This is a genomic window from Azospirillum sp. P4_B5 (genome assembly GCF_056402275.1).
Genome location: NZ_JBFUHT010000023.1, coordinates 1 through 57398, shown reverse-complemented (window position 1 = coordinate 57398; position 57398 = coordinate 1). Strand labels below are relative to the sequence as shown.

Sequence of the window (57398 nt, the reverse complement as noted above, 5' to 3'; positions counted from 1 at the left end):
GCGCCGCGCAACGCGTGTTCCACCGTCGCGACCTGCTCCTCCATCGAAATCAGGATCTGCGACGTGACCTCCAACGCCCGATCCTCGTAGACCCAGCCGTCCGGATGGCGGTCGCTCCAGGCGGCGACCGTTCGGTCGCGCTCGCGCAGCAGATTGATGATTTGCGGCCGGAACAGCCGAATCATCGCGGTGATCCAGCGGTTCGCCGGCCAGGACGGGCGAGCGTGATCGACGGTGAAGCTGTCGAGCATGCGGATCACGTCGTCGGCCCCATACCACGTCTCCCCCGTCACCCAGCGGTTCGTCGTGAACAGGCGCACCGGCTGCCCCGCCACGTCCATGGCGATCCCCACCAGATGGGACAGCGCGTCGTTGGGATTGTCCGGCGCCTCGTAATCCCGCAGCGGCATCGGCTCCATGCCCGGCGGCATGCCCAGCGGGCGCAGGAAGGTGTGGAAGTGCCCGTGCTCCCCATCGGGCCGCTCGTCCTCGGGGTGGCAGTGGTAATAATATTGCGCATGATACTCGGCGTCATAGACGTCGCCCGGCGGGTAGTGGCGCCATTCGTAGAGCGTGCCGTGCCCGCGCAGCAGCTCCCCCACCACCGTGTCGCCGGTCTTGGCGAGGACGCGCTGGCACAGCCGGACCTCCCGCGCGGCCTCCGACATCGCCTGCAACTCGTCGCGCGAAAGCTCCGAAAGCTCCATCATCGGATGCTCTGCCCCGTCAGCCCCTGCCCTTCCTGGATCCCTATTACGTATGAGGCTTTGGACGCATAGCAAGCGCTTTCCTTAACGGGCGCCCGCCGCACCGGCACGGCCGGCCTCCGCGCGGAACACCGCCTCGCCCCGCCGCAGCGTCCAATCCACCAGCGCGCCTTCCACCTGACCCAGCGCCGTGTTGAAGGCGGCGATCACGTCGCTGAAATCCGACCCGCGCACCGGGACCACGGCGTCGAAGGTCTCGCCCGCCTCGATGGTCCGGTTGGGCATGGCGACCAGCTTGGCCGACAGCCGCACCCGCACCCGGTCCGGCACCGCGGCGCTGGGATTGGTGAACTCCGCCTGGAAATCGCGCAGTTCCGTCTTCAGCAGGAAATCCGACCGCAGCCCTGCGGAATCCCGCCCGACCGAGACGATCCGCCGGCTGTCCTCGAAGGACTGGACGATCAGCCCCTGCACCATGTTCGGCGCCCGGTCGGCCCAGGACACCCCGGCGAAGTAGTCGAGCGCGGTGGCGGAGCGGGTGACCGCGATGCGTGGCGTGTCGATCCCGGCGCTGGCCGCCGGAGGCTCCACCAGCAGTTGCCAGCGCACTGGTGGCAGCCCGGACTCCGCCACGGTTCCCGGCGTCAGCGTGTAGAGGCTGGGCGCGGTGGGGTTCAGCGCCGCGCAACCGCTCATCAGGCCGGCCGCCAGCAGCGCCGTTCCCATCGCCTTCCTAAAACGGCTCGTCACCAAACGGCTCGTCATCGTCCACGCACCTCCACGCCCTGGCGGGTTCCGCCGAACAGGAAGTTCGACGGGTCGTTCTCGATCCGCGTCACGACGCGGGACAACTGCCCCGACAGGTCGCGCAATTGCGAGATCAGCAAGGTCAGTTCATACAGCCCGCCGCCGGTGAAGTCGCGGATCGCCCCGCGGTTCTCCCCGATCATCGCGTTCAATTGGTTGGCGGTCTTGTTCAGCGATCCGGCCAGGGTGTGCAGATCGCCGGTCACCGTCTTCATGCCGCCTTCCACCGCGGCCAGCGTGCGCTGCGCCTGGTCCATGGTTTCGCCGATCTGCGGTCCGACCGTCTCGAAGCCCTGGAGCGTCCGGTTGGCCTGGGCGAGCGTCTTGTCCAGCCCCTGGCTGGCGCGGGCCAGCTCGCCGGTCAGGTCGCGGGTGTTCGCCAGGATCTCGGCGATGGCCGCCTGGTTCTGCGGGGTCAGCAGGTCCGCCACCCGGTTGGTCAGGTCGAGCGCGCGGTTCAGAAGCTGCGGGGCGGCGTCGACGAACACCGTCAGCGATGACGGGCGCGATGGGATGACCGGGATGCCGCCGTCATGCGCCGTGCGCAGAAGCTCGCTCATCTCCGTGCCGCCGGAAATCTGGACATAGGCGCCGCCGGTGATGCCCTGGACCTCCAGCGAGGCGATGGAGTCGGTCTTGATCGGCGTGCCTTCCTGCACCTCGATCCGCACGCGCACGCGGCTGACGTCGTTGGGGTCCAGGCGTATGTCGGTTGCCGTGCCCACGGGAATGCCGCGGTAGCGCACCGGGCTGCCCTCCTGAAGGCCGGTCACCGAGCCGGTGAAATAGATGTAATAGGGCTGGCGCGTCTCCTCCAACTGGATCTTGGCGACCCAGACCGTGAAGACGAAGAGGCCGGCGAGCAAGGCCAACACGAAGCTGCCCACGAGGATGTAGCTGGTGCGGGTTTCCATGGCGTCCGGTCAGCTTTCTGCATGGCGCGCGGCGCGGCCGCGCGGTCCGTGGAAATAGTCGTGAATCCAGGGGTGCGGGTCGCGGAGATGCTCCTCCAGCGTGCCCACGCGAATCTTCTTGTCCACCAGCACGGCGATGCGGTCGCAGATCGAGGTCAGGCTGTCCAGATCGTGGGTGACCATGAAGACGGTCAGACCCAGGCTGCGCTGAAGGTTGCGGATGAGCTGGTCGAAGGCGGCGGCGCCGATGGGGTCCAGACCGGCGGTCGGCTCGTCCAGGAACAGGATGTCTGGGTCGAGCGCCAGCGCGCGGGCCAGCCCGGCGCGCTTGATCATGCCGCCCGACAGCTCCGACGGGAACTTCGCCCCGGCGTTGGGGGGCAGACCGGACATGGCGATCTTCACCCGCGCGATCTCCGCCGCCAGCGTTGCGGAGAGGTCGGTGTGCTCGCGCAAGGGGACCATGACGTTCTGCGCCACGGTCATCGAGCTGAACAGCGCGCCGTTCTGGAACAGCACGCCGGTGCGCGCCTGGAGCGCCACCCGCTCCGCCTCCGGCAGGTCGGTGGTGTCGCGGCCCAGCAGCTCGATCCGGCCGTCCGCCGGACGGATCAGGCCGAGGATCTCCTTGAGCAGGACCGACTTGCCGGTGCCGGAGCCGCCGACCACGCCCAGCACCTCGCCCCGCCGCACGTCGAGGTCGAGCCCGTCATGGACCACTTGCGGGCCGAAGCGCGTGACCAGCCCGCGCACGCGGATCACCGCGTCCTGCGCATCCGGTTGCTTGTCGTCAAACGGCGCCACGGTCCCTCACAGCCTGAGGAAGGAGAACAGGACGGAGAAGACCGCGTCCAGGACGATCACCAGGAAGATGGACTCCACCACCGACTTGGTGGTCAGCGTGCCCACGCTCTCGGCGCTGCCGGAGACCTTCAGCCCCTCGTAACAGCCGACCATGGCGATCACCAGGGCGAAGACCGGCGCCTTCACCAGTCCAACCAGGAAATGCGGCAGCGTGACGGCGCCGTGAAGCTGGCGGATGAACTGCCCGAAGGTGATGTCCAGCGTCGCGTAGCTCATCACGGCACCGCCGAACAGCCCCATGATGTCGGCGTAGAAGGCCAGCAGCGGCAGGGTGATCATCAGGGCCAGCGCGCGCGGCACCACCAGAAGCTCCACCACGTCCAGCCCAAGCGTGCTGATGGCGTCAACCTCCTGGTTCACCTTCATGGTGCCGATCTGCGCGGTGAAGGCGGAGCCGGAGCGCCCCGCCACGATGATGGCGGTCATCAGGATGCCGATCTCGCGCAGGATCGACACGCCCAGCAGATTGACCACGAACAGCTCCGCCCCGAAGCGGCGGAGCTGGTCCGCCCCCTGGAAGGCCAGCACCACGCCGATCAGGAAGGACAGCAGCCCGAGGATCGGCAGGGCGTTCAGCCCGGTCTGCTCGATGTGGAACATCACCGAGCGGAAGCGCAGCCGCCGCGGATTGACGATCAGCCGCCCGAAGGTGATCGCGATGAGGCCGAGGAAGGACAGCAGGTCCCGCCCCTCGCGCAGCCCGTCCACGGCGGTGCGACCGGTGCGCTCCAGCATGTCGAGGATCGGGTGGTGCGTCTGCGCCCGCTCGACCGGCGGGGGTCCGACCTCGCGCACCGCGTCGAACAGGGCGGCGTGCTCCGGGCGGATGGCGGTCAGATCGACGCCGTGGCCCGCCGCCTTCAGCCGGTCGGACAGGGCGGACAGCAGATAGGCGCCCACCGTGTCCATGGCATCCAGCCGCGACAGGTCGAGGCTGACCGCCCCGCCGCCGTCCAGCGCGAAGCGGTCGAGCGTGCCCGAGAGCCCGCCCGCGGCCTTCAAATCCCAATGGCCGAGAGCCGTCAGCCGCCATTCACCGTCGCCGGCGCGCGACGATTCCAACCACGCCCTTTCGCGCGCCATGCCCCGTCCTGCCCTTCCCTTCCGGTGCCGCCCTGTGGCGATGCTCATGCTTGTGAAGAGGAACTTGGCCGCAAGCCCCCCCGATGGTCAACCTCAAGCCGGGGAAAAACAGCCGCACAGCGGTGGTTTGCACGCGGACCGCCGCCCCGATAGTATGGCGCCGCCGTTGCACAGGAACCTTTTCACCATGCCGAACCCCATCGACCTGAAGAACCACATCCGCGGCATCGCCGACTTCCCCAAGCCCGGCATCCTCTTCTACGACATCTCCCCGCTGCTGGCTCACGCCGAGGCATGGAAGGAAGCGGTGGACCAACTCGCCGAAGCGCTGCGCCCGCACAAGCCGGAACTGCTGGTGGGAATCGAGTCCCGCGGCTTCCTGATCGCCGCCCCGCTGGCCCTGGCGCTCGGCACCGGCTTCATCATGGTGCGCAAGCACGGCAAGCTGCCCGGCGACAAGGTCGCCCATTCCTATGACCTGGAATACGGCACCGACACCATCGAGGTTCAGGCCGACGCCGTGAAACCCGGCCAGCGCCTGGTCGTCCTGGACGATCTGCTGGCGACCGGCGGCACCATGGCCGCGGCGATCAGCCTGCTGCGCCGCGTCGGCGCCGACGTCCGCGCCGCCGCCTTCCTGGTCGAGCTGACCTTCCTCAACGGCCGCGACAAGCTGGACGTGCCCAGCGTCTCGCTGATGAGCTACGATTCGTAAAAGCGCCTTCCGGAAATGCGTCTGCCTATCCTTTGTGCGGATGTTGCGCGATACAGTTCCTTCTCCCCTCTGGGGAGAAGGTCAGGATGAGGGGGCGCCGAAGGCGGCCTCCGTCGCGAGGCAAGGGTATTTCTCCGCCCTACCGGGCGTAAATCCCCCTCACCCAGCCCTCTCCCCAGGGGGGAGAGGGTTTGGACCGGTCATGGCACAGCGCTTGCTAGAGTTGCCGGTCACAGTTGCTCGGCAGGGCGCCCCATGACCCATATGGCCCCGGTGATTCTCGAACAGCCGCCCCTCCTGGCCGTCCGGCCTCCCGAAACCGTTTCCATGCGGACGCGCGACGGCGTGCGGCTGGACGCCGACCTCTACCGCCCCGACGGGGTCGGCCCCTGGCCGGTCCTGCTGTTGCGTCTGGCCTGCGGGCGGCGCACGGCGATGACCAGCCATTACGCGCACCCGCGCTGGTACGCCGCCCGCGGCTATGTCGTCGTGGTGCAGGACGTGCGCGGGCGCGGCACGTCGGAAGGCCGCTTCCGCCCCTTCGAGGCGGAGCGCGAGGACGGCGCCGACGCGGTGGCCTGGGCGGCCTCCCTGCCCGGCTCCAACGGCACAGTCGGCATGTATGGCAGCGGCTACGCCGGGATGGCGCAGCTTCTGGCCTTGGCCGAGCGGCCCGCCGCTCTGCGCGCCGTGGTTCCGGCACTGGCCGGTTGGGACGTGTTCACCGACTGGGCGACGGAGGGCGGCGCTTTCCGGCTGGCCGATGCGATGGGCTGGGCGCTGCGCTGCGCGGCGGAGTCCGCCCGCCGGTTGGAGGATGGCGCGGCCTATCGCGCGCTCCTGGAGGCGATCCGCAGCCTGCCGTTGGACGACGAGATCCCCTCCCGCCCGCGGGTGTTGCGGGACTACGCGCGCCACTGCCATTACGACGACTGGCTGACAACGCCCGGCCCTGGCGGAAGCTGGGACGAACTGTCCCCCCGCCACGCGCTGTCCGACGGCGGGGTCGGAGAGGTGTCCATCCTGCAGATCGGCGGCTGGTACGACCCGCGCCTGACCGGCACGCTGGCGGCGCACGAGGCCCTGTCCGCCGGCAGCGACGGCACCGTCCGCCTGCTGGTCGGCCCCTGGGACCGCCATGGGGTGACGACCCATGCCGGCATGGACGGCCGGGCGCCATCCGACGTGCCATCCTTCGACGCCCTGCAACTCGGCTGGTTCGAGCGCTTCCTGAAAGGCGAGATGACCGGCGCGGAGCGCGGCGGGCCGATCCGTCTGTTCGACGTTCTGGAACGCCGCTGGCGCGACCTGCCGGCCCTGCCGCCCGCCACGCAGCCGCTGCACCTGTCCAGCGCCGGCCTCGCCGCGCGGCGCGGCGGCGCCCTGCGCGACGATGCCCCGGACGAAGCGTTCCTCGACGTGCTGGTCCACGATCCGCGTGATCCGGTGCCCACCGTGGGCGGTCACGCCGTGCCCGACGCCGGCCCACGCGACCGCGCCGCCGTCGACGCCCGCCCCGACGTGGCGGTCTACGACACCGCGCCGCTCACGGCGCCGCTGACGCTGTCCGGCCTCGCCGCTTTGGAAATCTGGGTGGAGGCGGACGCCTCGTCCTTCGACGTCAGCGCCGTCCTGTCCGCCGTGCTGCCCGACGGGCGCGTCCTGCCGCTCAGCCAGGGTCACGCGCGGGTCGAACCGGGCGGCGAGCAGCGTCCTATGCCGGTGGCCCTGCGCGCGCTCTGCGCGACCCTGCCCGCCGGAAGCGCGCTGCGCCTCAGCCTCGCCGGGTCCTGCTTCCCGGCCTATCCCGTCAACCCGGGGACCGGGGCGGAGCCGGGCGAAACCCGGCTGGTGGACGCGCAGCCGATCACCCTGCTCATCCACGGCGGCGGCGCCCGCCCGTCGCGCCTGCTGCTGCCGCTCCGAGACTGACCGTCGGCCCCTTCAGGGGAGTCGGCCATAGCCTTCATCCCGGTCATCGCCGAAGCCGTGCTCATCCTCGTCGGCCGGCTCGAAATCGCGAAGGGCGCGGGCGGCGCTGCGCAGGCACAGGTTCAGGCTGCGGTCGAGCAGGCGCATCATCAGGTCGCGGAACGGCGTCTTGTCGCCCAGCGACCAGGCGCGTTCCACCATCGCGGCGTACATCTCGCGATCCTCGTCCGTGATCACCACCGGCGGGAAACCTGCGCGGTTCAGGATCAGGTTGCACAGCAGAAGCGCGGTCGCGGCGTTGCCCTGGAAGAAGGGACGGACGCTCATCAGCCGATGATGGGCCTCGAAGGCGGCCTCCGGCCCCGCTTCCGTCCGGCGCAGCCAGCCTGACAGCGCCGACATCGACACCCGCACCTTCGCCGGATCGGGGGAGGCCCCGGCGTCATCCTTCAGCGCGCCGTCCCGGTAACGCCCGGCGTTCGTGTCGATTCCCTGATAGAGCACGCCATGGAAGGCCGCGATGGTGCGCTCCGTCACCACCCCGCCGCCCTGGAAGGACAGGCGGGCCATCAGTTCGAGCGCGGCGCGGTGGTTGAGCGCGAGGCGCTGCGGCTCGGCCGGACGGCTGCGCAGCACCGCGCCGCGGTCCAGCACCATGCGGATGTCGTCCGGGGACAGTTCCCCCCCCTCGACGAGAAGGCAGGCGGTGGTCAGGCCGCGTTCGAAGCGGTCGGCCAGATCGCGGACCACCGTCAACGGCATCGGTCGGGCGTCGTCCAGAACCCGCTTCTTTTCCAGAATATCGTCCAGCAGCGCCATCGTCCCGAACTCCGCAGATCCCGTGCATTTTCATAATGCCTGTACGGCGCGCGGGGAAGCACATCCTTTGCCGGCCCACAAGCTCAACAGGGTGCGGCGCAACCTCCGGCCTGCGGTTTTTTGCCGCTTGTGCCGCCGCGGTTGCCGGTTTTAACATCGCAATACAAGATTTCCGCCCGCCTATACTCGGCTGACCCGGCCCTCTGGAAGGATTGATCCGATGCAACATGTTGCCTGGGATAAATCGATGAGCGTCGGCGTCGAAGTTCTCGACGACGACCACCGAAAATTGCTCGACATGTTCAACCGGCTGCTGAAGGCCGGCATCGCGGAGAAGGACCGCTCCAGCCTATCCGGGCTGCTGGGGGGCTTGCAGGAGTACACGACCGTGCATTTCGCGCGGGAAGAGGCGCTGATGGAGCGGCAGGGCTATCCCGGCCTCGACGCCCACCGGGCCGCGCACCGCTATTTCATCGACGAGGTCCACAAGCTGACTCTGGACGATGACGACAGCAACGAGATGATGCTGCGCATCGACCTGATTCTGCTCCTGAAAGAATGGTTCATCGAACACATCCAGTCGGTGGACAAGCAGTACAGCCCCTTCATGGCCGAAGACGCCGGCAGCAGCACCGCCCATTGAGCGCATGCGCGAAAGCCCCCGCACCGGGTGGAGCGGGGGCGTTTCGTCAGCGTCTCGGAGGCCGGCACCCGATCAGAAGGCCATATCAGAAGGCCATGGTGCCGCCCAGCTCGCGAAGACGCAGATTGTTCTGAACGTGACGGACGCCGGAGGTGGCGTCGGCCAAGTCCTCGGCCCGGCGCTTCGCCATACGGTCGTCCACCGTGCCGTCCAACGTGACCTCGCCACCCGACACGGACACCGCGATGTCGGTGGCGTCGAGATAGGGGTCCTCGGTCAGCCGGTCGTTCAGATCGTCGCGGATCCGTTCGTCCGACCGGGTGTAGCCCCGTGGGCCGCGGCCGCGGAACTGGGCGCGCCGCTCGTCCTCCTCGCGACGGCGTTCGGCATCGTCGTTGCCGAACCAGGAGGCGACCTCGTCACCGGCCTGCTCCCAAAAGTTGCGCTCCCGCGCCATGCCGATGGGCTCGTCGCGATGGCGCTCCCCCCGCATCCGGTCATCCCGCATACGGCCATCCCACGTGCGGTCGTCGCGATGCCATCCGCGCTCGGCATGGCCCCAGTCGCTGCCCCAGCGGCGGGCGGGATCGCGTCCGCCGGAACCGCCGCTTTCGTAGTCACTCCGGGGATAACCGCCTGCGCCGTAGGCTCCGCGCCCAAATTCGTTGCGGTCGCGGACGTCGCGGCGGTCGTCCTCGTCCACATTGCGGGCCTCGTCCTTCCACCGGTTCTCGTGCTGAGTCATCGTGCCAGACTCCCGTTCGCCGTTGACCGCCGCCCATCCGGACGGCCCTTTTGCAACAGGACGGCGCCGGGCTGCGTTCCCCTTTCGGCGCATCGCCGGAGTGTCCGCACAATCTGGCACGCGGATTGCTGCGCTGCACACAGTCATCCACGCAGCCTTGGCCCCGGTCCCCCTTCGGACCGGGGCTTTTTTTCAGGAGACGGGTTACGCCGCGTTGACCCAGCGGCGGATCGGGCTGCGCGACAGGGCGGAATTGCTGTAGGCCGCCCGGTGCGTGATTTCCGCACCCACCCAGTCGGGAAGCGGAACGACTTGGTCGGCATGGGACAGTTCGACTTCGGCGATCACCAGACCGGCGTTCTCGCCACCGAACACGTCGACTTCCCAGCAGAGACCATGATGGCGGATAAGGTAACGGGTCTTCTCGATCAGGCCGCCCCGGCAACTGTGGCGCAGCAGACCCAGGGCGAGGTCGAGGGAAAGCGGATGTTCCACCTCCTCGCGACACAGGCCGCGGCGGGGGCCTTTGACGGTCAGCGTGGCGTCCGGCCCCGCCACCCGGACCCGCACCGTACGAACGTCGTCGGAGGGCAGATAACCCTGGACGATGGACAGGCCGTTTCGGCACAGGGGACGGATGTCCCTCCGGACCAGAAAGCGCCGTTCGATCTCAACCGCCATGATATCCGCCTTTCGGCATATCGGACACCGCTGAGGATAATCGCCCGCCACGCTGCGGTGCAATCATGCCTCATACGCATGAAGTCCATTCCTGCGTTGCGGTATTACCATTTGGACACGTCATCGAACAAGCGCCCACGACGCAATGCCCGACGCTCCGTGGTGGGAGCGGCCACCCGTTCTGGGGTAGCATGCCGCCATGGCACAAGACTTCGCACCCTGGCTGATCCTGTTCGCCGTCTACGGCGCGCCCCTCCTCCATGTGATGCTGTCACGGCGCGGCGGTCCATGGCGTCCCCCGCCCGGCACGCGCTGCCCGTTCGGCCCGCGGGCCGGCTGGGTGGTGATGGTGCTGATTCTGGGGCCGATCGGCTGGCTGATGTTCGTCATGCGCAACGGGCGCCGTTCCCGTCCCGGCCGCAGCCCCGGAGCGTGACGCCCCAGGGCCGGTGGCGGAACGGGAACGGCGCCCGCGCGTTGGGTTGCCCGGACGGGTTGCCCGTCAGATGCGGCCCATCAGCAGCAACACGATCAGGATCAGAAGCAGCACGCCGAGGATACCGCTGGGACCATAGCCCCAACTGCGGCTGTGCGGCCACGCCGGAACTGCGCCGATTAGAACGAGAATCAAAATGATGAGCAGAATGGTGCCGATGCTCATGGCGTCCTCCCAAATGTGGAGCTTTCGCTGACAAGAACGCGAGCTTGGCCGGGCGGTTCCTGCTTCACGCCTGTTCTTTAGCGCCCGCCATCTCCATTCGGGGCAGAGACGCCCTACCCTTCCGGCTTTTCTTCAAAGCCCACGTCCACCGGCCTTCCCCGGCTCAGAAAGGCGGTCCGGCGCGGCGACTCGGGCGCTCCCACACCTTCGCCAGCAGCGACAGCTTGCTCCGCCCCGGCAGCCGTTCGTCCGACAGCGCTTCCAGGAAGTCGGCCAGACGCTTGGAGCGCATCACGCTGAAGGCGATCAGACCGACCGTCGCCAGCAGGACGAACAGGAAGAACAGAACGCGCGCCGGCAGCGGATCGTCGGCCATGGCGAGCAGGTTCATGCCGAGAAAGCCGGTGACCAGCGTCCCGATGGTGCTGACCACCGTCACCACGGTCAGCCGCAGCACCGTGTTGGCCTGCCGTCGCAGTCCGTCGCTGTCCAAATAGTCGCTCATGTCCTGAACCTCGTCCCGCACCTCGGCGTAGAGGCGGTCGGTGCCGAGATGCCCGGCCCACAGGCGGAACAGGTCGCGCAGCGGCCCCTGGATCGACAGCTCATGGAACCAGTAGCGGTGGGTGAAGCGCAGGAAGATCTCGAACATCTGCCGGATGTCCCGCTTGAACCGCTTCACCGACTCCACGGTGCCGATGTCGAGTTGGCTGACCGCCAGCACCAGCCGGTCGGACAGCATCACCAGCGCCGCCCGGTGGAAATGCACGACCAGCCCCAGCAGGAAATATTGGTGGCGGAACTGGCCGAGCAGCCCGGTTTCCGCATCGGTGAAGAAGGCGTCGCGTTCCGACCCCACCAGGACCAGCGAATGGCCGCAGCACAGGATGCGGCTGCGCGTCCAGGCGCCGGGCGCCCTTGGGTCCCAGTAGCGGTCGTAGCAGTAGCGCTGTTCGAACCCCTCCAGGAAGGCCGGGGCGAAGGGCATCACCTCGCCAGGTCCCGATCCAGGGGAGGTGGCGAAGCCCAGCCGCACCCAGTCCGCCCGCTCCAGCCGTTCCGGCTCGTCCAGCGACAGATAAGCCATGGCCGGCATCCGCTGATATTCGAGCTGGCGGTAACGCAGCAGCCCGGTCTCCTCCGAATGATGATGGACCAGGGGGCGCAGAAGAAACGACCAGTGGGCGGCGATGCGCGGCGCCCGGTGGCGGCACACGAAGGACAGGTAATCGGCCTTCCGCTCATAGTCGGAGACGGCGAGCAGGGCGCCGTCGGCGCCGATCCATTCGACGCGGTGCGGGCATTGTGCGGCGCTGCCGTCCGACTCCCAGGCGGGTGGATAGGTGCGGCCCAGCCGGAACAGCGTGTCCTGCACGCGGTCCAGAGGCAGGTCCTCGCCGAACATCTCCACGACGAGGATCGCGACATCGACGTCGTGGAAGAAATGCAGATCGACATGGGCGATGGCGAAGCGCAGCGGCGCCTGCCCCCGCCGCAGGGTGACCGTCAGCGCCGCCACGTCGCGCCGCCGGAAGACGCGGATCGGAGAACCGCCATAGCCGGGCCGATGGTCGCGCGATTCCCCCTCGCCATAGAGGAAACGCTGCACATAGGGCAGAAAGGACACGAACTCGCTGTAATGGCGCTCGCTGAATTCGGCGGGATCCTGGGTGAACTCGTCCGCCACCTCCTGCCAGGGGCAGTCCGGCCCGCCAAGCCATTCCCAATGGTTCTGGATCTGCGCACCCGCCTTCAGCGGCATCAACTGCACCGGCCACAGCAGGATTTCGCGAAACCGGCGCACGCGGATCGGGCTCTCGTCCATGGCGACCCTCCCCCTTGTCCTTCTTTTCCCACATCCTAGCAGAGTCCGGACCGGCGAAAACGCGGCACCAAAGTGGGATTGCCGGGCATTCGCACCATCCCATCGAACCGGACCATTAACCAGGACGAAAGCCCGGCCCTGCTAACGTCCCCCGTTCAGACCATGCGCCGGAGGAGGATTCATTTGCCGATGACGCGCCGGATCGGGCTGTTCCTGTTGATGGCCGCACTGGGAACGGCCACGTCCGCCCTGGCCGTGGAGGCCCCTGTCTCCAACACTGTCTCCGACACCGTCTGTGCCGGCGAGGGCGCCGGGCGGCGCTGCACCGTGTCCGCCGTCCAGCCTTTCCCCGACAACCGGGGCGGCCTCGGCGAGCTGAGCATCAGCGCGGTGCGCGACGCGGCCTGCACCTCTCTCTACATCATGTTCGACGAGCCCATCGCCCTCGCCCGCCCCGTCACGCTGACGGTGGACGGCGCCCCGCCGCAGCGCTTCTACACGCCGCGGCAGCTTTCCGAGCTTGCCGATGCGCTCGATGAAGCAAGCCAGCCCGACACGGCGTTGGAAGCCGGGCCGCCGGAATTCACCCGCTTCCTGAGCCAGGTGGCCAAGGGCGCCATCGCCGACGACGACGCCGGGGCGGAGATGCTGAGGCGCTTCGCCGCGATCAAGGAGCCGCGGCGCATCGGCCTGACCTGCGGCCCGATGGAGCGGCTGATGCCGCTGATCCGCTCGGACCGCCCGCTGCGGCTGGAGTTTCAAAAGCAGGCCGACAGCGCGACGCAAGTCTATCATTGGCCGCGGCTCGACCGGCGAACCGTGGAGTTCCGGCTGGGCAGCCTGCTGGAAGCGCTGGACCGGGCCATGCCTGATTCCTGACCGCGCCATTCGAATTAACCATTCAGGCCTCTTGACCGCACCCACTCTTTGCCGTCCGACTCGCCCCATGAGGATGAATTCGGTCAAGGCGGTCCGGGCAAGCGGCTGTCCGACTTGAGAGCGCGCACCGTCATCCCCATCCTGTCAAGGCAGGACCCACCCATCGAAGACGGAGGAGAGCGGAGCGTGTTCGGCTTTGCGCGCAAACTGTGGTCGGACCCGGAGCCCGTCGCGAGCCATGTGCCGCGGGGCATGCGCGTCTACGCGGTGGGCGACATCCACGGACGCCTGGATCTGCTAGACCAGTTGCTGGTGCAGATCGACCGCGACGCGGCGAGCGGCGCCGACCTCGTCAAATATCTGGTTTTTCTCGGCGACTATGTGGACCGCGGTCCGGACTCCGCGATGGTCATCGAACGGCTGTGCCGCGAGCCCCTGCCCGGCTTCGGCGCCATCCACCTGCGCGGCAACCACGAGGCCGCGATGATGGACTTCATCGAGAAGCCGGAGGCCGGAGCGGACTGGCTGGAGTATGGCGGGCGGGCGACGCTGGCCAGCTACGGCGTTCCGGCCCCCGTCGAGGACGCCCCCCCGGAGCATGTGGACGAGGCCCGCCAGCGCTTCGCCGCCGCCCTACCGCCCCATCACCGGGCCTTCCTCGCCGGGCTGCGTTCCAGCGTCGCCATCGGCGACTACCTGTTCGTCCATGCCGGCATCCGCCCCGGCCTGCCGCTGCACCGCCAGCGGGACGAGGATCTGTTGTGGATCCGGCGGGAGTTCCTGACTTCCCACATCGACCATGGCAAGCTCGTCGTGCACGGCCACACCATCGTCGAGCAGCCGGACATCCGCTCCAACCGCATCGGCATCGATACCGGGGCCTACGCCTCCAACCGGCTGACCGCGCTGGTCCTGGAGGGCGGGGAGCGCCGCTTCCTCTGCACCATCTGAGGCATCACGTGCACCATCTGACGCCTCACGGCGCGGCGGCCTGACGGCGCCAGTCCTTGAGGAAGTCGAGGAAGGCGCGCAGCGACGCCGGGGGCTGGCGGCGCGAGGGGTAGTAGAGGAAGGGGCCGGGAAAGCTCTGGCTCCAGTCCTCCAGCACGGCGACGAGGCGGCCGGCGGCGATGTGCTCCCGCACATAGTCGTCGAAGGTCATCAGGAACCCCAACCCGTCCAGCGCCGCCCGCAACTGGATGCCGGTGTGCCCAGCGTGGAAGGGGCCGCCGGGCTGGATGCGCACGATGCGGCCGTCCTTCTCGAACTCCCAGGGCGGGTGGGCGCCGCTGGCATAGACGGTGGAGACGCTCGGCTTGCCCAAGAGGTCCTCGGGCCGTTCCGGCATCCCGAAACGGTCGAGCACGGACGGCGCCGCGCACAGCACGAAGCGCTGCGGCGGGCCGAGCGGCACCGCGATCATGTCCTGCGCCAGATGTTCCTCGTAGCGCACACCCGCGTCGTAGCCCTGCGCCACGATGTCGATCAAGGCGATGTCCACGGTGATTTCCAGTTCCACATCCGGAAAGCGGGTCAGGAAGGGCGTGACCATCGGGGCCAGCACGAGATCCACCGCCGGGGCCGGCGCGTTGATGCGCAGCCGCCCCGCCGGACGCCCCTGGCGCTCCCGCAGGTCGGACAGAGCGCCCGCCACCTCGCCCAGCGCCGGCTCCAGGCGGCGGAGAAGCTGCTCCCCGGCCTCGGTCGGGGCGACGCTGCGGGTGGTGCGGTTCAGCAGGCGGACGCCGAGATGATCCTCCAACTCCCGCATCCGCTGGCTGAGGCTGGAGACGGACACGCGCTGCTCCAGCGCCGCGCGGCGGAAGCTGCGGTGACGGGCAACGGCGGCGAAGGCTTGCAGGTCGCGCAGGTCGGTGTCGTCCATCCCCGGGTTCCGATTGTTCGATGCAGTGAACAGCCCGTTCGGCATTGTCCAGCTTATCGGATCAATGGGGTCGGGTCATCATCCAGGACAAGGCGGCGCTGGAACGGCGCCGCGACCGACGGAGAGGATCAGGAACATGGAACAGCGCACGCTCGGGGCCGCCGGCCCCGTCAGCTCGGTCATCGGCCTCGGCTGCATGGGCATGTCGGACTTCTACGGTCCGGCCGACCAGGAGGAGAGCATCGCCACGATCCACGCGGCGCTCGACGCCGGGATCACCCTGCTCGACACCGGCGACTTCTACGGCATGGGGCACAACGAACTGCTGATCCGCGACGCCCTGCGCGGTCGCGACCGCGACGGGCTGCTCATCAGCGTGAAGTTCGGCGCCCTGCGTGACCCGCAGATGGGCTGGAACGGCTACGACTCCCGCCCGGCGGCGGTGAAGAACTTCCTGACCTATTCGCTGCGCCGGCTGGGGGTGGATCACATCGACATCTACCGCCCGGCGCGGCTCGACCCGAGCGTCCCCATCGAGGATACGGTGGGCGCCATGGCCGACATGGTCAAGGCCGGCCACATCCGCCACATCGGCCTGTCGGAGGTCGGTCCGGAGACGATCCGCCGCGCCGCCGCGGTGCACCCGATCAGCGACCTGCAGATCGAATACTCCCTGATCTCCCGCGGCATCGAGGAGGCCATCCTGCCCACCTGCCGGGAGCTTGGCATCGGCGTCACCGCCTACGGCGTGCTGTCGCGCGGTCTGATCAGCGGCCATTGGAGCAAGGACCGCACGGGACAGGATTTCCGCAGCCGCAGCCCGCGCTTTCAGGGCGAGAATCTGGACCGGAACCTGGCGCTGGTGGAGCGTTTGCGGGACATCGCCCAGCGCATCGGCGGTTCGGTCGCCCAGGTCGCCATCGCCTGGGTGGCGGCGCAGGGCCGCGACATCGTCCCGCTGGTCGGCGCCCGCCGCCGCGACCGCTTGGCCGMGGCGCTGGGCGCCCTGGACCTCACCCTGTCGGCGGAGGATCTGGCGCAGCTGGCCGAAGCCCTGCCGCCCGGCGCCGCGGCGGGCGAGCGCTACCCGGCGGCGCAGCTCGTCCACATGGACAGCGAGACGTACAGGCGGCGCTGATCCTTGCCCCCMCCCCGGCCCTCCCCCGCTGACGCAGGGGAGGGAGATTTGYCCCCTCCCCTGCGCAGCGGGGGAGGGTTAGGGAGGGGGCGCCATTGCGGAACCTTACCCCTCGACCTGCACCACGCGCAGGTTGTTGGTGGTCCCCGCCTTGGCGAAGGGAATGCCGGCCACCACGACCATCTGGTCGTTGGGCTTGGCGAAACCCTCCTCCTTGGCGAAGCCCAGCGCCCGCTCGACCATCTCCTCATAGGTGTGGATGTCGGCGGACAGGACGCTGTGCGCGCCCCAGAGCAGGGACAGGCGGCGCGACACCGCGGCGTGCGGCGTGATCGCCAGGATCGGCACCGCCGGGCGACGCCGGGCGATGCGCGCGGCCGTGGTGCCGCTGGAGGTGTAGGCGACGATGGTCGATGCGTGGATCACCTCGGCCAGATCGGCGGCGGCGGCGGCCACGGCGTGGGGCGCGGTCTGCTCCTCGCCGGGGTCGGAGGCGTCGATGATCGAGCGGTAGAGCTTGTGCTGCTCCGTGCTGCGGATGATGCGGTCCATCATCTCCACGGCCTCCACCGGGAAGGCGCCGCTGGCCGATTCCGCCGACAGCATCACCGCGTCGGCGCCGTCATAGATGGCGGTCGCCACGTCGGACGCCTCGGCCCGCGTCGGGGTCGGCGCGTTGACCATGGAATCGAGCATCTGCGTCGCCACGATCACCGGCTTCACGGCGAGGCGGCAGGCGCGCACCAGCTCCTTCTGGCGGCCCGGCACCTCCTCGTGCGGGATCTCGACGCCCAGGTCGCCGCGGGCGACCATGACCGAGTCCGACAGGCGGATGATGTCGTCGATGCGGTCGAGCGCCGCCGGCTTCTCGATCTTCGACATCAGCCCGGCGCGGTCGCCGATCAACCCGCGGGCCTCCAGCAGGTCGGCGGGCTTCTGCACGAAGGACATCGCCACCCAGTCGACGCCCAGCTCCAGCCCGAAGGCGAGGTCGACGCGGTCCTTGGCGGTCAGGGGCGACAGCTCCAGCACCGTCTCGGGCAGGTTGACGCCCTTGCGATTCGAGATGGTCCCCCCGATCACCACCTTGGCATCGATGTAATCGTCGCCCAGCCCGGTCACGGCGACGCGCACGCGCCCGTCGTCGATCAGCAGATTGTGGCCCGGCATCACCGCGGCGAAGATTTCCGGATGGGGCAGCGGGATCGCGGTCTTGTCACCGTCGGCGCCGGACAGGACGAAGCGGATCGATTCGCCGGCGGCAACGGTGATCTTGCCGTCACGGATGGTGCCGACGCGGATCTTCGGGCCCTGCAGGTCCTGAAGAATGCCGATGGGACGGCCCATCTCGGCCTCCAGGGCGCGGATGGCGGCGTGGACCTTGGCGTGGTCCTCGTGCGTCCCGTGGCTGAAATTCAGGCGGAAGGTATCGACGCCGGCCAGGAACAGCCGCTTCAGCATCTCGGGGGTGTTGCTGGCGGGACCGACCGTGGCAACGATCTTCGCGCGGCGGTGACGACGCATATAGTTTCGGCCTCTCGGGCCGCCTCCTTGGTGGAGTGTCGAACGGCGGGCATGCCGGGTGTGAGCCGGGCGGCCATCGAGCCGCCCGGCTGCCGTTCACATTGGTGGATAACGGCCCGCTGACAACCACCACGCCCGCAATAATGACCCGGCTGTGGCACAGCCGCCGCCAGCGGACCGGATCCAGTGTCCGTTTGCACCGCCAATCATCATCGATCCGTCACCGAACGGTCACGCGACGACGCCATCTGCCACTCACTCAGTGCTGACCTGCACTGCCCCTGGTGCGGAACGGGATTTGACCGGGCGCCTGCTTCGGCTGCGAAGCCGATCATCTCGCGCACGACGTCGGCGTCGGGGCTCTTCTCCAGCAGCGCGCGAAGCGCCATCATCGCGTCGGTCATCGTGGTCACCCTTCGGTCGGGTTGAGGTGTGGTGACCAGACTCTACCGAAGACCCACGATGACCGCCCCGCTGTGGACAACCGGCCCGCCTACGCCAGCTCTGGGGGGCGCTTCGGCGGGCCGGTTCCCCACAGCTCCTAAACCACGTTCAGGGACGTGACCCTTGGCGAAGCCGTCGCATGACCATATGCTCTTGATCAGCGCCGTGGTCTGGAAACGCAAAAAGCCGGCTCCAAGACGGAACCGGCCTTTGCAAACGCATGTTTTGGTTGCGGGGCACGCAACCGCCTTTGTTTGCTCTTCTTGGCCACTCACCTCCCTCTCAAACGGTGCAGGTAGTTGAGCGCGCTACGGCAACGCCTCGGTAGAATTACGGTCCAGCCTTTCGCGGCTGGCTGCAAGTGCGGCGGGGTCGAGGTCACCGCGCTTCGCCGCGTCCATGGCGCAGGCCATGGCCCGATAGAATTGCGCGCCGTCGAACGCGAGGAGCAGCAGATCGACCCCGGCGTTGAGCGCTTCTTCCACCGCCCGGCACAGGCCGTATTGATAGACGGGCGTCATGACTAGATCATCCGTGACGACCAAACCGTCGTACCCCCAGTCCCGGCGGATCACCCCATCCACCACACGCTGCGAATGGGACGCCGGGCGGTCGGGATCGACGGCGCTCAGGATCACATGGCCGATCATCAGCAGCGCCTGCGAGTTGCCCGCCAGAACATGGCGGAACGGTCTCCAGTCCGTGGCTTCCAGCGTTTCACGGCTGTCCCCGATGGCGGCCCGAAAATGGTGGGTGTCCGTGCCGACGCGGCCCAGGCCGGGGAAATGCTTGACGGTCGGCTGGACGCCGGTCTCGGCCAGCCCGTCGGCGTAGGCTGCGGCAACGTCCCCGACGACCGTCGGGTCCCCTGAGATCGCCCGCCGCGCGATGAGGCTGTTGAAATCCAGCGGGTCGGGTGCCCGGTCGGCGCGCAGGTCGAGCACCGGCGCGAAGTTGATCGTGACGCCGAGCGACCGCAGGTCCCGGCCATGGTCGCGGCCCAAGGCGCGCGCGGCGGCGCGGCGCTCGTCAGGCGGCAGGCCGGCCAGCGCGGAGGGGGCCGGGCGGTTGGGAAGCCACGGCGACAGCTTCGACACGATCCCACCCTCCTGGTCGGCGGCCACCCGCAACGGGGGGAGCCCAGCGCGCCGGCGGATGTCCTGCAACCGGCGGATCTCGTCGCGCAGTTCCTCCGCCGTCCGCCCGGCCAGATTGCGCCGCGAGACGAAGATGCCGCTGATCAAGCCGCGCACGGCCAGCCCTTCGACCTCCTCAACCCGTTCGTAACCGACCATGAAATGCCGGCCCAGTTCAAACGCCACCGCCTCCAGCGCCGAGAGGACGAAGGCCTTACGCAACTGGAAGGCCCCCTCCGCCCCCAGCACCGCCAGGGGAACCGCGGCCCAGAGCGTCAGCATCGCTCTCCGTCGCCTGACTCCACGCCTCAGCACGATCAACAGACCGCAAAGCCCGGCCACCGCGATGACCGGACCCGACCAGCCGCGCACCGCCATCAGGTAAGGGTCGTGGATGTTGGCCCCGGCGGCGACCAGCAGCAGGCCAAGGCACCAGCCGATCACGCGGGTCATCCCTCCCCCGCCCGCCAGTCCACGCGCTGGGTCACCGCCATCACTGCGGACAGGACCAGGAACAGCGCGACCGACCCCACCAGCAGCGAATAAGTCTCCAGACTGAGGAGCACATACAGGAACCCAAACAGGCCGCCCAGCACCGTAGCGAAGATCGCTGTCGGGACCATACGCCGGGTGACCGCCGCGGTGTAGAGCGACGCCTGGGTCAGGACGAAGGCGGCACCGATCCAATAGCCGGCGCCATAGCCCAACGGCTCGGCGAAGGACACCAGCAGAAGGGGGAACAGCGTCACCGATACCCCCAACAGTCCGTATTGGATCGTGTGGATGCGCGCCACCGACAGAAGCTCGATCAGCCCATAGACGGTGAAGGACAACACGACGAAGAGGATGCCGTACTTCGACGCGCGATGAATCATCCGGTAGGTGGGAACCGCCTCCAGCAGGTCGACACCGACGAAGGGTCCGCGCATTTCCGTTTCTGTTTCGGACAGCCGGGACGAGGTCCAGAGCGGCGGCTGGGCATAATCCACGCTTCGCCAGCGCGCCTCGAACGCCGCGTCGGTGACGGTCGAGTCCGTCGGCAGCACCGTACCGGCAAAGCTCGGCGTCGGCCAGGGCGCCCTCGTCAAGACGGTGCTGCGGAGCGCGCTCCCATCGGAGCCACCGCCTCCCCCACCACCGCCGGAGCTTCGGCACAACCGCCTGCGGCTGGACCTGGACGGCGTTCGCGCCTTCTGGGACGAGGCGGAGGTGGTCCTGACGGCGACCGAGTTCGGCCTCCTGCGCACCCTGGCCGAACGTCCAGGCAAGGTGTTCAGCCGCGACGCCCTGATGGACGGCGCCTACGCCACCGAGCGCTACGTCGCCGACCGCACGGTGGACAGCCACATCCGACGGGTACAGGCCAAGTTCCTGGCTGTGGGTGGCACCCCCGTCGAAACCGTGCATGGGCTGGGCTACAAGCTGTCGGATTGCCGATGAGGCTGTTCCGGCCAATCTTGCGCCGGCCCATTCGGCGCCTGTCCATCGGAACAGTACTGCTGGTGATGACGCTCGCGGCCCTGGCCCTGCCCGTGAGTGGGCTGTGGTTCCTGCGCCTTTACGAAAGCGCCCTGCTCCGCCAGACGGAATCGGAGCTGATCTCCCAGGCCGGCGTGGTCGCCGCCGTCTACCGCGATGCGTGGCGCCGTGCCGGGGGGTGGACGGAGGAACCCGGCCTGCCCGTCGATCCACCCTGGACACACCCGCCGGGCTTCGACGCGCCCTGGACGCCCCGCTTCGCCGGGCTGGATCTGGCGGAGGACCCGATCCTGCCCGCCGCCCCCGACCCCACCCCCGCGGCGGCGGCCCCCAATTCCGCCGCCCAGACGGCGGGGGCCTCGTTGGCGCCGATCCTGCGCGAGGCGCAACGCGTCACGCTCGCCGGCATGCGGGTCTCCGATCCCCAGGGCATCGTCGTCGCCAGCACCGGAGAGGATCTCGGCCTGTCCCTGGCCGCGCAGGAGGAGGTCCGCCATGCGCTGGCGGGCAATGCGACCAGCGTGCTGCGCGAACGCACCAGCCGCTACCAGGCGCGGGCGGAGGGAAGCGTCGCGCCCGAACGCAGCCGCTCGTTGCGCATTTTCACGGCCCATCCGGTGCTCGACGAGGGCCGCGTGGTCGGGGTCGTGGTGCCGTCGCGCACGCCGCGCAGTCTGGCCGACACCCTGTACGGCAAGCGCTGGCAGCTCGCCGGGTTGGCGGTGGTTCTGCTCGCGTCGGTGGGGGTGCTTGGCGCGTCTCGGGACCGTCGCCATCAGCCGCCCGCTGCGCGCCGTGACCGCGCTGGCCAAGCGCACGGCGGACGGCGAGCGCGGCGTGATGGCCCCCGTGCAGCGCCCGATCGTGCGCGAGGTGGCCGAACCGTCGGACGCGCTGACCCGCATGGCCGCGACGCTGGAGCAGCGGGCGGACTACATCCGCGACTTCGCCGCCCATGTGTCGCACGAGTTCAAGACCCCGCTCACCACCATCCACGGCACGGTGGAACTGCTGCGCGACCATCTGGACACGATGTCGGCGGAGGAGCGGGACCGCTTCCGGTCGCCATGGGAGCGGAGGCGCTGGAAAGCTGTCTGGCGAACCTGATCGAGAATGCCCGCCGCCATGCCGGTCCGGACGCGCGGGTGGAGGTCGCGCTGGCGGCAGACGACGGCGGCGCGGTTCTGCGGGTGTCCGACGACGGGCCGGGCGTGTCGCCCGCCAACGCCGGACGCATCTTCACGCCCTTCTTCACGACCGCAAGGCAGAGCGGCGGCACCGGTCTCGGCCTCGCCATCGCGCGCGGAATCGTCGAAGCGCATGGCGGGATCATCGCCCTTCGGCCTGCGGAGCGCGGCGCCCTGTTCGAGGTCAGGCTTGCCCGGCCGGACGGCGAGGCCTGAACCGCCAAGTTTGCCAAGGGTTACGGAGCGGACCGCCGCAGCCCCAGCCGAGTCATCATCTTCAGCAACCCCACCCGCGACAGGCCGAGCCGGCGCGCGGCGGCGCTGTGGTTGTTCCCGGTGGCGGCCAAGGCGGCGGTGATCATCCGGCGCTCCAGCGCCGCCACAGCCTCGGCCAGGGTGGCTGGCGGGGCCGGGGCGAAGGCCTCCGGATCGCCGCTGCGGGCAAAGGCAAGGTCGGCCACCGTCACGATATCCCCCTCGGCCAGCGCGGCGGCTGTCGTGACCACCGCGCGCAGTTCGCGGACGTTGCCCGGCCATTCCTGCTCCGACAGCCACGCCAGCGCGTCCGGCGCCAAGCGCAGCCGCCGCGGAGAGGCGTCCGTCAGGAAGCGGACCGCCAGAAGCGCCACGTCCTCGCGGCGCTCCGCCAGGGCCGGCGTGCGCAGGATCAGCCCCTTGAGGCGGTAATAGAAATCCTCACGCAACGCCCCCTGCACCACCATGGTTTCCAGGTCGCGGTGGGTCGCCGAGACCACCCGGACATCCGCCGTCCGGGGCTGACGTCCGCCGACCGGCGTGTAGGTGCCCTCCTGAAGGAAGCGCAGCAGCTTGACCTGCATGGCCGCCGGCATCTCGCCGACCTCGTCGAGGAACAGGGTTCCGCCATGCGCGGCGGCCACCAGCCCCGGACGGTCCTGGTGGGCTCCGGTGAAGCTGCCCTTCAGGTGCCCGAACAGCTCGCTTTCCAGAAGCTCCGCCGGGATGGCGCCGCAATGGACGGGCACGAAGGGGCCGGTGCCGCGTGGGCTCGCCGCGTGCAGGGCGCGCGCCACCAGCTCCTTGCCGCTGCCGCTGGGTCCCAGCACCATCACCGGCACCTCCGCCGGGCCGATGCGGCGGATCATCTCCTTCAGCCGCAAGATCGCCGGGCTGACGCCGACCATCCCGTCCTCCTCCGTCCGGGCGGCGCGCAGGGTGGCGAGTTCCCGCTCCAGCCCGCGCTTGGCGAGGGCGCGGACGACGACGAAGCGCAACAGCTCCGGCTCCACCGGCTTCGCCAGGAAATCCCAGGCGCCCTCGGCCACCGCCCGCAGGGCCAGCTCATGCTCCGCGTGCGCGGTCAGCACGACCACCGGCACCGCGGCGAAGGCGGGCACCAGGGCCAGCCCGGCCTCCGGCGTCCGTTCGGGCGGCATGACGAGGTCGAGCAGCACCAGATCGGGGCGCTCCCGCTGGAAGAGGTCGCGCGCCTGCGCCCCGTCCGCGGCGGTGACCACCCGGTGCCCCTGCTTTTCCAGCCACGCCGCGGCGAGCCGGAGAAAGGCGGGTTCGTCATCGACGAGAAGCAGCGTGCTCATGATGGAAACCTCAGGCGGACGCAGGTGGACCATCCCGGCCGTTCGGCCAGCGCGACCGAGCCGCCATGGGCGGCCATGACCTTGGCGACGATGGCGAGCCCCAGCCCGGTGCCCCCCTGGCTGCGCGACACGAAGGGCTGGAACAGCGAAGCGCGGATCTCCTCCGGAACGCCGGGACCGTCGTCGCACACCTCGACCGTCACGCCGCCGGGGCTGCGCTCCGCACACACCAGCGCACGCCCGCCGGCCGCCCCGGCGTTGTCCAGCAGGTTCACCAGGGCCTGCCGCAAGCGCGCGGGATCGGCGCGCAGCGTGAGGCCCGGCGGGATGTCGGCCGTCACGTCACCGCCGAGCGCGGCGAGCGCATCCGCGAGATCGACCTCGGCCAGTTCCACCCGCCACGGCTTGGCGTAGTCGAGCAGGTCGCGCACCAGGGCATCCATGCGGGCGAGCTGGGTCCGAACCTCGCCGCGCGTCTCCGGGGCGGCGTCGGCCACCGCCATGGCGACGATGTTCATGGGATTGCGCAGGTCGTGAGCCACGGTGGCGGCCAGCGCCCCCAGCTCGGCCAGCCGCTGGCGTTCGGCGAAGGACCGGCGCCGGTCGAGATCGTCGCGGGCCTGCACTACCAGCTCCTCCAGCACCCCGGCCACGCGGCGCGGACCGGGCGGGGCGCGGTCCAGTTCGACCGGATCGAAGGCCTCCGGCGTGCCGCCATCGGTGAGCGCGAGCCGCTCACGCAACAGCCGGTCCGCCGTCGCCGTCAACGCGGCCTCGTCGCCCGCTTCCTGCAACTCCCGGCGCCAGCGGACCAGATCGTCGGCGGTCACCTCGCCGCCGGGATAGACGATGCGGTCGGCCAGCCGGCGGAGCGGCCCGGCAAGGCCAAGCCCGCCCAGCAACGCGATGGCGGTCCACAGGAACGGCGCGCCGGCCCGCTCCGCGGCGAATCCCGCGCTCAGGGCCGACACGAGCGCCGCCAGAGCGATCAACAGCCCCCAGCACACCGCCCGCACGGCCCAGCGGTTCACCGCCATCAGCCGGTAACGCAGTACGGCGTAGGCCAGCACGATCAGGTACAGGGGAAGCAGCAGCAAAGGCCACGGGTAGGCGTCGACACCAAGCACCGGAAAGGCCAGCCCGCCGACCGACAGCAGGCCGAGGCCGGAGGACAGCAGAACCAGAGTCAATTGCCGGCGGCGCACACCGCCGGCCCCGCGCCATTCGTCCAGCAACAGCCAATGCCCCGCCGCCGCCAACCCCACCGTGGCCGCGACCSCGGCCAGCCCGGCCCCTTCATAACGGAACAGAGTGCCCACTCCCGGCCACGGAACGAAGCGTCCGGCCCCACCGATCAGCTCAGCGAGCGTGGCGGCGATCCCCGTCGCATAGGCCCAGCGTATCCCCGAACCGGCACGCCCCGTCAGGGCGGCGGCGACATGGACGAACACCGCGCCGCCCAGCGGCGCCAGAGCCATCAGCGCCGCACCGAACGGGCCGGGAAACAGCAATCCAACCGACCAGCCGCCAACCAGGAGAAGGAACGCCGCCAGCGGCCCGGTTCCGGGAAGCGCCCCTCCATGCCGCCACAGCAAGGCAGCCAGCCCGGCGCCCCCCAGCGCGCAAAGCGCCATGGCCGTAGCCAGCGCCGCCGATGCCGTCACCCCGACCACTCCCTCATCCGATACAGGTGTATCCAACGTTGACAGGGACCCTAGCGCATTTCGCAACCCCGGTTAACAACCGTCGCGCTCCAATCCCCGGAACCCGCGCACTCCGGCTTTGGCACGGCCTTTGCCATTCCCTGGTGGAAGCAGAATGAAACTGGGGGTTTACCGGTGTCCACAGACTCTCCGTCCAGCCCGCGGGCGGTGACGATCATCGGCGGCGGCTTCATTGGCCGGCATCTGCACGCCGCCCTTGATGCCGCCGGCCATCGCGTGGCCGCGCCCGGACGTGTGGATTTCGATCTGGTCCGCGACGATGCCGCCACGCTAGCCGCCGCGCTGGCCGGACAGGAGGTGGTCATCAACGCCGCCGGTCTGGTGCGAGGCCGTGGCGGCAACAGCATGGAGGCGGTGCACGCGGACGGAACGGAGCGGCTGGTCCGGGCGTGCCGGATGGCCGGCGTGCCAAGGTTGATCCACCTGTCGGCTCTGGGGGCCACGCCGGATGGACTGACCCGGTACCAGCGCACCAAGGGCCAGGGCGAAGCCGCGCTGGCGAGCAGCCCCGGCCTGGATTGGTGCGTGGTCCGCCCCTCGGTCGTCATCGGCCGCGGCGGCGCCAGCACGATGCTGTTTTCCGCGCTGGCGGCCTTGCCCCTGCCCCCACGCGTCGGTCCCGATGGCTGGCAGGTCCAGCCAGTGCATGTGGACGATCTCGCTGCGCTGATCGTCCGGCTGGTGTCCTTGGATGGCCCGCTGCCCCGCCGCATCGACGTGGTGGGGCCCGAACCGATGACCACCGACGCCCTGACCATGACGCTGCGGGCCTGGATGGGCCTGCCGCCGCAGCACCATCTTCCGGTTCCCGAACCGCTGCTCGCCGCCGCCGCGGCCATCGGCGACCGGCTGCGCACCGGTCCGGTCAACCGCGAAACCCTCGCCATGCTGAAGGCCGGCAACACCGCCGACCCGGCGCCCTTCACCGCCATTCTCGGGCGGGCGCCCCTTGCCCTGCCGCTGGCGCTGGCTCGCCACCCGGCATCCGATGCCGACCGCCTGCACGCGCGCTTGTATGTCCTGCGCCCGGTGTTGCGCTGGAGCCTTGCCCTGTTGTGGATCGCCACCGGCCTGCTGTCCTTCGGCCTGCATCCGCTGGAGGACTCCCACCGCCTGCTCGCGTCGGTGGGGTTGCAGGGTCCGCCGGCCGACCTGGCCCTCTTCGGCGGTGCCGGCCTCGACCTGATCCTCGGACTGCTCCTGCTCGCCCGCTGGCGCCCGGTGGCGGTCGGCGGCGCTATGCTCGCCAGCATGGCGGCCTTCACCATCATCGCCACAGGCCTGCCCCTGGACCACTGGACGCACCCCTTCGCCCCTCTGCTCAAGAACCTGCCCATCGCCGCGGCGACGCTGACGATGATGGCGATGGAGGCCTGATATGGACGCAACCACGCTCAAGCTCATCCACATCCTGTCGGCCATCCTGCTGTTCGGCACGGGCCTGGGAACCGCCTTCCACGGCATGGCCAGCAACCTGTCGAAGGACGTGCGCGCCATCGCCGTCGCCAACCGCAACGTCGTGCTGGCGGATTGGCTGTTCACCACACCCACGGTGGTGATCCAGCCGGTCAGCGGCCTGTGGCTCGCGCTGGAACAGGGATGGCCTCTCAGCTCGGGCTGGATCGTGCTGACGCTGGTGCTCTACGCCATTGCCGGCGCGTGCTGGCTGCCGGTGGTGTGGCTGCAAATCCGCATGCGGCGCATGGCGGAGGACGCCGTCGCCGCGGGAACCCCGCTGCCCCCGCTGTACCGCCGCTACTTCCGCATCTGGTTCGCGCTCGGCTGGCCCGCCTTCGCGGCAATGGTCGTGATCGTCGGGCTGATGGTGTTCAAACCGGAATTCTAAAGGAGAAAGTCGCCATGACCCCGTTTCAGCGCATCCTCGGCGCCGCATTCGACGACCTGCCCGGCCCTGTCCGCGCCCTGCACGCGCTCACCACCAGCGTCCACACCGCCGGCTTGGCCGACATCCGAGCCGCCGCCAACCCCGGAGCCTGGCTGCTGTGCAAGGCCGCCGGCTTGCCCAAGCCCGGACAGGGCGTTCCGGTCAGCGTCTCCTTCCATCCCGATGGCCGGGGCCGTGAATTCTGGAACCGCCGCTTCGCCGGGCGCCGGTACGCCAGCACGATGGAAGCCGGACGCCAGCGTGACGACGGGCTGCTGATCGAGCGCTTCGGCCCCTTCGACCTGCTGTTCCGGCTGGAGCCGACGCGGGGCAGGCTTGCCTGGTCGCTGGTGGGCTGGAGAGTGCTCCACGTTCCCCTGCCGGCCTGGAGCCGTCCGACCATCGAGTGCAGCGAGTCCGGCGACGGCACGCGCTTCCTGTTCGACATCGACGTCGCGTTTCCGCTGATCGGCCACGTGGTGCATTACCGGGGATGGCTCGACGTGATTGATCAGGTTCGTGCCGGTGATCGGGAATCAGAGAACTCAGGCTTGTAGCGTCTCTGGAACTCCGTAGGTTGGTTGGACGCGCCACCGAGAGATGCTTCGTCAGGACCCGCCAACGACGGCGAAATTTTCCCGTTATTGCGAAAATCCTTCCTCATCGATCGAATAGGACACGCCGTCCTTCCCGAGGGCGTGCAAACGGCACAGGTTGAATGCGATCCCGGCGTTTCGGCATTTGCGTTCGATGAAGCGCGCCTCCTCCAGGTCATGGGTCGACAGGACCACTTGGTAGGATTCGGCCCGGACCAGCGGGCGCAGCATATCGAGGAACGCCGCCTTGTGGACGAGGTCGTTGTACTGCAACGGGTCGTCCAGCAGCAGGGCGCGCCAGCGCGACCAGGGGTGGGCCGTGCTGGCGGCGAGAAGGAAGCTGAGCGCCTTGACGCCGGCTTGTCCTTCGCTGAAGTATAGATTCGCGTCGTTGTCATCGAGGGTGATGGTTAACTCTCCCTTCGCTCCCTTGCGCCGACGAACATGCGCCATGTCGGGGCGCAGGTCAGGAAACGAAGACCAGACCTGGTCGAAGCGGTCCGCGCGATGCCGCAAGGGATCGACGATGGTAGCGATGTACTCCGCTTGCTTCATGTCGATGATACCGGCAATCCGGTTCGCGATCCGATGCGCGCGGTTCCACTGCTTTTCCGCCTGTTCGGCGCCGGCGATGCGCTCGTCGAGCAGAGCCAGATAGGACTCCTCGTCGACAGCTTTCTCGGCATCCACCAGTTCTTTGATCTGCCGCTGCAGATCGTGGCGACGCTGGTCGGCAAGCCACCGGTCGTAACCGGCCTTCAGTGTTTGGCAGCGTTCGCCGACGGCGCCCACCACGTCCTCCGCGTCGGCGATCCTGGCAAGCGCCTCCACCAAGGCACCGGTGGCGGGCTCACCGGGCAGCCTGTTCTCCTTCCAGATCCGCAGATAGGCGTCCTGCTGGGCGGCGAGTCCCGCACGCTCCTGTGCCAATGCGTCCAGGTTGGCTTTCGTCCACTGCACGAGCGGAGTTCCTTCCGGCGCAGCGAGCACGCGGGCGTCCACCGCGCGCGCGGCCGCATCGACGTCCACCTCAGCCTTCGCCAGCGCCGCGCGGGCCTCCGCAACGGCGGCGTCGACGGCGACGGGGTCGAGTTCAAATGAGTCCGGGACGGCATACAGGGCGGATGCCAGGATCTGGTCGACGCGCGCCCGTGCGTCTTCATGCTCCTTCTCAACGGCCGCAAGCGCCTCCGCCGCGCTCGTAACCGTTTGCGCCGCCCGCTGCCGCCGGTTCGTCAGCGTCTCGTCAGGGTCGAGCGCGCGCCGGACCTCCCGCAACCGCGCCACCTCCGTCTCGGCGGCGGCCACCCGGCCATCGAGCCATTCGGCCAACCCATCCAGCGGCCGCCCCCCGATCTCGGGTCGGTGTCGGAGCGTATCGGCCCGGGTATTGGCCGCCGACTGGCGGTCCAGATACGGCTGAAGGGCGTCCGCGGCGGCTTGGCGGAGCGGACCGTGCGCGGCGATCGCGTCAAGGCACGCCTTTACCCGAGCGCCCGCCTCCGCAACGCGCGCTGTCGCCGCCGTCAGACCTGGGTCCTCCCGCTTCAACGCTTCGTGGGCACGGTCGTACAGGCTGCCGTCCTTGTGGACGGCGAGACACAGGGGGCATTCCGTGTCGCCCTCGTGCAAATTCTTGATCAGGGCGCTGAGGTGAGCCGCCTTGTCCGCAACGCTTTCGGCAGCGGCGGCACGCGCCGCTTCGGCGTCCGCCAGTGCCAGCGTCGCGTCGTCGTGCGCCTCCTCCAGGGCCCTATGGTGCTCCTCGGCGGCCCGCAGCGCGTCCTCCGCCTGCGCACGCGCCTCCGCCTCGTTGGCCGCGCCGCGCAGGGCGATGCGCACCGCCCGCCCCTCCTCCGCCAGCGCCCGCCACGACGCCAACACGCCCTCCTCGATCCGCACCGCTTCGTCCGCTTCAGCGAGGTAAGTGTTCAGATCCTCCAGAGGCTGCTGGGCCTCATTCGCGTCCCTCACCGCCCGGCGGTGCTGCTCAAGCCGATCGGCCACTGCCTTGACGGCGGCATCGGCAGCCGGCTGTTGCGCCAGAAGTGAACGGCGCCGCTCCCACCGCTCCAGCCGCAGTTCGGCATCCGCTTTGACGACGAGCGCACGATGGAGGTCCGTCACGCCCGCAACCGCACCGTCGAGGCGCGCCAGCTCCGCCACCCCGGTTGTCCAGGGGGCGACCTGTTGCTCCGCCCGCACCAGCGCGGCCCGGCGCTCCGCCATAGAGGTTCGGCTCATCTCAACCGCCGCGGCGAGAGCCTCCAGGGTCAACGCCGCATCGTCGTGTGCCTCCGCCTCGAAACCGCCGGCGGACGCCAGCCGCCGCACCAGGGTCTTCGCTTCGTCCAGCACTTGGTCTGCGGAGTAGGCGGAACCGGCGGAGAGGAGAGCGTCGTGCTCGCGCGCCTGATTCAGCAGCGACTTCAACCTGTCGCGCTTGGCCTTGAACTCGTCTCGTGCCTCCGCCTCTTTGTTGGCGCCTTTCTTCAAGCGTGTCTTCGTACTTTGCCCCAACCGGTCAATCATCCGGTCGATACGTTCCGCCCCGGTCAATTCGCTGAGGTCCCTCCACCGTTCCTGCGGATCGCGGGATGTGAGCCGCAGAGTCGACGACTGGCTGAGCACATGGGTCAGGCCAAGATAATGCCCCAGATCCACAATCCCGTGCGGCCAAGCGGGATCGCGCAGCACGTCCAGCACATCCGACAAGGTGGGCATCGACTGCGGCCCGCGGGTGATGGCTTTTCCGTCGCTGAACGTTAGCGTCACGGCGTGGCTGCCGAGGGCCGCGCCGCGGCGGGTCAGAGCACGATCGACCTCGCCTTCGCTCTGACTGAACCGGCGAATCCGGCCGGTCAATGCCCATTCGATGCCTTCGATCAAGGTCGTCTTGCCGAGCCCGTTGGGACCGGCCACCACCAGCACGCTCGGCCCCGCCTGCAAGGGAATGCGGCAGTTCGGTCCGAAGCTGCGGAAATCGTCCAGCCGGACCTCGCTTAGATGGATGCGATCCTTCATGGCGCGGCCTCCAGCGCGGCAACCAGACGCTCCGGGAGATCGTCGCCGGGCTCCGAAGCGGAGAGGATATCGATCCAGCGCCGAGCCGCGGCCTCGTCGAACTCTTCGCCCTCGTCCGCCAGTTCCGCCGCCAGACGCGCCCAAGGGTCGAGCGGGGCGCTGATCACGTCGTCTCGATTTTCATTCCCATCCCCATCCTTCTCGTCGGGCAGCCAGGGGCGCACCAGGAAGGTGCGGTCGATCACCGCGTCCAGCGATTTTTGCCAGAGGCCGACAAGCTCCGGTGCCGGCGGCAGCCAGACCAGCACCCGACAGACGCGCTCGTTGCGCTCAACCACCTTGCGGGCGTGGTCCCAGTCATCGTCCGTGTCGCTGCCCGGCGGCCCTACCAAAATCAACAGCAGATCGTCGCCTGCCCGGCCGAGCCAGGACCAATCGATGGCCGCCTGATTGAGATGGCGGCGCAATGCGCCTTCCACCGCACCAAGGTCCGGATCGGTCCCGAGCGAGCCGACCAGCACCCGGTGGTAGCCAATGGCGAGCGCCAAGGAACACTCGGGCAGTTCCCGCTCCGTCACGGCCGATGGTTCATCCGCTTCCCCGTCACCCACGGCCGCCTCGACCCACAGGCTTTTGCGCAACATGCCATGGGATTCGCGGTTCACGTTCAGCGCCGCGGGGTCCGGACAGCGCCGGGCGATGGCTTCGGCACGCTCCGCCAAGGAGCCGGCCAGGAACTCCAGCTCAATCATGGAGAACAGATTCCTGCTTGGTTGGGGTGGTCAGCCGTTCCAGATAACGGGCTTGCTCCCGCAATCGGGCGCGGAACACGTCCCGAAGATGCTGCTCGACTGCGTCGTGACCGCTTTTCAGAGCCGTTGAGAACCCATGGTCAAACACGAGGGCGATGGGATGGGACAGGCTGTTGTCGGTCAGTCGCCCGTCGGGCGACTGGTGTCCAATGGGCCGCTGACGGGCGCGCGCCAGATTCTGCGGCGAGCGCACGGAACCGAGGATGATGACACGGCACATCCAAGGCAATTCCTCCAGCGCGCCCAACCAATGCTCGATCGGACCGCCGTCAACCCATTCCACCGCGCAGCTGTGGCCGCGCAGAGAGAGCGAGCCGAGATTCCCCGGCGCTTCATGATGAGGTTTCAGTGGACCGGTGCCATCCGGGTGCAGAATGGCGTCGCCGCATTCGGCCACCACGAGGGCGAGGACGGCCGCCGGTACCAGGCATTTCACCAAAGTCTGCCGACCGACGCCGATCAGCCCGTGAGGTTTTCCGTCGCCGTCATGGATCGACGCCAGCATCTCCAGAAAGCGTCGCCGCGTCGGCTCGTCCATGTCCGCCTTCCAACGGTCCCAGAGTTCGAGCAGGCGTTCTCCCAATTCCATCTCGACCGCGATGCCGTATCTGTTGCGGCCGGCTCCAGGGCCATTGATGCAACTCTGAATTCCAACGTCCAGCGCGTCCAACGTGCACCGGTCGAGTGCCGTCTCGATCCGCCGAGCAAGCTCCGCGGCCGTCTCCCCGCCGGCGGACGAACCGGCGGGAAGCGAAGGGCACACACCCCATGATGCTCTCCATTCCGGCGGACCATTGATCGGCATGTGCTTGTCCAAGCAGCCATTGAAGATGCGCCGCCACCGCTCGTGGTCCGAAACCTCAACCTTGAACGCGTCCGGTTCAGCGTGGCAGAGAAGCCGCAACAGGGCGTTTCGAAGCCGGGGCGGGGCGTCCGGCCGAACGGCGATGCGAAGCAAATCGACAGGCGGAGACTCGTCCCAGAGCCGTCCCGCATCGGCCAGCGTCACAGCCCCCGTCCAGGCGAACCGCCCGGGCGCGATTTCGCCGATCTCCACGACCGATGCCGCCGCCGTTGGGGCGATGGGTGACGGCACCTGGGTCGGAGCCGGGAGCCGCGACAGCACCTCGAAAGCGACGGCTGCGGCGGCATCGGCAGCGATGTCCTGGCTGCCTTCCATATCGGTAATAGACTTTCCAACCAGCAAATCGGATATGCCGCGAATGACCAAGCCTCTTACCGACTCATTGCGGTGAACGGCTTCGAGAAAGCCATGCCCTTCCGTTTCGACGGCTAGTGCGTCGTCGAAACGGTTCCGGATATTGATGTATAGCTCCGTTTTTCTGGTCGCGATGACCACTTCACCCGTTACGACATGCCCTGAGACGACCTTTCCCAAAGCTGTCCACCGCTGCCGCCAAGTCATATCCCGGGCAATTGCCTGCCCCTGCTCAAAAGCTGTATGGTTTGAACGGTGCGGATCGGGTCTTGAATGGAACTGTTCGTCGGTTTCCTTTCCCTTTGCGTAGGACGACACAAGCTCCGCAATCACGATATCGCCAATTTTGACGTCCTTCAAACCACCGGCGATGCCAACGAAAAATGCGGCTTCTGGTTTGAAGTGGGCGATGGCCCGCTCGGTCACCACCGCTGCGGCATCGTTGCCTTTGCCAGTTGTGGCCGTCGCCACACGCCAACCATTGAAGGCCCCGACGGTGAATTCGGCCCCCCGTACGGTCTCGCGCTTGGCACCCGTCAGGTGCTTCTGCACCGCCGCGGTTTCCACCAGGATCGCGGTCATGATGATGGCGGTGCGCATCAGTACGGTCCGTCGGCGGATGCGGATGCCCGCTGTTTCAGTCCAATCGCGTGAACCCCTCCTTCGCCGCTGGTCGGCAGACCTCGCACCTCTCTTTTTGCATGCAGGAGGATGACGATGTTCAAAGGGAGAAGGGGGCTCATGATCAATGATGCGGACGCCAACGAAAGGGAAAGCAGGTTACCAAATCTCTCGGCAAAAAAGCGAGTGCGGCCACAACAGGGAAGCGCGTTGCGCGATTATGCGGCAATGAGCGCCCTATAAGTGCGAAATCCCGTAGATACGCTTCTATTTTTCAGCATAGAGCCATCTGGGACTCCGGCACCGCGCACTATGCGACGATGAGCGCTTGGCCGGGTTCGGCGAAGCGTCAGGCGATGCATGGCGCCAGACGGCGCTCCTCCACCGAACTGGTCATGATGCGCGTCGCACGCCGCGATCCCTTGCTGCGGCCTGCGACAATCCAGCGATGTCCTGCCGCACGGCCGCTTCGTCCACGATGGGCAGGCTGGCGGCCAGCACGTCGAAATAGCGGCGCGTCCTCCAGCGGTCGCGGTCGCCGATGACAAGAATGCTGTCGCGGGCACGGGTCAGGGCCACATTCAACAGGTTCGGCGCCAGCGCCGCCCAATCCATGCCACCGGGCTTGGCCGGATCGCCACCCAGCACCAGCAACACCAGCCCCTCTTCCTTCCCCTGGAAGGTGTGGACGGTGCCGACGGCGGATTCGACCCAGCTTTCATCGAACCCGTCGCGCTCCAAGGACTGACGCAGGCCCTTCATCACCTTGCGAAACGGCGTGATCGCGTAGAGGCCGGGCGCACGGTTCTTGTGTCCGGCATGGGTTGCCACCGCTTTGACGATGGCGCAGGCCAGATCGCGCTGGGCCGGGATCAGGTGGCCCTCCGCCCCTTCCGCCGGGATGTCGATCCACCGGCTGCCGGCAAACGGACCGGACGGAGGCACGGCGTCGCGGCCGCGCACCATCAGCCCGTCATAGGCGATGCGGTTCGCCACCGAGAACATCGGGTCCAGACAGCGGCGATGGACGCGCAACGGATTGCCCACCCACAGCGGGTCGCCGTCCTCGCGCGGCAGGGTGGTGCCCAGCGGGTTGGCCCGGTCCGCCAACACCTGGGCCGAGGCCCGCACCGGATGCCAGCGGTCGGGCAGCCCGCAGCGGCGGCGCAGCGCTTCCACGGCCTGCATCGGCAAAGTGACGACGGGCTCCAGTTGCAGCGGATCGCCGATGATCACCGTGCGCCGCGCGCGCCACATCGCTCCGGCCGCCGCCTGGGGCGTGGCCTGTCCGGCTTCGTCCACAAACAACCAGCCGATGCTTTCCGCCTTCATCCCGTCGAACAGCCGATCAAACGAGGAGAAGGTGCTGGACACCAGCGGCACCGCCAGCCCGAAGGTCGCCCACAGCGACGCAGGTCCGCCTTCCATGGCGTCCCCGGCGGTCTTGCCGGTGAGCACATCCATGAAGCGGTTCAGATTGGTCCAGACCTTCTTCGACGCCGCGAACAGGAAGGCCCTGTGCAAATCCAGCGCCCGAAGGAAGCAGGTGACGCGCAACTCGTGCAGTTCGGCGTCGGTCCAGGGCGCCGTCTTCTGCCGCTCCTCCTCTGGCAGAGCGCGCCACGCTCCGTCGATCCGGGTGCCGGGGAAGCCGACGACGCCGTCCCTCGTGGCAAGCCGGTTTTCCAGCACTTCGCACGCGGCACTTCGCGCCTCGCACAGGGCGCGGGACGCGGCCAGCCGACGCTGCGCCTCGTCGGCCTCGCCCATCTTGCGGCGGGCATCGTCGGTCGCCACCCGCAGGGCTCCGGTGGCCTCGCACGCGAGGGCGCGCAAACTTTCGCCGAGTCCCGGCCAGTCACTAGCCTCTAGGAGCAGCGCAGGTTCAGCGAGGGACGGCTCCGCCCCCAGCAATTCCGCCAGTGTCCGGCGTGCGGTGTCCCTCTCCTCCCTTGCCCGGTCGCGCCCCGCCGGCACCGCGTCGCGCTCGCGCCGCAGGGCGTCCAGGGCGGCTGCGGCCTTGGCGCGGCGCAGATCGGCCTCCACCCGCTCGCGCTCCAGCGCGGTGACGGCGTCCTCCGCCGCCGACCGGCGTGCCTGCCAGTCGCGCTGGCGCGCCGTGTTGAGCAGCCGGTCAAAAACCGAGGGACGGTCACGGTCCAGCCGCTCGGCCACCCCGCGTTCCACGGAAAGGCGGGCGCCGCAAGCGGTGACCTCCTCCTCCGCCCGCGCCACGGCATCCCGCAAATCGGCCTCCCGCCGGACGGCGTCGGCCAGATCCGCGTCCAGCCGGGCCAGGGCCGTCCGCCCGGCCTCCTCCCGCTCCACTGCTTCACGGCATTGCGCGAGCCGCTGGGCACGGGCCGACGCCTCCACGAGATCCTGCCGCGCCGCCGCGGCCTCCAGCCTCGCCCGGGCCTCGTCGGCCTCGTCCCTTTGCAGCGCATCGGCCGCTGCCGTCCGATCTGCCCGCGCCTCGTCCAGGGCCGTCAGGTCGTCGGCCAGCGCCACCAGCGCCGCGCGCCGCTCCTCGTAGCGGGCAAGGGCCTGGCGGAAGGCGGCGCGCGCCTCAGGCCACGACGGACCGTCCTCCTGGAACGCGGCCTTGAACAGGACGGGCGGGACCCGCACCCGGTCGAACCGGCCGAACCAGAAGCGGTTGGCGAAGGAGGACCGGTTTTCCTTGTTGCCCAGGACCGCCGCCATCATGCCCCAACAGGCGCCGGGCTTCGCCGGATTCTCCTCGGGTGCGAAGAGCGTGTCGGCCGCCTCGCGGAAATGATCGGCCTGATCGAGCCAGCGCGGGTCGATGGCTTTCAGCGCCGGCACCTCGCGCGTCACGTTCTCGACCGCGCTGTTGTTGGACGAGGCGACCACCATCTCGAAACCGCGCAGCCGCTCGTCGATTTCCCAGAAATGATAGTCGGTGTGGCGAACGGCGCGCTTCTCGCCGAAGGCGTCGTTCGGGTGGGCGAACCGTGCCATCACCGTGGCGCGCTCCACCACCACAGCGACGATCAGGTCGCGCAGGAGCGTCGTCTTACCGGTGCCCGGCGGGCCATTGACCGAGAAGACGCCGCGTCCGTCCTTCAGCGTCCGCAGCGCGGCGTTCACCGCCATCTGCTGCGCCATCACCAGGGGATGACCGCCCGGCGACGGCCAGCAGCCCGGCGGCAGCATGGACGGGTGCAGCAGCCCTTCGGCGGCGGCGGCGTCGCGCACCACGTCGGTGCGGTCCCCGTCATGGCCGAACAGATAGCGGGTCAGGCCGGGGCCGTGCTCGCCCCGCCCAACCGCGCCGGACACCCGGCCGAGGTCGCGCAGGGTGAAGCTGTTGAGCAGGTCGGGTTCGATCTCGCCGAACCGCCCGTCCTTCTTGCGGCGCTTCAGCGCCACGCCCTTGAACCGGGCGCTGGCCGTCAGCCCGGCGCGGGGCTTCCAGCCGGTTTCACGGGCGACGATGGCGGCGATGGCGTCGAAATCCTCCGTCGTCAGCGCGGGTTCCGCACCGCCCCCGGCGCCTGGGGAGCCGCCGGCCTCCGTGCCCTCGGGCAACAGGATGTGCCGTTCGGCCAGATAATCGGTGATGCGGGTGGCAACCCGTTCCTCGACCGCCGCGACGTCGCCGAAACGCAATCCACCCTTCGCCGCGGCGATCTCGCTCATCGCCCACGGCACCGCCGAAACGGCGGGCGTGCCGTAGGGGCGGCCATCGGCGGTGACGCACAGGCACACCAGCGACGCCTCGCCGCCGCGTGGACGCTCGTCGTCGTCCTCGACGCCCAGCAGGTCGCGCAGTTCCTCGACCACGCCCTCCATCTCGAACAGGCCGATATGGACCAGGAATCGCCAGCGCACGTCGCGGGTTTCCGCGTAGGTGGCCCGCATCCGCGCGTGCCAGGGAAGTGTCGTCGCATTCCCCGCCGTCCAGACATGATCCTTGCGGTCGCTCTTCGGCGGTGAGGCCGGCGACAGCGCCTCGATCGCCTGCCAGTAGTCGAGGATCGTCAGGGCGGTGTTCGTCCGGTCGGGCATCATCGTGAGAAGTACCATCCGCGCAATTCAATCGAAGCAGGTTCGCCAAGACTCCTCTATCAGGAAGGCGAGTGGAACAGAAAGCACTATCCGATCAAGGGGGCAAACCCTTCACGCAATCCCTTCCGCGCCGCGTTCGATGGCTTGCACCATCCAATCGGATGCGCCGCCCAGGAACACGTCCCTTCGAGAGAATTTCGCCGTGGACGAAACGCCCTTTAGTGGATATTTTGCGCAGAGCCTTTTCAAACCTGGATAAAATCCACCGACTTCCCCCATTGCGCGAAAAGCGCCGCGCGTCGCGGAGATTCGATTGGCCCGCATCTTCATTTCCCATTCCAAGCACGACAAGGAAGAGGCGGTAAGGCTTAAGACGTGGCTGGCCGATCGCGCCTTCGGGAATTCCTTCATCGACACCGACATTCCCCCCGGCGAAGACTGGGAAAAGATCATTTATCGCCGGTTGGAGGGGGCGCAGGCGGTTCTGCTCGTCCTGACCGAGGGTTGGCATGAGTCCAAATGGTGTTTCGCCGAACTCATCCTGGCGCGTGCGCTGGGCAAGGACATCATTCCGCTGATCGTTGCCCCGACCCGCCCACTGGAGATGGGCAAGGATCTGCAGCACATTGATCTGCAGCCCAACCGGCAAGACGGGCTGGAACGGCTGGAACGGCGGCTGTCCGAGATCGCGCGGCAATCCGCCGATGGGTTCGAACTGGCCAAGGGCCTTTCGCCCTTCCCCGGCCTCGCCGCGTTCGAGGAGGATCGGGCGGCGGTGTTCTTCGGGCGTGAGCCGGACGTCCACCGGATGATGGAGCGTCTGCGCGTCCGTCACACTCTGGGCGGGGCACGGCTGATCCTGCTGCTGGGGGCGTCGGGCAGCGGCAAATCCTCCCTCCTCCGTGCCGGATTGATCCCGCGCCTGAAGCGCGACCGCGGCAACTGGATCGCCCTGTCGCCCTTCCGCCCCGGCCGGTCGCCGCGTGCGCAGCTGGTGGAGTGCCTGCTGGCCGGCGTGGCCGATGTCGGATTCGACCGGATCGCGCAGTGGCGGGGCGCGCTGGAGGGGGAGGCGCCCGCCGCAGCGCTGGCGGAGGTCGCCCGGACGCTGCGGCTCCGGCACACCGCCCCCGACGCCAGCATCCTGCTGCCCATCGACCAGATGGAGGAGTTGCTCACCCTCGCCGGGGAGGCGGAGCGGACCGCCTTTTTCACCCTGCTCAGCCACGCGCTGGACGAGGCGCTGCCCTTCGTGGCCGTCGCGACGCTGCGCTCCGATTACCTGTCCGGCCTGCAATCGGCACCCGCCCTGACGGTCGCCTTCGATTCCCAATCGCTGGACCCGATCCCTCTGGACCGCATCGCCGCGCTGGTGCGGGGTCCGGCGCGGGTGGCCCGCCTGCGGGTGGAGGATGGGCTGATCGACGCCCTGACCCGCGACGCCGGACGACCGGACGCCCTGCCGCTGGTCGCGGTCGCGCTGAGCGAGTTGCACACCCGCTTCGGCGGCGGCGGTGCATTGACCCTGGCCGGCTATGAAAGCCTGGGCGCGCGTAGCACCGGCCTCAGCCCGCTCGACGCCGTCGTGCGCGACCGCGCGGAAGCCGCGCTGGGCACGCTGTCCCTCAAAACCGAGGACGACCACGCCCTGCGCGACGCCTTCGTGCCGTGGCTGGTGCGCCTGCAGGAGGACAGCGGCCTGTTCGTCCGGCAGGCGGCGGCGCTGAACAGCTTTCCCGCCCCGGCGCGGGCGCAGTTGGAACGGCTGGTGGAAGCCCGGCTTCTGGTGCGCCGCGGCGGCGGAACGCCGGACGACCCAGCCATGGTGGAGGCGACGCACGAGGCGCTATTCCGTGTCTGGCCCCGCCTTGCCGGCTGGCTGGACGAGGAGCGCGACTTTCTGATCGGCAAACGGCGCATCGAACAGGCCTTCCAGGATTGGCGACGGCTGCCGGAGGACAGAAAGGATGGCGGTCTGTTGACCGGCGCAATCCTGGACAGCGCCTGCGATTGGCTGACCACGCATCCGACGCGCTTCGGCCAAGAGGAAGGCGAGTTCATCCGCCGTTCCGACGCGATGGCCCAGGCCGAGGCGGCGCGGAAGCGGCGGTACCTGACCGCAGCCATCCGCACGGCCAACGGGCTGGTGTTCGATCTGGTGCAGAAATTCAGACACACCGGCCTGTCCAACGCGATCACGCGGGAAATCCTCCAGCACGCCCGTGACCTGCTGGACCAGTTGGCAATTGACCACCAAGACGACATCTCCCTGCAACGGACCCGCTCCGTGACGCTCAACGAACTGGCACAGTCCCTCGCCGATTTCGGCGATCCCAAGGGAGCGACGAAAGCGGCCGAAGACAGTCTCACGATCATGCGCCGTCTGGCCGGAAAGGAGCCCGATAACACCGAATTCCAGCGCGATCTCTCCGTCAGCCTCAACAAGGTCGCCGACATCCAGCAGCGCAACGATCCCGACGGCGCGCGCGCTCTTTATGAGGAAAGCCTGGGAATCCGCCGCCGTCTGGCCAAATGGGAGCCGGACAACACCGGGTTCCAGCGCGATCTCTCCGTCAGCCTCGACAAGGTCGCCGACCTCCAGCGGCGCAACGATCCCGACGGCGCGTGCGCTCTTTATGAGGAAAGCCTGGGAATAGCCCGCCGTCTGGCGGGAAAGGAGCCCGATAACACCGATTTCCGGCGCGATCTCTCCGTCAGCCTCAACAAGGTCGCCGACCTCCAGCGGCGCAACGATCCCGACGGCGCGTGCGCTCTTTATGAGGAAAGCCTGGGAATCCGCCGCCGTCTGGCCGAATGGGAGCCGGACAACACCGAATTCCAGCGCGATCTCTCTGTCAGCCTTAACAAGGTCGCCGACCTCCAGCGGCGCAATGATCCCGACGGCACGCGCGCTCTTCATGAGGAAAGCCTGGGAATCCGCCGCCGTCTGGCCGAATGGGAGCCGGACAACACCCAGTTTCAAACCGATGTGGTGGTCAGCCTCTACAGGATCGCCCAAGCGGGCGTGCAGCCGGAACGGCATCTGTCCGACGCCCTGGCGATCCTGACCCGGCTGAACGCGCGGGGGCTTCTGTCCAGCGACCAGCGGGGCTGGATCAGCCTCTTGGAAAACGCCTTGCGCAAGGCCCGCAGCCAAAACGGTTCGCCCGGCGCGCCGACAGACCCGTCCGAGGCACGCTGACCCGTCACCGCCTCCACTCGACACAGCCCCTGGCACCCCATCACCACCCCCTTGGACCCGCCATGACCCTGCCCGCCCGCCCGCCGCTTGCCGTCACCGTCGTCCGTCATCCGGATTTCGCCGGTGGGGAGGCGATGGAAAACCGCCTGATCGCCCATTTCACCGGCGATCCCGACCGGGCGCTGGGCGAGCGGCTGGGGGTGCCGGTCGAGCGGCGCGGGCCGGACACCATTCCGGTCGATCTCCAGGCCGGCGAGACGGTGGCGGTCGTCGTGCTGGCCGATACGGCGCTGGCCGGCGACCGCGCCTGGGTGGCTTGGCTGGAAGGGGTGGTGGCCGCCTGCGACACGCCCGATCTGCGCGCCCGGCCCTTCCTGGTCTGCCTGGACAAAAGCGCTTTGTCGATGTCGCCCACGGTCGGGCGCTTCAACTTCCTGCGCTGGGACCAGTGGGAGGGCGACGAGGCGGCGAAGACCCTGCGGATGCTCACCGACCTCGATTACCAGTGCTGCCGGATGCTGCAGGCCTGGATCAGCCAGCGCGCCGAACGCAACCGCGCCTGCCGCGACGCCTTCGCCGAGTATCTCTGCAACGTCCAGCTCTTCCTCAGCCATTCCAAGCATGACGGCGACGGAACCGGCGGGGCGTTGGCCACGGCGATCCGCAATCACCTGCACCAGGGGTCCGGCTACGACAGCTTCTTCGATGTGCATGACATCCCCGCCGGCCTGCCGTTCGACACGGTGCTGATGCACAATGTTCGGCGCGGCGCTTTCCTCGCCATCGTCACCGACAGCTATTCCAGCCGCGAATGGTGCCGGCGCGAGGTGATCGAGGCCAAGCGCGCCGGGGTGCCGATGGTGGTCGCCCACGCCGTCACCGACCGGGAGGAGCGGTCCTTCCCCTATCTCGGCAACGTGCCGGTGGTGCGGCTGGACGCCGGACGGACGGACCGCATCCCGCTGGTCGTCGGTCGCCTGATCCGCGAGGTTCTGAAGGACCATCTGTGGCGGTGCCGCTGCGCGCTGGCCCGCGCCGCCGCCAAGCGCGCCAAGGTCACCTTCGTGCCGCGCACGCCGGAGTTGATGGCGCTGGCCGCCGTGCGGCGCGGCGGCGGGCTGGTGGTGTACCCCGATCCCCCCATGGCGGAAGAGGAATCCCGGCTGTTCAATGAGGTGGCGCCTCGGGTCCGGCTGCTGTCCTTCACCCAGTGGCTGGCCCAAGCCTGACGGAGAACGCCATGAAGGCCGATCGTTTCCTGGATGGACGCACCATCAGCCTGTCGGTTTCGGACAGCCCCGATCTGGCGCGCCTCGGCCTCGGCGGGGCCCATCTGCGCGACGCCCTGTTGGAACTGGCCCGCCACCTGATCGCCCAGGGGGCCACCCTGATCTATGGCGGCGACCTGCGCCAGGGCGGCTTTACGGAGCGGCTGTTCCAACTCGCCCACCGGCACGCCAGCGACGTGACCAAGCCGGTGTTGATCAACCCGCTGCCCTGGCCCGTTCACAGCGCCATGGGCTGGAGCGACCTGGAGACACGGGCCAAGGCCGTGGCGCCCGCCGCCGCGATGGAGTTCCTCGATCTCCAAGGCGCGGCCATGCCGACCGACCGGCGCGCCGCCGAGCCGCCGGCCGGCGCCATCGGCGCGGCGGATTGGGAAACGGGGTTGACCGCCATGCGCCGGGCGGTTGCGGCGCGGGCCGATGCGGCTGTCCTCCTCGGCGGTCAGGTCGATGGCTGCAAGGGCCGGATGCCCGGCGTCGCCGAAGAGGCGCTGGAGGCGATGAAGGCCGGCAACCCCCTCTACCTCGCCGGCGGCTTCGGCGGCGCCGCGGGCGCGGTCTGCACGGCGCTCGGCCTGATCGATCCGGGACAGGCTACGCAAGCCTCCTGGGATACCGGACCGGATTTCACCGGCAGGACCGAGGCCGATCTGAACAGCGGCCTCGACCATGACGAGCTGCGGCAACTGGCCGCCAGCCGCAACACCGACGAGATCGTCGCCCTGGTCCTACGCGGCCTGCGTCACCGCTTCGCAGCGCAGGAAACCGGGAGATGATATCGGGCGCGATGATCTCGTAATCAAACGCTGCAGGGAATTGTTTCCGCCACTTTCGTGTAAAATTGCTATTTTCGGCCGGCTCTTCGACAAGCTTCTCAGGCCGCGATGTCCACCTCCCACCCGTTCCTTCACGCCTATGTTCTCTGGCATCCCGATGCGGCGGTCAGGCCCGACTGCCGGGAGATGGCGACAACCCTGTTCACGCTGCTGAGTTGGAACGCCGCGCGGCCCTTCGCCCGTGAAATCGGCATTCCGACCTTCTTCCGCACCCGCCCCGACGGCTGGCCGCATCCCGGCCCGGCAGGAATCGATTTGGACGCTGCCGCGCACACCATCATATTCGCCCTCGTGGAGCGACGTTTCGTCCTCGACCAAGCGTGGACGGGGGCATTGACCAGCCTTCAGGAACGGGTGGACGCCTCCAAGGGGCGCCACAGGCTGATCGTCGTCGCGGTCGAGGACTGCGCGCTTCAGCTTCCCGACGCGATCACCGCCCGCCTCGGCATTCAATTGTTCGTACAGCCGGCTGCACGCCAGATGCAGGAGTTGCGCCTGCAAGCGGCGTCCCAAATCTGCCGCGTCATCGAAGGTCATGCGCCGGACGCGCCGACCGGCGTCACCCTGTTCGTCAGCCACACCAAGCGCGACCCGCGCTCACACACGCTGGCCCGCAAGATCAGGAAGCTGCTGGCGCACGAAGGTCGCCCGACCCGCTATTTCTTCGATACGGTGGACATCAAGGCCGGCGACGACATCGAACGAAAGATCGAAACGGCCATCGCGGGCAGCACCCTGCTGGTGGTGCGCTCGGATGGCTACGGAGCCAGCCCCTGGTGCCATCTTGAGGTTCTGGCGGCCAAGCGCCAGCAACGCCCGATCATCGTCCTGGATGCGCTGGAGCATCGCGACGACCGATCCCTGCCTGGCCTGGGCAACGTGCCATGCCTGCGCATCGACCCGTCGCTCAAGAAGAAAAAACTGCGCAGACGCCTTCGCGACGCTGTCGAGGCGGCGGTGGTGGAATCCATGCGCTTTCTCCACGCACGCGGACGGCTGACGCATTTGGCGGAAACGGGGCGGTTGCCGAACAACGCCATTCCATACGCCCGCCCTCCGGAAGACCGTGATCTGCGCCGGTTGAATGGAAAAGGCATGCGCACGATCGTCTATCCGGATCCTCCGCTCCCTCGGTGCGAGTTGACCGACCTGAGGCATCACCGCACCCGCCTGGTCACGCCGCTGACCTGCGGCAGGCAGAACCTTGCCGGACGGATCATCGGGCTTTCCCTGTCCACGCCGACCCGCGGGCTGGACGGGATCGGGCTGTCGGACAAGCATCTGCTGGCCGGAACGGAGTTGATCGCCAGGGCCTTGCTCTCCAAAGGCGCGACGCTCGCCTACGGTGGCGGTCTGCAAAGCGCCGGGATCACGGAGTTCCTGGCCGGGCTGGTGCGCGCGCACAATGCCAGCCAGCGCGACCGCTACGAGCGAATCCTCAACTATCTCCCCTGGCCCAAGACTCTGGCGGTGGATGATGGAAGGCTGGCGAAACAGAGCAAGCATCTGCGCGTCATCCCGGTCCTCCCGCCACACGACCTGACGGACGCCGGGTTGATCGATCCGCAAGCAGCGCCCGACACGGGGACGCCCGTCGGGGCTTATGCGCTGGCACGCGGCATGCTGGCCATGCGGCAAAGAATGACGGCTGACGTGGACGCCCGTATCGTCATGGGCGGCAAGCTGACCGGCTTCAGCGGGCGCTACCCTGGCATTCTGGAAGAGGTTCTGCTTGCGTTGCAGGCGGCCAAGCCGGTTTACGTGCTCGGCGGCTTCGGCGGCGCCGCGCAGGCGGTGGCCGAACTGCTGCGCGGGGAAACCCCTTCCCAACTCGATCCGGCGGCGATCGTGAGGCACCCCGCCTATGCAGCGATGATGCGCTTCCACAACGATGATGTGGAGAACCGGAAACTTCCCCTGTCCCCCATCGACTGGGACGCCACCATCACCACGATCCGGAGCGCCGCGGGCCGCGATCTGGCCGGACTGAACAACGGCCTGACGACCGATGAGAACATCGCGTTGCTCCAGATGCAGGACATCGACGAAGCCATCTGGCTTGTCCTGCTGGGCATGAGCCGGCGGTAGCCGGCGCAACCCCTGTCCTGTTCCTATCGTTCGGACGGCGGCGCGGCCGCCGTACGTCAGGACTCCTCATAGCTGCGGACGAGGAGCGGCGTGGCGCGATCCAGATCCTCCATCGTGGACAGGGTGATCTCCAGGTCGCCCGTGCCGAAGTGGCCGATCTTGCTGACGTCGCGGGTGAAACCCGGTTCGATGGTCACGGTCATCGGGTCGACCTTCAGGAACACCGTGACCTTGCCCGCCTGCGGGTACACCTCGACGCAGGCGAAGTTCTTGATGCGCTTGAAGGCGACGTAGAACTGGAGTTGCTTGAACTGGACATCGTCGCCAAGACCCAGCAGGAACGCCTTCAGGGCCTCGTAAAGATCCTTGATCGGCTGGCTCGCCTGCGCGAGCCGATAGTCGATGAACTGCGACGCGCCAGTCGGCTTCGACACCGGCGCCTTGGTGGGTGAATCGGCGAGGTCGGCCGGCGTGATCGTCGGGGTGCGCGCCGCCACGGTGGCCGTGGTCGCGTTGACGAGTTCCAGCAGCAGCAGGTCGTCGCCGCAGTGGCGGTAGCGGATCAGTTCGATGTTGCGGTTGATCTGCTTGACCGCGTGCTGGTCGTAGTTGGTAAAGTCGCCGGCGATGCACAGCAGGCGCGGCCCCGACCACTCGACCGCCTTGGCCGTCTCGGCGCCCAACGTCTCCATGACCAGCCACTGGAATTCCTTGCGGTGGTCGAGCAGCCAGTCGAGGTAGAAGAGCCCCTGGTTGATGACGTTCTCGTTGACCGCGCGCTTGTACTCGATGATGACGGGGCAACCGTTCTCGTCGATGCCCAGCGTGTCGATGCGACCGCCATGCACCTTGCCCGTCGAATACTCCGTGGCGAGGAAGCGCACCCCGAGCAGCGCTTCCAGGTTCTTCTCGAACAGAGTCTGCAACGACTTCTCGATGCTGGCGGACTTGGTCGGCAACTCGGCGACGCCGGTGGGCGTGACGCGGAACACCTTGATGTCGGACATGGACTCCGTCTCCTCAGCCCGCCTTGCGCGCACGCCCGCGCCGGGGCTTTTCCCCCGCCGCCGCGCGCTCGGCGCGGATGCGCTCCAGCAGCACCGAGGCCGGCTCGTCGTTCGGATCCTGCGGGACGAGTTCGCCCCGGAAGGCCTTGGCGAGGATGGACTGGTCGAGGGTAGGTATCCGCTCTCTAGCCTCAGCAACGACGCCGGACAGAACTCCTACTCGCAACATGCTTGAATCGAGTATTTGTACTAGGGTTGCCATTTCATCGCTTGGCGCTAACGGAACCGGTGCTTGCGCGAGTTCGCCAAGATTTAGTGTCTTCCGCGCCACCTCTCGCGATTCACGCACCAGCCATGACTGCATGAAGTACGTCGAGAGCCAGTAGGAGATCCATTTTCCCGGCACCTGCGGACGCGGTGAAACCCTCGCCAAGGCCCGCGCGATATTTGCCCCGTCAGCATCGAGTTGCACTACTGCCGAGCGTCCAATGGTGCCTACGATACTGACCAGTACATCACCGGCACGCACTCTGGACCGCTTATATTGCCGGTCGACATCAGCTGATATCGTGCGAAGGTCAGCAGCGTTGACCACACCAGCGCCTATATCACAGACACGAATCAGGCGATTTCCACTATCGTCTTCTTCTCCAGGTTGCACAACGCCGTAACAAAGTGGACGCTGAGTATCTATTAGATCCGACAAATTGCACCACTTCCAGCCCATTGGGAGAATTGGCAACTGAGCGTCGGTATCAGCAACGATGGAAGAGTTCAAAGTATGGCTTGGATAATCCCTCTTAGTTTCCTTAACTCTCCAATCCTTGGTCAGGTCGCCACGGAAGGCGGCGGCGAGGATGGATTGGCGGTAGCGGTCGATAAGCGCCGGCAGAGTGTCCAGCGCCTCGCGCGCCCGGCGCGAACGCGCCGTCAGCGCCTCGATCTTCTCGACGATGCGACGCTGTTCGGGAAGCGGAGGAAGCGCAACCGGATATCGGCTGAGCGCCTCGCCCGTGAAATGCTTGATCGTCGTTCCGGTGAAGAAGGCCGAGAGCCTATCTCCAGTGGCGTCCTTGCGTAGCTGAAAAACCAGCCAACGCGGGTCGCAACCTCCTTGAAGGCGGACCCGGTGTAGAGCCTTCTGGTACTTGATCGGCGTGTCACCACCGAGCCAGATCGCAGCCCTTCCCGGTTCTCCGCCCTCGCAAATCAGAACATCGCCATCGCGAAGGCCGTATCGATCTAATTCATCGACCGTGAAGGGCATTTCCAAGAGATCAGATAGGTCGAACTCGCCCCATCGGACATTCACATTCCTCAGGTAGGGAAGAGACGTTCCAGCGGTCCACTTTGCCTTGTCCAGCATCTTTCCAAGCTGGGACGTTGCGATCTCCGCCAGAGGCACCTCTTCCCACCCCGCCGGCAATTCCCAGCCGCTCATTCCGCGGCCTCCGCCACGGAGCCATCCGCATCCTCGTCCGGACCCAGCATATCCGCCAGCGCCTCCATCTCCTCCAGCGCGGTGCGCAGGGTGTCGATGATCTCGGCGGCGATCACGTCGGGTTCGGGCAGCGCCTCGTCGGCGCTGTCGTCGCGCAGCCACGTGATGTCCAGGTTGTCGCCGCGCGCGGCGATCTGCTCGCGGGTGAAGCGGCGGAAGCGGCCCTGCTCGCCCTCGTCCGTTCGCGGCGCCTTGCCCAGCGGGTCGGGGCCGAAGGCGGCCTCGAACGCGGCGAAGTGCTCGCGCGTCAGCGGGCGGGTCTTGCCGAACTGCGGCATGTTGGAGCGCAGGTCGTAGACCCAGACGTCCCCGGTGTTGCCCTTGTCGGTGCGGCCGCGCGTGAAGAACAGCACGTTGGTCTTGACGCCCGCACTGTAGAAGATGCCGGTGGGCAGGCGCAGGATGGTGTGCAGGTCGCACTTGTCCATCAGGTCGCGGCGGATGTCCCGGCCTGAGTTGTCCTCGAACAGCACGTTGTCGGGCAGAACCACCGCGGCGCGCCCGCCGGGCTTCAGGCCGCGGTAGATGTGCTGGAGGAAGGCCAGCTGCTTGTTGGAGGTGGGATAGGTGAAGTCGTCGCGCGACGGCAGGCCGCCGCCCTTCTTGGTGCCGAAGGGCGGGTTGGTGAGCATCAGGTCGGCCTTGTGCAGCCGCGTCCCCTGCTCCGACAGCGCGTCGCCGAGTTGGAGGTCGCCCGAGACGTCGTGCAGCATCAGGTTCATCAGGCCCAGCCGGTGGGCATCCGGCACCAGCTCCATCCCGTAGAAGGCGTTGTGGCGCTGGAAGTACTGCTCGGCCTCGGTCAGGTCCCACAGGTCGTTGGTGTGCGCCTTGATCCAGCGGTCGGCGGCGATCAGGAACCCGCCGGTGCCCGCCGCCGGGTCCTGCACATACTCGCCCGCCTTCGGCCGCATCAGCGCGACCATGCTGTCGATCAGTGGACGCGGCGTGAAGTACTGCCCCGCCCCCGACTTCTTCTCGGTCGCGTTGCGCTCCAGCAGGCCCTCGTACATGTTGCCGAGGCCTTCCTCGCGCGCCGAGTACCAGTCCAGCCCGTCGATGGCCTCCACCAGCGCCTTCAGGATGCGCGGCTGGCGCAGCGAGGTCTGCGCGTTCTGGAAGATCGCCTGCACCTGCGCCGAGCCCTCGGCGCCGAGGTGGATCAGCAGCTCCTTGTAGAAGGTCAGCTGCTCCACCCCCTGGCGCCGGCGGATGTCGGCCCAGCGGTAATGCTCGGGCAACTGACCTTCGGCCCCGGTCTCCGCCGCCATCTTGAGGAAGATCAGATAGGTCAGCTCCGTCACGTACTGGTGATACGTGATCCCGTCGTCCCGCAGGATGTGGCAGAGGTTCCAGAGCTTGGCGACGATGTCGGTGGTGGCGGTCATGATATCGCTTCTATGTAATTGGCAAGCAACGTACAGTCGCAGTAACGGAAGGTCGGCCCATCCACCTCCGCTTCCAGAATCAAGCCGCCAATACCCTGGAAATCCGTGTCCTTTTGAATGGACTCCAAAACGGATCTCGCGATATCCCGCGGATTTTCATGCGGACGACCCATGATTTCTGATTTTATTCGCTTCTCGATATCTTCCGCACAATCGCCAAACACCATGGGCAATGCAGAAAGAACAAGCGCGCCGTTACTCTGAGAAATGTCGCTGCAGAGCCTATATAGCGCTGGCGCGCCGCCGCATTCACCGAATATCAAAATATCGTAGTCGACCTTCTCCCAAGTTGCCTCAAGTCCGTCCGTCGCCCCATCCTCCGAAGACATCTTGAAAGCCCCCATAAGCCTTGCGATCTGACTCGCAACGCCCTTTGCGTTGGTCGCCAACTTCCCAACGGCACAGGTCGTCAACGCAAGAAAAACGTTGCATCCGACCGTTGAGGTCCCTGCGTAAGCAATCCCAAAATCTGGGCCGGAGGTTGAAAGTTTGAAGATCTTTGGCGCACGGTCATGCGCCAGAAGCAACTTGTCTTTATGTTCTGGAACTGTGATGCGGCTGTCGGACAACGACCATATCTTTCCAGATTCCTGCCCGATCACGATAGACGTCACGATGCCTTCTCCCAGATCCCCTCGCCGATCTCCCCGAGGATCGCCTCCAGCCGCCCCTCGAACACCCGGTTCAGCCTTACGAACCCGCCGCCCTGCTGGCGGAACTCGCCCTGATCCAGCGTCTCGCGGTCAATGACGACCTCCTTCTTCATCTGCCGGGCGATGCGCTCCAGCCATTGCCTCTGCGCCTGCGTCCAGGGACGGCTGGATAGCACCCGCCGCATCGCGCGGTCCACACGCTCGTCATACGGGACCAGCGGGTCGCCCAGCGCCGCCTGGCGGATGTAGCCGATGATCGAGGCGGCGATGTCGGCGTTGGTGGCGTCGCGGAAGGCGGCGCGCAGTTCGGACTCGCCGAAGCCGTCCTGCTCCAGCCGCAGCCGCACCTCGCGGAGCTGCGCGCGGGTCAGGTCGCGCGGGGCGTTGGCGACGGCGGCGAGCGCCGGGATTCGGTTCAAGTTCTCGGTGAGGTAGCTGCGGAAGCTGGCGAGATAATCCTCCGGCCGGGTAATGCCGAGGCCGTAGCCGGTTTCCTCGTGACGGAACGAGTCGGCGCCGGTGTAGAGCGGCACATGGATCGGGTCGTCGCCGATGCGGGTGTCCAGCAACTCCATCAGCGCGCGGTGGTCGAGCAGCAGGCGCGCGGCCTCCTCGGGCGGGGCGTCGCGCAGGCGGCGGATGAAGGCGTCCGGGTCGGTGCCGGCCAAGTCACGGAAGCGGCGGGCGCCGCTGTCGGACAGGCGGCGCTTCTTGCGGTGCAGCTTGGCGACGATCTGGCCGACCAGCCAGCGCGCCTGCTGCACCCGGCGCTCCTCCACCTCCGGCGGGCCAATGAAGGGGGCTTGGCCCTCCTCTGCGAATCCAGCGGACGCAAAGCCGGTCGGCGGAGGCGCGTCCACCGGCGTGCCGGTGGCCTCGGCCAGTTCGCCCATCAGCATGGCGAAGGTGATGTTGGGGTTCGCCACCACCGGCCGCATCTCCGTCAGGTCCTGCATGGCGGCGTAGAGGCCGACGGCGTCGAAGATGCGAAAGGCGGTCTTGTGCTGGCCGGGGCCGAACAGGTCCTCGCACAGGCGGGTGCCGCGGCCGATCATCTGCTCGTACAGGATGCGGCTGCCAACCCGGCGGATGAAGACGAGGTTGACGATCTCCGGCACGTCGATGCCGGTGGTCAGCAGGTCGACGGTGACCGCGACCTTGGGCAGGGCCTCGTTCTTGAAGCGGCGGATCTGCTGCAACGGCTGGTCGGACTTGCCGGTGATCTTCACCACCGCGTCGTCCTCGATGGCGCCGTAGCGCGCGGCGAACGCGGCCTTGAGCGCGCCGACGACGATGTCGGCGTGCCGGTCGGTGGCGCAGAACACCAGGGTCTTGCCGGGCAGGCCGGGGTCGATGTGCCCGGCCAGCCATTCGGCAATGACGCGGTTGAAGTCCGGCGTGATGACCTTGCGGTTGAAGTCCTCGACGTCGAACCGCACCTCGTCCGGCAGGTGGATGAGGTCGAGCTGGCCCGTGCGGGTGTCCAGCACGTCCACGGCGGCGCCCGCGTCCCAGTGGATGCCCTGCTGGCTGAGCGCGGTGTGGGCGCGGAGCGGCGGCTCGTGGTCGACCAGCCAGCCGTCGATCACCGCCTCCTGGCAGGTGTAGCGGAAGGCCGGGTCGCCGAAGATCTCCACCGTGTGCAGGGCCGGCGTGGCGGTCAGGCCGACCTTCACCGCGTCGAAGCGATCGAGCACGCGCCGGTACTTGGAGATGTAGTCGCCCTGGTCGCGGAAGCGGATCTCGTCGTCCCCCATCTCGCGGTCGAGCAGGTAGCCGCGGTGACACTCGTCCACCACAATGCAGTCGTACTGGTCGATGGGCGGCGGGTCGTCGCTGTAGAGGGTGCGCTTGACCAGCGCCTGGACGGTGGCGATGTGCAGCTTGGTCTCGGGGTCGGGGGCGATTTCGCCCAGGTCCTTCACCGCGAAGATGTCGGCGAAGACCTGCTGGTGCTCCATGCGCGTTTCCTTGAACGCGTTGCCGGCCTGCTCGCCCAGCGCCGTGCGGTCCACCAGGAACAGGATGCGGCGGAAGCGTTGCGCCTTCAGCAGGCGGTAGACCAGCGCGATGCAGGTCTTGGTCTTGCCGGTGCCGGTCGCCATGGCCACCAACACCTCGCGCCGGCCGCCGGCGATGGCCTCCTCGATCCGGCGGATGGCGCGCTCCTGGTAATCGCGAAGCGGGAAGTTGAAGGCGAAGGGATCGCGCGCCAGCCGCTCCTGCGCCGCGCGCGGATCGTTGCGCAGCAGTTCCAGCAAGCCCGACGGGGTGTACCAGCCGTCCAGCGCCTTGCGCAGGTTGTCCGCGTGGCGGGCGTCGCGGAACCAGGTGCCGGACGCGGTCTCGAACTGGCGCAGGAAGGGGCGGCCGTTGGTGGCGAACAGGAACGGCACCCGGATGGCGCCCCACGGCCCCTCCGCCGGCGGCATCGCGTCGCCATGGGGGACGAAGCCCTCGGCGTAGCGGCGCGCCTGATCGATGGCGGCCGGGGCGTCGGCGTTGCGGCGCTTGGCCTCCACCACGGCCACGGCGGTGAGCCCGGCGAAGAGCACATAGTCGGCCGGGCCGTTCGCCGTCGGCCATTCCGCGATGGCAAGGTTGCGCCCCTTCTGCGGTCGGGCGCCGGCGGCGAAGGTCAGGGCTTCGCTGTCGGCCTGCCATCCGGCGTCGCGGAGGTGGGCGTCGATCAGGCGGCGGGTCTCGCGCTCGTCCAGGTCGATGCCCTGGCCGACCTCCTGCGCAAGCTCGACGCGGTGCTGGATCGCCTCGGGCGCTTCGGCGGCGGCGCTCGCCTGGGCGGTGGCCAGTTCCGCTTCCAGGCGCGCGCGGTCGGCGTCGGCCTCCTGCGCCAGCCGCTCCCACTCCAGCCGCTCGGCCTCGGCGCGGGCGGCGCGCTCCTCGGCGGACAGGCGCCGTTCGGCTTCGGCCTGCGCCTCGGCCGCGATGCGCTCGTGCGCCGACTGCTGCTCCGCAACCGCCTTGCGCAGCCGCTCCAGCTCTGCCTTCAGCGCCGCGCCCTCGGCGCGCGGATCGGGCGGCGGCAGGAAGGGGCCGGGGGCAAACGCGCGGTCGCCCGTGACGGTGCGATGAAACCAGACGCCCAGTGTGCGCGCGTGCTTCAGGCAAGACAGCGCGGTCGCGTGGTCGCCGTCCAGGTCGTGGGCGGCGGCGTTGCCGGCCTTGCGGATGACGTGGAAGAGGTCCCCGACCTCGCGCGTCAGGGCGCCGCGGTCGCGCAAGCGGCGCAACAGGTCCGTCTGCTTCTCCTCGGGCGACGTCCACAGCCCAAGCTTCGCCGCGGTGAGCTGGGCCAGGAGTTCGGCGAACTGGCGCAGCTTGATGATGGTGGTGTTGGCATCCTCGGCGAAGAAGCGCTCGGCCAGCGCCCCCAGCCGATCGAGTTGGGCATCATGCCGCGCCAAGAATGCGAAATTGACCGACCGGCCCACCATTTCCTCCCGGTGAACGCACACTATACGGTGCGCAGCGGAGTATGTCACCGGACGACTGCGACCTGGGGTAGGTCAGGCGCTGCTGCGTCGGTGCCGAAAGACGGCCTTTCGCGACGGCTGTCATCGGTCAGCCCTGGGATCGCAGCCATGCAATGTCCCTAGGCTGCTCGGACTTGTGGGAAACGAGCACCTCCCACCTGCGGTCGTCCGGAGCCAATCGCGCGTAAAGGCGGCCAGCGTCATCCTGCCCGTTGGAAATGTGCCGCTCCCACCAGCGGTCGGCGCCCTTGAGCTTTTTCCAGTTCGCCGGGGTTCCACCGGTGCCGGCGGCGAGTTCCCCGAGGGCGCCATACAGATAACGTCGGTCGGAGAATTCCACAGCGGCCACGTCCAGGCTGGCGCGGAGCAAGCGGATGCGGGGCAGCAGACTGGCGAAGACGGCGGCCACCTCCTCGCTCAACCGGCCGGGTGCGACCGGGCGTGTCGGCGGCGGAGCCTCCAGCGCGAGCGCTTCCGCGGCGAGGCGGTTCTTCGCCTCCTCAACAAGCGCTCTTTGCAGTTCCTCGAAATCGGCCTGCAACCGTTCGGCCCGGTCCCGGCCCTCGTCCTGGGCATCAGCAGGTGCCCGCTCGGCCAGCGCGAATCGCAAGGCCGCAACCTCCGCCTTCAGCGTCGCCGCCATGGCGTGAGCCCGGGCCAGTTCGCCTTCCACGAGGCGAAGCCGCAACTCCGCCATGTTGGCGGGACCTTCGGCCGACAGCAGTGCCCCATCGAGCAGGGCGCCGATGCGGGCAGCCAGTGTGCCTGGGGCAGCGGCCTGGCTTTCGAACCTGACGAACCAGTCGGCGGCCAAGCCGTCCACCGGTTCGCCGAGATACTGGCCGGACCGGATGACCGGGAGTCCGCCAGCCGCCAGCCACCAGCCGGGCCGCCGCCTGCTCGCGATCCAGCACCGACCCCTGGATCAGCAGATAGGCCTCCCCCACCCCCTCGACCACGGCGAAGCGTGCCACAGGCGGCGTTGTCGCAGCCGGCCCCGGCGGGATGGCGGTGGGGATTACAGCCTCCCCCGTAATGTCGATCCGATCCCCCTCCAGCAGCGGGTAGGCCAGCCCACGCCACACTACCGCCGCCCGCTGGTCGGGCAGAAGGATCGCGCGGCAGTCGCGCCGCTCCAGCAATTGCTCCCCGTCATAGATCGAAATGGTTATGGTTGGCATTCACAATACCGTCAGGGCATTTTCAAGAATTTCTAATTATAAACGCCATCGTATACGAGAGGTTATTCAGGCGTTCATCACTCCATGAACATAGCTCAAGCCGTCGCTCCCATCATCTCCAATCCCTACACAATCGGTCTGGTCATCCTACTCCTCGTTTTTTGGGCAACGACTTCGATTATCTCACTGGATAATGGAACGAAGCGTTTGATCCGCTCTCTTCTGGCCGCGAATGACGAACTCGCCAAATCCGCCGACGCGTTGTCCTTCGCCGAGCGCTATGAGGAGGTCAACGCCAGCTTGGGGCGCGACCCGATCCTCCGGGGCGCTTGGCGGGAGTACCGGGAGTCGCTGCTTCTGCCACGGACGGCGGGCCGCCCCGTGCGCTCGACGACACGACCGGCTGCTTGGTTCAACCTGGACCTTCTGCGCGGGCCGGCCATTGAAACCGACCTGCGCTATCACGCGGCCATGCCGAATCTGCTGGTCGGCGCCGGGCTGCTGTTCACGTTCCTGGGACTTGCGGTCGCGCTGGGCAGCGCCGGCGAGGTGGTGACCGGCACCGCGGCGGAGCGCAACGGCGCTCTGCGGCAGATGCTCGACACGGCATCGTTCAAGTTCATCACGTCTCTGATGGGCATGCTGCTTTCCATCGTCTATGCGCTCATCCGCAAACACCGCCTGAAGCAGGTCGAGCGGGCTCTGGACGGCTTCCACACGGCGCTGGAGGAGCGCATTCCGCTGATGACGCCGGCTGCGCTCCAGCAGGAGACGAACGAACTGCTGGCGCGGCAGTCCGACTATTTCGAGAGCTTCACGAACGATCTGGCCGTCTCGCTCGGAAGCGCCATGGACCGCGCTTTCGACGCGCGGCTGGGGGAGCACATCGGCCCGTTGGCAGACTCGATGAGCCGGCTGGCCGACGGCATGGTCTCGCGCAACGAGGACGCCATGCGGTCGATGCTCGACGCCTTCTTGGAGAAGCTCCAGGGTGGAACCGGCGACCGCATGCAGGGTGTGGCGGAGACGCTGTCGGGGCTGGGGGCGCGGCTGGAAGGTCTTCAGCAGGGGTTGGGCGACGCCGCGGTGCGGATGGCGCAGTCCGCCGACGCCATGGCCGCCCGCATGGGCGAAGGGGCCGAAGCCGCGCTGTCCCGCATCACCGACCAGATGGGCGGCCTGACCGAAACCCTGCGGACCGTCGCGGAGCAGAGCCGCACCGCCGGCGCCGAGGCCGGGCAGCATATGGCTTCCCGGATCGAGGCCGCAGCCACCGGTTTTGAGGAAGCCGCCCGTGGCGTTGCCACCACCCTGGCCCAGGCCGCTGCCGCCATGGAAACGGCCATGGGACGGCAGGCGGAGGAAAGCGGCGTCCGCCTCTCGGCGTCGGTCGAGGCGATGGTGGCGGAGTTGCGGGCACTCGCCGAAGGCAGCCGCAACGCGAGAAGCGAGGCCTTCAGCCAGTTGGCCGCCCGCGTGACGGAAACCACCGCCAGCCTGGAGCGGTCGGTGGAGCGGATGTCCGCCGGCCTGGAACGGGCGGCTTCCGAAGGCGGCAGCGCGCTGGGCCAGGGGGCGGAGCAAGCGGTGAACCGCATCGCCGACGCCACCGAAGGCATGAGGACCGCGTTGCAAGCCATGATGGTCGAACTGCGAACGGCGCTTGGGCAAGCGGGCGATGCGCTGCGGGAGAGCGGAACCGCCGGCGCCGCCACCCTCCGGACCGCTCTGGGCGAAGCCGGGGATGGCGTCGCGACGGCGTTGAACGGTGCCGCCGACCGGCTGGGCCGGGCGGGCAACGAGGCCGCCGACGCCCTCCGCAAGGGTGGCGAGGCGGCCGGCGGATCCCTGCGCGATGCCGGCGGGCTGGTCGGGGAGCGGGCCGGCGGGCTGGCCGGCCAGATCGCCGCCCTGGGTCAGGCCGCCACGACGCTCGCCTCCCGCAGCACGGAGTTCGAACACGCCGCCGCGAGGGCCGCCGAGCCCCTGTTCAAAGCGGCGGACACCATCAACGCCGCCAGCCAGAGCGCCCGCACGGTCATGGAGCCGTTGGCCAAGGCCTCGCTGGAGATCAGCCGTGCGGTCGAACAGGTATCCGGTACCGCCACCGGCTTCACCACGGTGCTGGACGCCGCCCAAAAGCTGACCGCAAGCCTGGACGGCGCCGCACAACGCTTCGAAGGCGTGGACCGCGAGCTGGCGAAAACCCTGGACACTCTTCAAGCCGGACTTCGGGACTTCACGCGCGAGATCGCCGGCTTCGTCAGCCAGACCGATCAGAATCTCGCGAAGGCGGCCACCCAGCTGGGCAGCTTGGTCCAGAATCTTGAGGCCACGCTCGAAGACTTCGTGCCGGCTGTGCGCTGAGGAGACGGGACATGGCGACGGCTACCGGAGCCGAGGACGAAGGCGGCGAGGGCTACTTCGCCTCGATCAGCGACCTGATGGTCGGCGTGCTGTTCGTCTTCCTGCTGATGCTGACCGTGTTCGCCCTCAACTTCCGCGACGTGGAGGAAGAGCAGATGATCGAGCGCGCCCGCTATGAGGAGGCCCTGCGGCGAGCCGAACTGGCTGATGAGACCTGTGCGCGAAAGGGCCGCGGCGCTCACCTTGGGAGCTGTTGAGGCGGCGTGGCATCGCTGATTCCATGGCGTTGGTGGCGTTGGTGGCGTTGGAGGCGAGCAATGGCGCGGCGTCGGATCGGGCAGGAAGAATTCCGGTTCCCAGCTGAAGAGGGACGGCGCGGCAGCGCGCTGGATGAGGCCTCTGCTCTGCTCGACTGGTCCGGGATCGATCGCCTGCTCGCCCCCGTCTACGCCGCGGAGAAGGGGGAGCGTGCCTGGCCTCCCTTGGCTCTGTTCAAGGCGCTGCTGCTGGCGGTCTGGTATGACCTGTCCGATGTCAAACTCGCCGAGGCGGTGGACGATCGCGCCAGCTTCCGCCGCTTCGGCGGCTTCGCGGCGGCGGAAGCGACGCCCGAGCGCACCGCCTTCGTCCGGTTCCGCCGTGAGTTGGTGAAGCGTGGCCTGGACCGCGTTCTCTTCGACGCGGTCGGCGACCAGCTTGCCGCGCGTGGCGTCGTTGTCCGGACCGGCACACTTATCGACGCCACGGTCATCGCCTCGGCGAGCGTCAGCGATC

At 68.2% G+C, this 57398-nt stretch carries 48 protein-coding genes (1 of these 48 running past the window's edge); 20 read left to right on the top strand and 28 right to left on the bottom strand.

Features of this window, described 5'->3' with window-relative positions; translation table 11 throughout:
- The 5 genes from AC1DVI_RS18765 to AC1DVI_RS18745 all read right to left on the bottom strand — a co-directional run.
- On the bottom strand, positions 1 to 710 hold the 5' portion of the coding sequence (locus AC1DVI_RS18765; RefSeq protein WP_476959259.1) for a DUF6969 family protein. Its footprint begins 52 nt before the window's first position; only the first 710 of its 762 coding nucleotides appear in the window; the start codon lies at positions 708 to 710; its stop codon lies beyond the left edge, outside the window.
- A gap of 81 nt (positions 711 to 791) precedes the next feature.
- The gene (locus AC1DVI_RS18760; RefSeq protein ID WP_476959258.1) at positions 792 to 1472 is read right to left on the bottom strand and encodes an ABC-type transport auxiliary lipoprotein family protein; all 681 of its coding nucleotides are present in this window, start codon (positions 1470 to 1472) and stop codon (positions 792 to 794) included.
- Positions 1469 to 2428, bottom strand: a complete 960-nt coding sequence (locus tag AC1DVI_RS18755) for an MlaD family protein (RefSeq protein ID WP_476959257.1) — start codon at positions 2426 to 2428, stop codon at positions 1469 to 1471. Before AC1DVI_RS18755 ends, AC1DVI_RS18760 begins: the two co-directional genes overlap by 4 nt.
- Before the next feature lie 9 nt (positions 2429 to 2437).
- Entirely contained in the window at positions 2438 to 3232 is a 795-nt protein-coding gene (locus AC1DVI_RS18750; RefSeq protein WP_476959256.1) for an ABC transporter ATP-binding protein, read from the bottom strand.
- A 6-nt stretch (positions 3233 to 3238) separates the two neighbouring features.
- Complete coding sequence (locus AC1DVI_RS18745; protein WP_476959255.1) at positions 3239 to 4375, bottom strand: MlaE family lipid ABC transporter permease subunit; 1137 nt, start codon at positions 4373 to 4375, stop codon at positions 3239 to 3241.
- 199 nt (positions 4376 to 4574) lie between these two features.
- Here AC1DVI_RS18745 and AC1DVI_RS18740 point away from each other — a divergent pair, with 199 nt between their 5' ends.
- Both AC1DVI_RS18740 and AC1DVI_RS18735 read left to right on the top strand, forming a co-directional pair.
- On the top strand, positions 4575 to 5090 hold the full coding sequence (locus AC1DVI_RS18740) for an adenine phosphoribosyltransferase (protein WP_476959277.1): 516 nt from the start codon (positions 4575 to 4577) through the stop codon (positions 5088 to 5090).
- Positions 5091 to 5345: 255 nt separating this feature from the next.
- On the top strand, positions 5346 to 7022 hold the full coding sequence (locus AC1DVI_RS18735; RefSeq protein WP_476959254.1) for a CocE/NonD family hydrolase: 1677 nt from the start codon (positions 5346 to 5348) through the stop codon (positions 7020 to 7022).
- Between the two features lie 12 nt (positions 7023 to 7034).
- Here AC1DVI_RS18735 and AC1DVI_RS18730 read toward each other — a convergent pair whose 3' ends face one another.
- Complete coding sequence (locus AC1DVI_RS18730) at positions 7035 to 7841, bottom strand: Fic family protein (protein ID WP_476959253.1); 807 nt, start codon at positions 7839 to 7841, stop codon at positions 7035 to 7037.
- Between the two features lie 220 nt (positions 7842 to 8061).
- On the opposite strand from AC1DVI_RS18730, the gene AC1DVI_RS18725 reads away from it, so the two are divergent.
- Positions 8062 to 8484: a bacteriohemerythrin gene (locus AC1DVI_RS18725; protein WP_149167183.1), complete on the top strand. Its 423-nt coding sequence runs from the start codon at positions 8062 to 8064 to the stop codon at positions 8482 to 8484.
- Between the two features lie 85 nt (positions 8485 to 8569).
- Here the strand turns inward: AC1DVI_RS18725 and AC1DVI_RS18720 are convergent, their stop codons facing one another.
- Together AC1DVI_RS18720 and AC1DVI_RS18715 are read right to left on the bottom strand one after the other, a co-directional pair.
- The gene (locus tag AC1DVI_RS18720) at positions 8570 to 9229 is read right to left on the bottom strand and encodes a BON domain-containing protein (RefSeq protein ID WP_476959252.1); all 660 of its coding nucleotides are present in this window, start codon (positions 9227 to 9229) and stop codon (positions 8570 to 8572) included.
- 204 nt (positions 9230 to 9433) lie between these two features.
- On the bottom strand, positions 9434 to 9910 hold the full coding sequence (locus AC1DVI_RS18715; RefSeq protein ID WP_476959251.1) for a CYTH domain-containing protein: 477 nt from the start codon (positions 9908 to 9910) through the stop codon (positions 9434 to 9436).
- Positions 9911 to 10109: 199 nt separating this feature from the next.
- On the opposite strand from AC1DVI_RS18715, the gene AC1DVI_RS18710 reads away from it, so the two are divergent.
- Positions 10110 to 10346: a hypothetical protein gene (locus tag AC1DVI_RS18710; RefSeq protein WP_149167186.1), complete on the top strand. Its 237-nt coding sequence runs from the start codon at positions 10110 to 10112 to the stop codon at positions 10344 to 10346.
- A 66-nt stretch (positions 10347 to 10412) separates the two neighbouring features.
- Here AC1DVI_RS18710 and AC1DVI_RS18705 read toward each other — a convergent pair whose 3' ends face one another.
- Together AC1DVI_RS18705 and AC1DVI_RS18700 are read right to left on the bottom strand one after the other, a co-directional pair.
- Positions 10413 to 10571: a DUF3309 family protein gene (locus tag AC1DVI_RS18705; RefSeq protein ID WP_149167187.1), complete on the bottom strand. Its 159-nt coding sequence runs from the start codon at positions 10569 to 10571 to the stop codon at positions 10413 to 10415.
- A 163-nt stretch (positions 10572 to 10734) separates the two neighbouring features.
- A complete protein-coding gene (locus AC1DVI_RS18700; protein WP_476959250.1) occupies positions 10735 to 12396 on the bottom strand; it encodes a CorA family divalent cation transporter in 1662 nt (553 codons plus the stop codon).
- Between the two features lie 189 nt (positions 12397 to 12585).
- On the opposite strand from AC1DVI_RS18700, the gene AC1DVI_RS18695 reads away from it, so the two are divergent.
- Both AC1DVI_RS18695 and AC1DVI_RS18690 read left to right on the top strand, forming a co-directional pair.
- Positions 12586 to 13275, top strand: coding sequence for a hypothetical protein (locus AC1DVI_RS18695; protein ID WP_476959249.1), 690 nt, complete (start codon positions 12586 to 12588; stop codon positions 13273 to 13275).
- 186 nt (positions 13276 to 13461) lie between these two features.
- Positions 13462 to 14226 carry a metallophosphoesterase family protein gene (locus tag AC1DVI_RS18690; RefSeq protein ID WP_476959248.1) on the top strand — a complete coding sequence of 255 codons (765 nt, stop codon included), beginning with the start codon at positions 13462 to 13464 and terminating at the stop codon, positions 14224 to 14226.
- 25 nt (positions 14227 to 14251) lie between these two features.
- On the opposite strand, the gene AC1DVI_RS18685 is transcribed toward AC1DVI_RS18690, so the two are convergent.
- Positions 14252 to 15160 carry a LysR family transcriptional regulator gene (locus tag AC1DVI_RS18685; RefSeq protein WP_476959247.1) on the bottom strand — a complete coding sequence of 303 codons (909 nt, stop codon included), beginning with the start codon at positions 15158 to 15160 and terminating at the stop codon, positions 14252 to 14254.
- A 136-nt stretch (positions 15161 to 15296) separates the two neighbouring features.
- Between AC1DVI_RS18685 and AC1DVI_RS18680 the strand changes: the two genes are divergently transcribed.
- Complete coding sequence (locus AC1DVI_RS18680; protein WP_476959246.1) at positions 15297 to 16298, top strand: aldo/keto reductase; 1002 nt, start codon at positions 15297 to 15299, stop codon at positions 16296 to 16298.
- A gap of 105 nt (positions 16299 to 16403) precedes the next feature.
- On the opposite strand, the gene pyk is transcribed toward AC1DVI_RS18680, so the two are convergent.
- The 4 genes from pyk to AC1DVI_RS18660 form a co-directional block, all read right to left on the bottom strand.
- Entirely contained in the window at positions 16404 to 17822 is a 1419-nt protein-coding gene (gene pyk / locus AC1DVI_RS18675) for a pyruvate kinase (RefSeq protein ID WP_476959245.1), read from the bottom strand.
- Positions 17823 to 18031: 209 nt separating this feature from the next.
- Complete coding sequence (locus tag AC1DVI_RS18670; RefSeq protein WP_476959278.1) at positions 18032 to 18226, bottom strand: hypothetical protein; 195 nt, start codon at positions 18224 to 18226, stop codon at positions 18032 to 18034.
- Positions 18227 to 18574: 348 nt separating this feature from the next.
- On the bottom strand, positions 18575 to 19855 hold the full coding sequence (locus AC1DVI_RS18665) for a glycoside hydrolase family 3 N-terminal domain-containing protein (RefSeq protein WP_476959244.1): 1281 nt from the start codon (positions 19853 to 19855) through the stop codon (positions 18575 to 18577).
- On the bottom strand, positions 19852 to 20448 hold the full coding sequence (locus AC1DVI_RS18660; protein ID WP_476959243.1) for an inner membrane CreD family protein: 597 nt from the start codon (positions 20446 to 20448) through the stop codon (positions 19852 to 19854). The genes AC1DVI_RS18665 and AC1DVI_RS18660 overlap by 4 nt, the downstream gene beginning before the upstream one ends.
- On the opposite strand from AC1DVI_RS18660, the gene AC1DVI_RS18655 reads away from it, so the two are divergent.
- The 3 genes from AC1DVI_RS18655 (at position 20423) to AC1DVI_RS18645 (ending at position 22284) form a co-directional block, all read left to right on the top strand.
- Entirely contained in the window at positions 20423 to 20842 is a 420-nt protein-coding gene (locus AC1DVI_RS18655; protein ID WP_476959242.1) for a winged helix-turn-helix domain-containing protein, read from the top strand. The two genes, AC1DVI_RS18660 and AC1DVI_RS18655, sit on opposite strands and share 26 nt — an antisense overlap.
- A gap of 195 nt (positions 20843 to 21037) precedes the next feature.
- On the top strand, positions 21038 to 21988 hold the full coding sequence (locus AC1DVI_RS18650; protein ID WP_476959276.1) for a sensor histidine kinase: 951 nt from the start codon (positions 21038 to 21040) through the stop codon (positions 21986 to 21988).
- Complete coding sequence (locus AC1DVI_RS18645) at positions 21949 to 22284, top strand: sensor histidine kinase (RefSeq protein WP_476959275.1); 336 nt, start codon at positions 21949 to 21951, stop codon at positions 22282 to 22284. The genes AC1DVI_RS18650 and AC1DVI_RS18645 overlap by 40 nt, the downstream gene beginning before the upstream one ends.
- 20 nt (positions 22285 to 22304) lie before the next feature.
- Here the strand turns inward: AC1DVI_RS18645 and AC1DVI_RS18640 are convergent, their stop codons facing one another.
- Together AC1DVI_RS18640 and AC1DVI_RS18635 are read right to left on the bottom strand one after the other, a co-directional pair.
- Positions 22305 to 23645, bottom strand: coding sequence for a sigma-54-dependent transcriptional regulator (locus tag AC1DVI_RS18640; RefSeq protein WP_476959241.1), 1341 nt, complete (start codon positions 23643 to 23645; stop codon positions 22305 to 22307).
- Positions 23642 to 25309: an ATP-binding protein gene (locus AC1DVI_RS18635; protein ID WP_476959240.1), complete on the bottom strand. Its 1668-nt coding sequence runs from the start codon at positions 25307 to 25309 to the stop codon at positions 23642 to 23644. The genes AC1DVI_RS18640 and AC1DVI_RS18635 overlap by 4 nt, the downstream gene beginning before the upstream one ends.
- A 174-nt stretch (positions 25310 to 25483) precedes the next feature.
- Here AC1DVI_RS18635 and AC1DVI_RS18630 point away from each other — a divergent pair, with 174 nt between their 5' ends.
- From AC1DVI_RS18630 to AC1DVI_RS18620, 3 genes are read left to right on the top strand one after another with little or no spacing between them, the layout of a single operon-like run.
- Positions 25484 to 26746, top strand: a complete 1263-nt coding sequence (locus AC1DVI_RS18630) for an NAD(P)H-binding protein (RefSeq protein WP_476959239.1) — start codon at positions 25484 to 25486, stop codon at positions 26744 to 26746.
- A gap of 1 nt (position 26747) precedes the next feature.
- Positions 26748 to 27215, top strand: a complete 468-nt coding sequence (locus AC1DVI_RS18625; protein ID WP_476959238.1) for a DUF2269 family protein — start codon at positions 26748 to 26750, stop codon at positions 27213 to 27215.
- Between the two features lie 14 nt (positions 27216 to 27229).
- Positions 27230 to 27811 (top strand): DUF4166 domain-containing protein, encoded by a 582-nt coding sequence (locus AC1DVI_RS18620; protein WP_476959237.1) that lies wholly within the window; start codon positions 27230 to 27232, stop codon positions 27809 to 27811.
- A gap of 84 nt (positions 27812 to 27895) precedes the next feature.
- Here AC1DVI_RS18620 and AC1DVI_RS18615 read toward each other — a convergent pair whose 3' ends face one another.
- The 5 genes from AC1DVI_RS18615 to AC1DVI_RS18595 all read right to left on the bottom strand — a co-directional run bounded on the left by AC1DVI_RS18615 (position 27896) and on the right by AC1DVI_RS18595 (position 37891).
- Complete coding sequence (locus AC1DVI_RS18615; RefSeq protein WP_476959236.1) at positions 27896 to 30874, bottom strand: AAA family ATPase; 2979 nt, start codon at positions 30872 to 30874, stop codon at positions 27896 to 27898.
- Entirely contained in the window at positions 30871 to 31626 is a 756-nt protein-coding gene (locus tag AC1DVI_RS18610; protein WP_476959235.1) for a hypothetical protein, read from the bottom strand. Before AC1DVI_RS18610 ends, AC1DVI_RS18615 begins: the two co-directional genes overlap by 4 nt.
- Positions 31619 to 33505 (bottom strand): ABC-three component system protein, encoded by a 1887-nt coding sequence (locus tag AC1DVI_RS18605; RefSeq protein ID WP_476959234.1) that lies wholly within the window; start codon positions 33503 to 33505, stop codon positions 31619 to 31621. The genes AC1DVI_RS18610 and AC1DVI_RS18605 overlap by 8 nt, the downstream gene beginning before the upstream one ends.
- Before the next feature lie 414 nt (positions 33506 to 33919).
- Positions 33920 to 37579, bottom strand: a complete 3660-nt coding sequence (locus tag AC1DVI_RS18600; protein WP_476959233.1) for a DEAD/DEAH box helicase — start codon at positions 37577 to 37579, stop codon at positions 33920 to 33922.
- Positions 37580 to 37672: 93 nt separating this feature from the next.
- Complete coding sequence (locus AC1DVI_RS18595) at positions 37673 to 37891, bottom strand: hypothetical protein (protein ID WP_476959232.1); 219 nt, start codon at positions 37889 to 37891, stop codon at positions 37673 to 37675.
- Between AC1DVI_RS18595 and AC1DVI_RS18590 the strand changes: the two genes are divergently transcribed.
- The 4 genes from AC1DVI_RS18590 to AC1DVI_RS18575 all read left to right on the top strand — a co-directional run bounded on the left by AC1DVI_RS18590 (position 37875) and on the right by AC1DVI_RS18575 (position 44973).
- Positions 37875 to 40763, top strand: coding sequence for an nSTAND1 domain-containing NTPase (locus AC1DVI_RS18590; protein WP_476959231.1), 2889 nt, complete (start codon positions 37875 to 37877; stop codon positions 40761 to 40763). The genes AC1DVI_RS18595 and AC1DVI_RS18590 overlap by 17 nt on opposite strands.
- A gap of 62 nt (positions 40764 to 40825) precedes the next feature.
- On the top strand, positions 40826 to 41992 hold the full coding sequence (locus tag AC1DVI_RS18585; RefSeq protein ID WP_476959230.1) for a toll/interleukin-1 receptor domain-containing protein: 1167 nt from the start codon (positions 40826 to 40828) through the stop codon (positions 41990 to 41992).
- An 11-nt stretch (positions 41993 to 42003) separates the two neighbouring features.
- Positions 42004 to 42825: a hypothetical protein gene (locus AC1DVI_RS18580; protein ID WP_476959229.1), complete on the top strand. Its 822-nt coding sequence runs from the start codon at positions 42004 to 42006 to the stop codon at positions 42823 to 42825.
- A gap of 108 nt (positions 42826 to 42933) precedes the next feature.
- Complete coding sequence (locus AC1DVI_RS18575) at positions 42934 to 44973, top strand: TIR domain-containing protein (RefSeq protein WP_476959228.1); 2040 nt, start codon at positions 42934 to 42936, stop codon at positions 44971 to 44973.
- A gap of 56 nt (positions 44974 to 45029) precedes the next feature.
- Here AC1DVI_RS18575 and AC1DVI_RS18570 read toward each other — a convergent pair whose 3' ends face one another.
- The 6 genes from AC1DVI_RS18570 to AC1DVI_RS18545 form a co-directional block, all read right to left on the bottom strand.
- Positions 45030 to 45980, bottom strand: coding sequence for a DUF5655 domain-containing protein (locus AC1DVI_RS18570; RefSeq protein WP_476959227.1), 951 nt, complete (start codon positions 45978 to 45980; stop codon positions 45030 to 45032).
- Between the two features lie 13 nt (positions 45981 to 45993).
- Positions 45994 to 47421 (bottom strand): restriction endonuclease subunit S, encoded by a 1428-nt coding sequence (locus tag AC1DVI_RS18565; RefSeq protein ID WP_476959226.1) that lies wholly within the window; start codon positions 47419 to 47421, stop codon positions 45994 to 45996.
- Positions 47418 to 48869: a class I SAM-dependent DNA methyltransferase gene (locus AC1DVI_RS18560; RefSeq protein WP_476959225.1), complete on the bottom strand. Its 1452-nt coding sequence runs from the start codon at positions 48867 to 48869 to the stop codon at positions 47418 to 47420. Before AC1DVI_RS18560 ends, AC1DVI_RS18565 begins: the two co-directional genes overlap by 4 nt.
- Positions 48866 to 49543 carry a hypothetical protein gene (locus tag AC1DVI_RS18555; RefSeq protein WP_476959224.1) on the bottom strand — a complete coding sequence of 226 codons (678 nt, stop codon included), beginning with the start codon at positions 49541 to 49543 and terminating at the stop codon, positions 48866 to 48868. Before AC1DVI_RS18555 ends, AC1DVI_RS18560 begins: the two co-directional genes overlap by 4 nt.
- Positions 49540 to 53037, bottom strand: coding sequence for a type I restriction-modification system endonuclease (gene hsdR / locus AC1DVI_RS18550; protein ID WP_476959223.1), 3498 nt, complete (start codon positions 53035 to 53037; stop codon positions 49540 to 49542). The genes AC1DVI_RS18555 and hsdR overlap by 4 nt, the downstream gene beginning before the upstream one ends.
- A gap of 127 nt (positions 53038 to 53164) precedes the next feature.
- On the bottom strand, positions 53165 to 53890 hold the full coding sequence (locus AC1DVI_RS18545; RefSeq protein ID WP_476959222.1) for a hypothetical protein: 726 nt from the start codon (positions 53888 to 53890) through the stop codon (positions 53165 to 53167).
- Positions 53891 to 54464: 574 nt separating this feature from the next.
- On the opposite strand from AC1DVI_RS18545, the gene AC1DVI_RS18540 reads away from it, so the two are divergent.
- The 3 genes from AC1DVI_RS18540 to AC1DVI_RS18530 all read left to right on the top strand — a co-directional run.
- Positions 54465 to 56624, top strand: coding sequence for a hypothetical protein (locus tag AC1DVI_RS18540; RefSeq protein ID WP_476959221.1), 2160 nt, complete (start codon positions 54465 to 54467; stop codon positions 56622 to 56624).
- 11 nt (positions 56625 to 56635) lie between these two features.
- Positions 56636 to 56881, top strand: a complete 246-nt coding sequence (locus tag AC1DVI_RS18535; RefSeq protein ID WP_476959220.1) for a hypothetical protein — start codon at positions 56636 to 56638, stop codon at positions 56879 to 56881.
- A 60-nt stretch (positions 56882 to 56941) separates the two neighbouring features.
- A partial coding sequence (locus AC1DVI_RS18530; protein WP_476959219.1) for a transposase occupies positions 56942 to 57398 on the top strand: 457 nt, incomplete at its 3' end.

Bases quoted from the DNA above. Each gene is read 5' to 3' on its own strand.
- AC1DVI_RS18560 (WP_476959225.1), bottom strand. From the start codon at position 48,869: ATGACCGCCACCACCGACATCGTCGCCAAGCTCTGGAACCTCTGCCAC.
- AC1DVI_RS18670 (WP_476959278.1), bottom strand. From the start codon at position 18,226: ATGACCGACGCGATGATGGCGCTTCGCGCGCTGCTGGAGAAGAGCCCC.
- AC1DVI_RS18650 (WP_476959276.1), top strand. From the start codon at position 21,038: ATGCGTGGCGCCGTGCCGGGGGGTGGACGGAGGAACCCGGCCTGCCCG.
- AC1DVI_RS18705 (WP_149167187.1), bottom strand. From the start codon at position 10,571: ATGAGCATCGGCACCATTCTGCTCATCATTTTGATTCTCGTTCTAATC.
- AC1DVI_RS18600 (WP_476959233.1), bottom strand. From the start codon at position 37,579: ATGGTACTTCTCACGATGATGCCCGACCGGACGAACACCGCCCTGACG.
- AC1DVI_RS18575 (WP_476959228.1), top strand. From the start codon at position 42,934: ATGTCCACCTCCCACCCGTTCCTTCACGCCTATGTTCTCTGGCATCCC.
- AC1DVI_RS18730 (WP_476959253.1), bottom strand. From the start codon at position 7,841: ATGGCGCTGCTGGACGATATTCTGGAAAAGAAGCGGGTTCTGGACGAC.
- AC1DVI_RS18725 (WP_149167183.1), top strand. From the start codon at position 8,062: ATGCAACATGTTGCCTGGGATAAATCGATGAGCGTCGGCGTCGAAGTT.
- AC1DVI_RS18755 (WP_476959257.1), bottom strand. From the start codon at position 2,428: ATGGAAACCCGCACCAGCTACATCCTCGTGGGCAGCTTCGTGTTGGCC.
- AC1DVI_RS18625 (WP_476959238.1), top strand. From the start codon at position 26,748: ATGGACGCAACCACGCTCAAGCTCATCCACATCCTGTCGGCCATCCTG.
- AC1DVI_RS18605 (WP_476959234.1), bottom strand. From the start codon at position 33,505: ATGCGCACCGCCATCATCATGACCGCGATCCTGGTGGAAACCGCGGCG.
- AC1DVI_RS18535 (WP_476959220.1), top strand. From the start codon at position 56,636: ATGGCGACGGCTACCGGAGCCGAGGACGAAGGCGGCGAGGGCTACTTC.
- pyk (WP_476959245.1), bottom strand. From the start codon at position 17,822: ATGCGTCGTCACCGCCGCGCGAAGATCGTTGCCACGGTCGGTCCCGCC.
- AC1DVI_RS18665 (WP_476959244.1), bottom strand. From the start codon at position 19,855: ATGACCCGCGTGATCGGCTGGTGCCTTGGCCTGCTGCTGGTCGCCGCC.
- hsdR (WP_476959223.1), bottom strand. From the start codon at position 53,037: ATGGTGGGCCGGTCGGTCAATTTCGCATTCTTGGCGCGGCATGATGCC.
- AC1DVI_RS18735 (WP_476959254.1), top strand. From the start codon at position 5,346: ATGACCCATATGGCCCCGGTGATTCTCGAACAGCCGCCCCTCCTGGCC.
- AC1DVI_RS18745 (WP_476959255.1), bottom strand. From the start codon at position 4,375: ATGGCGCGCGAAAGGGCGTGGTTGGAATCGTCGCGCGCCGGCGACGGT.
- AC1DVI_RS18640 (WP_476959241.1), bottom strand. From the start codon at position 23,645: ATGAGCACGCTGCTTCTCGTCGATGACGAACCCGCCTTTCTCCGGCTC.
- AC1DVI_RS18610 (WP_476959235.1), bottom strand. From the start codon at position 31,626: ATGATTGAGCTGGAGTTCCTGGCCGGCTCCTTGGCGGAGCGTGCCGAA.
- AC1DVI_RS18570 (WP_476959227.1), bottom strand. From the start codon at position 45,980: ATGTCCGACATCAAGGTGTTCCGCGTCACGCCCACCGGCGTCGCCGAG.
- AC1DVI_RS18695 (WP_476959249.1), top strand. From the start codon at position 12,586: ATGACGCGCCGGATCGGGCTGTTCCTGTTGATGGCCGCACTGGGAACG.
- AC1DVI_RS18710 (WP_149167186.1), top strand. From the start codon at position 10,110: ATGGCACAAGACTTCGCACCCTGGCTGATCCTGTTCGCCGTCTACGGC.
- AC1DVI_RS18645 (WP_476959275.1), top strand. From the start codon at position 21,949: ATGGGAGCGGAGGCGCTGGAAAGCTGTCTGGCGAACCTGATCGAGAAT.
- AC1DVI_RS18585 (WP_476959230.1), top strand. From the start codon at position 40,826: ATGACCCTGCCCGCCCGCCCGCCGCTTGCCGTCACCGTCGTCCGTCAT.
- AC1DVI_RS18685 (WP_476959247.1), bottom strand. From the start codon at position 15,160: ATGGACGACACCGACCTGCGCGACCTGCAAGCCTTCGCCGCCGTTGCC.
- AC1DVI_RS18720 (WP_476959252.1), bottom strand. From the start codon at position 9,229: ATGACTCAGCACGAGAACCGGTGGAAGGACGAGGCCCGCAATGTGGAC.
- AC1DVI_RS18595 (WP_476959232.1), bottom strand. From the start codon at position 37,891: ATGAAGATGCGGGCCAATCGAATCTCCGCGACGCGCGGCGCTTTTCGC.
- AC1DVI_RS18620 (WP_476959237.1), top strand. From the start codon at position 27,230: ATGACCCCGTTTCAGCGCATCCTCGGCGCCGCATTCGACGACCTGCCC.
- AC1DVI_RS18565 (WP_476959226.1), bottom strand. From the start codon at position 47,421: ATGAGCGGCTGGGAATTGCCGGCGGGGTGGGAAGAGGTGCCTCTGGCG.
- AC1DVI_RS18615 (WP_476959236.1), bottom strand. From the start codon at position 30,874: ATGAAGGATCGCATCCATCTAAGCGAGGTCCGGCTGGACGATTTCCGC.
- AC1DVI_RS18715 (WP_476959251.1), bottom strand. From the start codon at position 9,910: ATGGCGGTTGAGATCGAACGGCGCTTTCTGGTCCGGAGGGACATCCGT.
- AC1DVI_RS18700 (WP_476959250.1), bottom strand. From the start codon at position 12,396: ATGGACGAGAGCCCGATCCGCGTGCGCCGGTTTCGCGAAATCCTGCTG.
- AC1DVI_RS18580 (WP_476959229.1), top strand. From the start codon at position 42,004: ATGAAGGCCGATCGTTTCCTGGATGGACGCACCATCAGCCTGTCGGTT.
- AC1DVI_RS18760 (WP_476959258.1), bottom strand. From the start codon at position 1,472: ATGACGAGCCGTTTGGTGACGAGCCGTTTTAGGAAGGCGATGGGAACG.